This is a genomic window from Pseudoalteromonas sp. P1-11 (assembly GCF_001399995.1).
GTDB classification, from domain to species: domain Bacteria; phylum Pseudomonadota; class Gammaproteobacteria; order Enterobacterales; family Alteromonadaceae; genus Pseudoalteromonas; species Pseudoalteromonas atlantica.
Window position 1 is genome coordinate 1 of record NZ_LJSP01000017.1, and the last position, 57,671, is coordinate 57,671.

At 40.8% G+C, this 57,671-nt stretch carries 52 protein-coding genes and 1 tRNA gene (1 of these 53 running past the window's edge); 23 read left to right on the forward strand and 30 right to left on the reverse strand.

Annotated elements, in window-relative coordinates:
• Window positions 1-101: 101 nt before the first annotated feature.
• The gene (locus AN390_RS18070; RefSeq protein ID WP_085065543.1) at window positions 102-752 is read right to left on the reverse strand and encodes a M48 family metallopeptidase; all 651 of its coding nucleotides are present in this window, start codon (window positions 750-752) and stop codon (window positions 102-104) included.
• Between the two features lie 309 nt (window positions 753-1,061).
• Between AN390_RS18070 and AN390_RS18075 the strand changes: the two genes are divergently transcribed.
• Both AN390_RS18075 and AN390_RS18080 read left to right on the forward strand, forming a co-directional pair.
• Window positions 1,062-4,394 carry an MHYT domain-containing protein gene (locus AN390_RS18075; protein WP_055255629.1) on the forward strand — a complete coding sequence of 1,111 codons (3,333 nt, stop codon included), beginning with the start codon at window positions 1,062-1,064 and terminating at the stop codon, window positions 4,392-4,394.
• A 9-nt stretch (window positions 4,395-4,403) separates the two neighbouring features.
• The gene (locus tag AN390_RS18080) at window positions 4,404-5,399 is read left to right on the forward strand and encodes a two-component system response regulator (RefSeq protein ID WP_055255630.1); all 996 of its coding nucleotides are present in this window, start codon (window positions 4,404-4,406) and stop codon (window positions 5,397-5,399) included.
• Here AN390_RS18080 and AN390_RS18085 read toward each other — a convergent pair.
• Entirely contained in the window at window positions 5,396-5,824 is a 429-nt protein-coding gene (locus AN390_RS18085) for a VOC family protein (protein WP_024034220.1), read from the reverse strand. The genes AN390_RS18080 and AN390_RS18085 overlap by 4 nt on opposite strands.
• A 1-nt stretch (window position 5,825) precedes the next feature.
• Window positions 5,826-6,482, reverse strand: a complete 657-nt coding sequence (locus AN390_RS18090) for an HD domain-containing protein (protein ID WP_004589186.1) — start codon at window positions 6,480-6,482, stop codon at window positions 5,826-5,828.
• Window positions 6,483-6,622: 140 nt separating this feature from the next.
• Here AN390_RS18090 and AN390_RS18095 point away from each other — a divergent pair, with 140 nt between their 5' ends.
• The gene (locus AN390_RS18095) at window positions 6,623-7,813 is read left to right on the forward strand and encodes a class I SAM-dependent methyltransferase (protein ID WP_054983075.1); all 1,191 of its coding nucleotides are present in this window, start codon (window positions 6,623-6,625) and stop codon (window positions 7,811-7,813) included.
• 106 nt (window positions 7,814-7,919) lie between these two features.
• On the opposite strand, the gene AN390_RS18100 is transcribed toward AN390_RS18095, so the two are convergent.
• From AN390_RS18100 to AN390_RS19915, 11 genes are all read right to left on the reverse strand, one after another.
• Window positions 7,920-8,216, reverse strand: a complete 297-nt coding sequence (locus AN390_RS18100) for a PilZ domain-containing protein (RefSeq protein WP_004589184.1) — start codon at window positions 8,214-8,216, stop codon at window positions 7,920-7,922.
• Between the two features lie 9 nt (window positions 8,217-8,225).
• The gene (locus tag AN390_RS18105; protein ID WP_024034218.1) at window positions 8,226-8,606 is read right to left on the reverse strand and encodes a PleD family two-component system response regulator; all 381 of its coding nucleotides are present in this window, start codon (window positions 8,604-8,606) and stop codon (window positions 8,226-8,228) included.
• A gap of 74 nt (window positions 8,607-8,680) precedes the next feature.
• Window positions 8,681-12,568, reverse strand: a complete 3,888-nt coding sequence (gene hrpA, locus AN390_RS18110) for an ATP-dependent RNA helicase HrpA (RefSeq protein ID WP_055255631.1) — start codon at window positions 12,566-12,568, stop codon at window positions 8,681-8,683.
• 95 nt (window positions 12,569-12,663) lie between these two features.
• Window positions 12,664-13,698, reverse strand: a complete 1,035-nt coding sequence (locus AN390_RS18115; protein WP_055255654.1) for an isoaspartyl peptidase/L-asparaginase family protein — start codon at window positions 13,696-13,698, stop codon at window positions 12,664-12,666.
• A gap of 245 nt (window positions 13,699-13,943) precedes the next feature.
• Entirely contained in the window at window positions 13,944-14,651 is a 708-nt protein-coding gene (locus AN390_RS18120) for a SapC family protein (RefSeq protein WP_004589180.1), read from the reverse strand.
• Between the two features lie 338 nt (window positions 14,652-14,989).
• A complete protein-coding gene (gene pgl, locus AN390_RS18125; protein WP_055255632.1) occupies window positions 14,990-15,700 on the reverse strand; it encodes a 6-phosphogluconolactonase in 711 nt (236 codons plus the stop codon).
• A gap of 3 nt (window positions 15,701-15,703) precedes the next feature.
• On the reverse strand, window positions 15,704-17,176 hold the full coding sequence (zwf, locus tag AN390_RS18130) for a glucose-6-phosphate dehydrogenase (RefSeq protein WP_004589178.1): 1,473 nt from the start codon (window positions 17,174-17,176) through the stop codon (window positions 15,704-15,706).
• A 268-nt stretch (window positions 17,177-17,444) separates the two neighbouring features.
• On the reverse strand, window positions 17,445-19,091 hold the full coding sequence (pgi, locus tag AN390_RS18135; protein ID WP_055255633.1) for a glucose-6-phosphate isomerase: 1,647 nt from the start codon (window positions 19,089-19,091) through the stop codon (window positions 17,445-17,447).
• Window positions 19,092-19,609: 518 nt separating this feature from the next.
• Window positions 19,610-21,835 (reverse strand): aminotransferase class V-fold PLP-dependent enzyme, encoded by a 2,226-nt coding sequence (locus AN390_RS18140; RefSeq protein WP_055255634.1) that lies wholly within the window; start codon window positions 21,833-21,835, stop codon window positions 19,610-19,612.
• 126 nt (window positions 21,836-21,961) lie between these two features.
• Window positions 21,962-23,038 (reverse strand): AI-2E family transporter, encoded by a 1,077-nt coding sequence (locus AN390_RS18145; RefSeq protein ID WP_004589175.1) that lies wholly within the window; start codon window positions 23,036-23,038, stop codon window positions 21,962-21,964.
• On the reverse strand, window positions 23,031-23,249 hold the full coding sequence (locus AN390_RS19915) for a hypothetical protein (RefSeq protein ID WP_004589174.1): 219 nt from the start codon (window positions 23,247-23,249) through the stop codon (window positions 23,031-23,033). The genes AN390_RS18145 and AN390_RS19915 overlap by 8 nt, the downstream gene beginning before the upstream one ends.
• A 147-nt stretch (window positions 23,250-23,396) precedes the next feature.
• Here AN390_RS19915 and AN390_RS18155 point away from each other — a divergent pair, with 147 nt between their 5' ends.
• Genes AN390_RS18155 through AN390_RS18175 form a run of 5 tightly spaced genes read left to right on the forward strand, consistent with a single transcriptional unit; the run spans window position 23,397 to window position 26,917 of the window.
• Window positions 23,397-24,062: a hypothetical protein gene (locus tag AN390_RS18155; RefSeq protein ID WP_004589173.1), complete on the forward strand. Its 666-nt coding sequence runs from the start codon at window positions 23,397-23,399 to the stop codon at window positions 24,060-24,062.
• A 1-nt stretch (window position 24,063) separates the two neighbouring features.
• Window positions 24,064-25,521 (forward strand): M48 family metalloprotease, encoded by a 1,458-nt coding sequence (locus tag AN390_RS18160; RefSeq protein WP_024034211.1) that lies wholly within the window; start codon window positions 24,064-24,066, stop codon window positions 25,519-25,521.
• Window positions 25,522-25,575: 54 nt separating this feature from the next.
• The gene (arsC, locus tag AN390_RS18165; RefSeq protein WP_029772483.1) at window positions 25,576-25,923 is read left to right on the forward strand and encodes an arsenate reductase (glutaredoxin); all 348 of its coding nucleotides are present in this window, start codon (window positions 25,576-25,578) and stop codon (window positions 25,921-25,923) included.
• A complete protein-coding gene (gene wrbA, locus AN390_RS18170; RefSeq protein ID WP_004589170.1) occupies window positions 25,923-26,477 on the forward strand; it encodes an NAD(P)H:quinone oxidoreductase in 555 nt (184 codons plus the stop codon). Before arsC ends, wrbA begins: the two co-directional genes overlap by 1 nt.
• Complete coding sequence (locus AN390_RS18175; RefSeq protein WP_004589169.1) at window positions 26,474-26,917, forward strand: DUF2069 domain-containing protein; 444 nt, start codon at window positions 26,474-26,476, stop codon at window positions 26,915-26,917. Before wrbA ends, AN390_RS18175 begins: the two co-directional genes overlap by 4 nt.
• 255 nt (window positions 26,918-27,172) lie before the next feature.
• Here AN390_RS18175 and AN390_RS18180 read toward each other — a convergent pair whose 3' ends face one another.
• Both AN390_RS18180 and AN390_RS18185 read right to left on the reverse strand, forming a co-directional pair.
• A complete protein-coding gene (locus tag AN390_RS18180) occupies window positions 27,173-28,510 on the reverse strand; it encodes an ankyrin repeat domain-containing protein (protein WP_004589168.1) in 1,338 nt (445 codons plus the stop codon).
• Window positions 28,511-28,720: 210 nt separating this feature from the next.
• The gene (locus AN390_RS18185) at window positions 28,721-29,314 is read right to left on the reverse strand and encodes a phospholipid-binding protein MlaC (protein WP_004589167.1); all 594 of its coding nucleotides are present in this window, start codon (window positions 29,312-29,314) and stop codon (window positions 28,721-28,723) included.
• A 246-nt stretch (window positions 29,315-29,560) separates the two neighbouring features.
• On the opposite strand from AN390_RS18185, the gene AN390_RS18190 reads away from it, so the two are divergent.
• Complete coding sequence (locus tag AN390_RS18190) at window positions 29,561-30,097, forward strand: acyloxyacyl hydrolase (RefSeq protein ID WP_029772479.1); 537 nt, start codon at window positions 29,561-29,563, stop codon at window positions 30,095-30,097.
• Window positions 30,098-30,217: 120 nt separating this feature from the next.
• Here the strand turns inward: AN390_RS18190 and AN390_RS18195 are convergent, their stop codons facing one another.
• Window positions 30,218-31,588, reverse strand: a complete 1,371-nt coding sequence (locus tag AN390_RS18195) for a YjiH family protein (RefSeq protein ID WP_029772478.1) — start codon at window positions 31,586-31,588, stop codon at window positions 30,218-30,220.
• A 70-nt stretch (window positions 31,589-31,658) separates the two neighbouring features.
• The gene (bamC, locus tag AN390_RS18200) at window positions 31,659-32,717 is read right to left on the reverse strand and encodes an outer membrane protein assembly factor BamC (RefSeq protein WP_029772477.1); all 1,059 of its coding nucleotides are present in this window, start codon (window positions 32,715-32,717) and stop codon (window positions 31,659-31,661) included.
• Between the two features lie 360 nt (window positions 32,718-33,077).
• Between bamC and AN390_RS18205 the strand changes: the two genes are divergently transcribed.
• Complete coding sequence (locus AN390_RS18205; RefSeq protein WP_024034205.1) at window positions 33,078-33,614, forward strand: glycine cleavage system protein R; 537 nt, start codon at window positions 33,078-33,080, stop codon at window positions 33,612-33,614.
• A 10-nt stretch (window positions 33,615-33,624) separates the two neighbouring features.
• Window positions 33,625-34,104, forward strand: coding sequence for a thioredoxin-dependent thiol peroxidase (gene bcp / locus AN390_RS18210; RefSeq protein WP_029774548.1), 480 nt, complete (start codon window positions 33,625-33,627; stop codon window positions 34,102-34,104).
• A gap of 253 nt (window positions 34,105-34,357) precedes the next feature.
• Here bcp and AN390_RS18215 read toward each other — a convergent pair whose 3' ends face one another.
• The 4 genes from AN390_RS18215 to queE form a co-directional block, all read right to left on the reverse strand.
• Window positions 34,358-34,867: a hypothetical protein gene (locus tag AN390_RS18215; RefSeq protein ID WP_157686056.1), complete on the reverse strand. Its 510-nt coding sequence runs from the start codon at window positions 34,865-34,867 to the stop codon at window positions 34,358-34,360.
• 226 nt (window positions 34,868-35,093) lie between these two features.
• Window positions 35,094-36,203 carry a DUF3800 domain-containing protein gene (locus tag AN390_RS18220; RefSeq protein ID WP_055255636.1) on the reverse strand — a complete coding sequence of 370 codons (1,110 nt, stop codon included), beginning with the start codon at window positions 36,201-36,203 and terminating at the stop codon, window positions 35,094-35,096.
• A gap of 70 nt (window positions 36,204-36,273) precedes the next feature.
• Entirely contained in the window at window positions 36,274-36,375 is a 102-nt protein-coding gene (locus AN390_RS20000) for a phage virion morphogenesis protein (RefSeq protein WP_408003184.1), read from the reverse strand.
• Between the two features lie 278 nt (window positions 36,376-36,653).
• Window positions 36,654-37,319 carry a 7-carboxy-7-deazaguanine synthase QueE gene (gene queE / locus AN390_RS18225; protein ID WP_055255637.1) on the reverse strand — a complete coding sequence of 222 codons (666 nt, stop codon included), beginning with the start codon at window positions 37,317-37,319 and terminating at the stop codon, window positions 36,654-36,656.
• A gap of 145 nt (window positions 37,320-37,464) precedes the next feature.
• Here queE and queC point away from each other — a divergent pair, with 145 nt between their 5' ends.
• Window positions 37,465-38,121: a 7-cyano-7-deazaguanine synthase QueC gene (gene queC, locus AN390_RS18230; RefSeq protein ID WP_004589469.1), complete on the forward strand. Its 657-nt coding sequence runs from the start codon at window positions 37,465-37,467 to the stop codon at window positions 38,119-38,121.
• A 115-nt stretch (window positions 38,122-38,236) separates the two neighbouring features.
• Here queC and AN390_RS18235 read toward each other — a convergent pair whose 3' ends face one another.
• The gene (locus tag AN390_RS18235) at window positions 38,237-38,686 is read right to left on the reverse strand and encodes an isoprenylcysteine carboxylmethyltransferase family protein (RefSeq protein WP_004589470.1); all 450 of its coding nucleotides are present in this window, start codon (window positions 38,684-38,686) and stop codon (window positions 38,237-38,239) included.
• Window positions 38,687-39,030: 344 nt separating this feature from the next.
• On the opposite strand from AN390_RS18235, the gene AN390_RS18240 reads away from it, so the two are divergent.
• The gene (locus AN390_RS18240; RefSeq protein WP_024034198.1) at window positions 39,031-39,273 is read left to right on the forward strand and encodes a hypothetical protein; all 243 of its coding nucleotides are present in this window, start codon (window positions 39,031-39,033) and stop codon (window positions 39,271-39,273) included.
• Here the strand turns inward: AN390_RS18240 and AN390_RS18245 are convergent.
• The 5 genes from AN390_RS18245 to AN390_RS18265 form a co-directional block, all read right to left on the reverse strand.
• On the reverse strand, window positions 39,270-40,307 hold the full coding sequence (locus tag AN390_RS18245; protein WP_055255638.1) for a hypothetical protein: 1,038 nt from the start codon (window positions 40,305-40,307) through the stop codon (window positions 39,270-39,272). The two genes, AN390_RS18240 and AN390_RS18245, sit on opposite strands and share 4 nt — an antisense overlap.
• A 101-nt stretch (window positions 40,308-40,408) precedes the next feature.
• Window positions 40,409-41,080: a tRNA (adenine(22)-N(1))-methyltransferase TrmK gene (locus tag AN390_RS18250; protein ID WP_055255639.1), complete on the reverse strand. Its 672-nt coding sequence runs from the start codon at window positions 41,078-41,080 to the stop codon at window positions 40,409-40,411.
• A 100-nt stretch (window positions 41,081-41,180) separates the two neighbouring features.
• The gene (locus tag AN390_RS18255; RefSeq protein WP_055255640.1) at window positions 41,181-42,134 is read right to left on the reverse strand and encodes a class I SAM-dependent methyltransferase; all 954 of its coding nucleotides are present in this window, start codon (window positions 42,132-42,134) and stop codon (window positions 41,181-41,183) included.
• Window positions 42,135-44,129, reverse strand: a complete 1,995-nt coding sequence (gene uvrB, locus AN390_RS18260) for an excinuclease ABC subunit UvrB (RefSeq protein ID WP_055255641.1) — start codon at window positions 44,127-44,129, stop codon at window positions 42,135-42,137.
• Window positions 44,130-44,133: 4 nt separating this feature from the next.
• The gene (locus tag AN390_RS18265) at window positions 44,134-45,504 is read right to left on the reverse strand and encodes an MATE family efflux transporter (RefSeq protein ID WP_055255642.1); all 1,371 of its coding nucleotides are present in this window, start codon (window positions 45,502-45,504) and stop codon (window positions 44,134-44,136) included.
• 1,062 nt (window positions 45,505-46,566) lie between these two features.
• Between AN390_RS18265 and AN390_RS18270 the strand changes: the two genes are divergently transcribed.
• From AN390_RS18270 to nth, 9 genes are all read left to right on the forward strand, one after another.
• A tRNA-Asn gene (locus AN390_RS18270) sits at window positions 46,567-46,643 on the forward strand.
• Between the two features lie 193 nt (window positions 46,644-46,836).
• On the forward strand, window positions 46,837-48,780 hold the full coding sequence (locus AN390_RS18275; RefSeq protein ID WP_055255643.1) for an EAL domain-containing protein: 1,944 nt from the start codon (window positions 46,837-46,839) through the stop codon (window positions 48,778-48,780).
• Window positions 48,781-48,994: 214 nt separating this feature from the next.
• The gene (rsxA, locus tag AN390_RS18280; protein WP_055255644.1) at window positions 48,995-49,576 is read left to right on the forward strand and encodes an electron transport complex subunit RsxA; all 582 of its coding nucleotides are present in this window, start codon (window positions 48,995-48,997) and stop codon (window positions 49,574-49,576) included.
• Between the two features lies 1 nt (window position 49,577).
• Window positions 49,578-50,132, forward strand: a complete 555-nt coding sequence (gene rsxB / locus AN390_RS18285; RefSeq protein WP_004589479.1) for an electron transport complex subunit RsxB — start codon at window positions 49,578-49,580, stop codon at window positions 50,130-50,132.
• An 8-nt stretch (window positions 50,133-50,140) separates the two neighbouring features.
• On the forward strand, window positions 50,141-52,471 hold the full coding sequence (gene rsxC, locus AN390_RS18290; RefSeq protein ID WP_055255645.1) for an electron transport complex subunit RsxC: 2,331 nt from the start codon (window positions 50,141-50,143) through the stop codon (window positions 52,469-52,471).
• Window positions 52,468-53,526 (forward strand): electron transport complex subunit RsxD, encoded by a 1,059-nt coding sequence (gene rsxD, locus AN390_RS18295; protein ID WP_004589481.1) that lies wholly within the window; start codon window positions 52,468-52,470, stop codon window positions 53,524-53,526. The genes rsxC and rsxD overlap by 4 nt, the downstream gene beginning before the upstream one ends.
• Complete coding sequence (gene rsxG / locus AN390_RS18300) at window positions 53,523-54,161, forward strand: electron transport complex subunit RsxG (protein ID WP_055255646.1); 639 nt, start codon at window positions 53,523-53,525, stop codon at window positions 54,159-54,161. The genes rsxD and rsxG overlap by 4 nt, the downstream gene beginning before the upstream one ends.
• Complete coding sequence (locus tag AN390_RS18305) at window positions 54,158-54,856, forward strand: electron transport complex subunit E (RefSeq protein ID WP_004589483.1); 699 nt, start codon at window positions 54,158-54,160, stop codon at window positions 54,854-54,856. The genes rsxG and AN390_RS18305 overlap by 4 nt, the downstream gene beginning before the upstream one ends.
• Window positions 54,857-54,900: 44 nt before the next feature.
• Window positions 54,901-55,533: an endonuclease III gene (gene nth, locus AN390_RS18310; protein WP_055255647.1), complete on the forward strand. Its 633-nt coding sequence runs from the start codon at window positions 54,901-54,903 to the stop codon at window positions 55,531-55,533.
• 49 nt (window positions 55,534-55,582) lie between these two features.
• Here nth and AN390_RS18315 read toward each other — a convergent pair whose 3' ends face one another.
• Window positions 55,583-56,242 (reverse strand): hypothetical protein, encoded by a 660-nt coding sequence (locus AN390_RS18315; RefSeq protein WP_055255648.1) that lies wholly within the window; start codon window positions 56,240-56,242, stop codon window positions 55,583-55,585.
• Between the two features lies 1 nt (window position 56,243).
• Window positions 56,244-56,750, reverse strand: a complete 507-nt coding sequence (locus AN390_RS18320; RefSeq protein WP_055255649.1) for an RNA polymerase sigma factor — start codon at window positions 56,748-56,750, stop codon at window positions 56,244-56,246.
• Between the two features lie 499 nt (window positions 56,751-57,249).
• Here AN390_RS18320 and AN390_RS18325 point away from each other — a divergent pair, with 499 nt between their 5' ends.
• On the forward strand, window positions 57,250-57,671 hold the 5' portion of the coding sequence (locus AN390_RS18325) for a hypothetical protein (RefSeq protein WP_055255650.1). 82 nt of this gene lie beyond the right edge of the window; 422 of the gene's 504 nt are visible here — the first part of the coding sequence; its start codon is at window positions 57,250-57,252; its stop codon lies beyond the right edge, outside the window.

Consider the following 57,671-nt stretch of genomic DNA (forward strand, 5'->3'; position numbering starts at 1 on the left):
CTCAGCCTTCGCTGGTTCGAATCCAGCTCCCTCCACCACTTCTTATCTTCAGTATCCTTTTCTATACCTTTTTCATCACTATTTAAAACTTCATTTTTAGACTAATTATCAAATACCCACTGTAATGTTGCCCCGTGGTTTTTAAGCCATGCTGATGCAGATTTATAATCGGGATAAAAGTTAGCTACGTGCTTCCAAAAAGCGCTGCTGTGGTTCAAATACTTTAAATGAGCCAATTCGTGCACAATAACATAATCAATTATATGATGAGGCGCCCCAACAAGGTTAAGGCTAAAGGTTAGCTCTCGCCGAGAATTACAACTCCCCCACTTACGTTTATAACTTCCAATCGTCAATTTAGTCGGTAATGCTTCTGACATCTGTTGGCAATAATAAGCTAAACGCATTTCAATGTAGTTTGTTAGCGTTTCTTCAAGGGCAAGGCAAAGTAACTGCTTGCGTTTTTCAGGCTGTTTTTTTACTCGATTAGAAGTGTAAATAGTAAATACGCTATCGGATTGCTGAACATGCGAGCGTGTCCCTTTTGCAAAAGTAATGGTATATGGCTTAGCAAAAACCATTATTTGCTGGTTTTTAAACGGGTGTTGTTGAGTATCAATGGCGTTAAGTTGTTTATGCAATTGCGCAGTTACCCACTCATTTTTACTAAACAGCCATTGTTCTATTTGTAGTTTTGGCACGTGTGTAGGCGCATAAACAGTAACTAATTTTTGGCTAACTTTTATTGCCACTGTTTTACGCCTTGCACTGCGTTTTAGCTGATACTCAAACAAGGTGTATGCTCTAAATATAAATAAAAGCGTATTATAAAGCCTTATTTAATCAATGTAGTTATTTAGCGATAAATAAATGGGCTCAGTGTTTATTATTATTTTTATTTACGCAAAATCACGTCTTATTAATAAAGTACGCTACGCATGTTAATACTTTAATGCTAAAAAGTAACCTCGCTGATTTATAATATAAATTATTAGATTAACAGTTTATTTATAAAATAAATCTATTAAACTAGTTCAATAAAGATACTAATTTGAGCCACTATGCTGTCTGCATTTTTTATAACCGACCACGATCCGAGCCTCATTATCAACGGTGCATATAACCCTATACTGGTTAGTTTATCGGTCATTACCGCTATTTTTGCTGCCTTTTTTACGATCTGGTTGGTTGATGTAGCAAAGCAAACGCAATTCGAAAGCTATAAACGCTTAGCCAATGTGACCGGTGCCACTGTTTTATCGGCCGGTATTTGGAGTATGCATTTTATAGGTATGTTGGCCTTTTCGTTATGCACAGAAATACACTACGACCCAATCATTACCGTTTTGTCTTTTTTACCGGCGTTTATTGCATGTCAGTACGCTTTTTCGATTTTAGTAAAATCGCAAGGGTCATACAAACACCTTATTATTTGCTCTATTTTACTAGGCTCAGGCATTGGTACAATGCACTACAGCGGCATGGCAGCAATGGAGCTGGCCCCGTTACTACGTTACGATGCAATCATATTTGCTTTATCAATTGTGGTCGCTGTTGGTTTATCGTTCATAGCACTTTTTACGCGTTATCATTTAACGCGTTTGCTACCTAATTTATCACAACTGCAAGCGCGCTCTATTACCGCTGTTATTTTAGGCTCAGCGGTGGCTGGTATGCACTATATGGGTATGGCTGCTACCCGCTTTGTTGCAACCTCTCCGCTTTTACCCGATTACGAAGAGTCAACCACTGAGCTTGCTTTTGTTGCTATTGCCGTAGCTACCGCGACCGTTGCTATAACCTGTGTCATTGCAGTTATAAATGGCATGGTTAGATACCGCTTACTGCTTGAGGAAAAATCGGCGGATGAATCTCGACTAAATGCTATTTTAGGCACTGCTATTGATGGCATTGTGACTATAGATCACACCGGCATTATTTTGAGCTTTAACGAAGCTGCCAGCAAAATTTTTGGTTGGCGAGAAAACGAAGTTCAAGGTCATAATGTAAAAATGCTGATGGCCGATGAAATCGCTCGCCACCATGATGGCTATTTGTCTCACGCCAAAAATGTAGATCTAGGAAAAGTAATTGGTATAAATAGGGATGTGTCTGCCAAACACAAAGATGGCCACCTTTTTCCTATTCGCTTAGGTATAGGGGAAGTTAATCAGCCAGGCCATATGCCGTTATATGTTGGCTTTATCACCGATTTAACCGAACAACGCGCTATGCAGCAAAGTCTTATTGAAAAAGAGCAAAAGTACCGCTCTTTAATGGATAATATGCCTGGCGCTGCTTTTCGCTGTAAGTACGACGAAAACTGGAGCATGTTATTTATCAGCCCAACAGTGGCTGAACTAACAGGGTACACGCCAGAAGAGTTCACAGAAAGCTGCATAGAACTTAACGATCTTATTTTGAAAACAGATCAGCCAACGGTAAACGAAGCCGTAGCGCAAGCCATGACCTCAAGTTTAAAGTACTCGGTAGAGTATCGTATTCGCCACCGTAACGGCAAAGTTGCCTGGGTATTAGATAAAGGCAGTATTACCTGTGATAAAGATAATAACCCGCAGTGGATAGATGGGGTATTGGTTGATATTACAGAACAAAAAGAATACGAAGACAAACTTGAGCAGGCAAAATTGCAAGCTGAAGAAGCAGCGCACGCTAAGCAATCTTTTATGGCTAATATGAGCCATGAGATCCGCACGCCGATGAATTCTATTATCGGTTTTAGCGACCTACTGATGGACACTCCGCTAAACCAAGAACAGCAAAAGCACTTGGTTACAGTTAATAATGCGGCGCGTTCATTATTAAGGTTACTTAACGAAGTGCTTGATACCGCAAAACTTGAGCGCGGAAAGCTAACTATTGAACCCGTTCACTTTAGTTTAAAACAAGTACTCGATAGCATTATTTCGACATTTTGGCTTGAAGCAAAAAAGAAAGACTTGCGTTTAAAGTTGAACATTAAAGATTCTGTTGCCACAACTTACTATGGCGACCCAGATAGGTTAAGGCAAATTTTAACTAACCTCATCGGTAACGCCATTAAATTTACCGAGCAAGGTTCGGTTGAGCTAACTGTAAGTACTACGCAAACTGATCAGCTCTTTTTTGAAGTGCAAGATACCGGCATAGGTATTGCCAAAGACCGTGTTAAAGCTATATTTCAGCCGTTTGTTCAGGCCGATGGCACCACTACTCGTCGCTTTGGCGGTACAGGCCTTGGAACAACCATTAGTAAACAATTAGTAGAGCTAATGGGCGGCACTATAAACCTAGTCAGTGAAGAAAACAAAGGTAGCTGCTTTTACTTCTCTTTACCGCTTAAACAAGGCGATGCAGAAAAAATAGACCATTTCGATGGCCTGCACACTCAATTACCATCGCTAAGGGTACTTGTGGTGGATGATATTGAGCAAAACACCGAGCTGCTTTCGTTATTACTTTCTAAAGATCAACATTTGGTAAGCAAAGCAAGCAACGGTTTAGAGGCTATTGCAATATTCGAGAAACAAGATTTTGATGTCATCTTAATGGATATTCATATGCCTGAGTGTGATGGCATAGAAGCAACCACAAAAATTAGAGCCATAGAAAAGCAAAGGCAGCTTAAATTTACCCCCATTATTGCGTTAACGGCAAGCGTCCTACAACAAGATAAACTCACAGCTAAACGTGCTGGCATGAACGGCTTTGCTAATAAGCCGATAGATATAAATCAGCTTAACCAAGAAATTGCTCAGGTGCTTGGCTTAGGTATTGCTAAAGATATGGTTATTAGCCAATCAGACCCTGAGGCTAAACACATCGACTTTGAAAAAGGTGTGATGCTTTGGGGTAATAAATGCAAGCAGTTAACCGAAATTGCCAAATTTATAAATGACAGCAATAAACGATTTGATATTTTATTTAACAGTAAGTTATCTGAGATTAAAGACGCCAATAGCCTGATACATACCCTTAAAGGGGTCGCCGGTAATTTAGGCCTAACAACATTAATGACTTTATTAGCCAAGTTAGAGCGTGAGCAAACTTCTGAGCAATCTAAAGCGTTAGTAACACAAATAAAAGACGAGTTAGAGACAATAACGCAATTAATATCAGGCGATGAGTGCGCACAAATAACGCCTGCAGAGAGTGAAAATACTGAGCAAAAAAGCACGCTAAACGCGGCTGAATTAAAGTCACTGTGTGAAACGCTGCACCATGAAGCGCAAAGCGCCGAGCTCAACGATGATTTGCTAGCGCAGCTTGAAAATAACGCCCCTGCACACTTACAAACTCAAATAAATGAGGTTGTAAACGCATTTGATGAATTTGACTTTGATCAGGCGCAACACGTGCTAGACGGTCTAATTAAAGAGTTTACCCAAGAATGAGAATATTGAATGGATTTTAGCAACGACAAACCTCGTATATTAATCGTTGACGATGAACCTGCTAACTTAAAAGTCATGCGAGAAGTATTAGGTAATCAATACCGTATGTCTTTTGCTAAATCGGGCGCTGCAGCACTTGCGCTACTAGAAAAAGAACAGCCTAAACTTATATTACTCGATATCATGATGCCCGATATGAATGGCTTTGAGGTCTGCGAAATACTTAAAAGCACACCCGCGCTTTCGCATATCCCAATTATTTTTGTAACGGCTTTGGGTGATGAAAGCGATGAGTTTAAAGGCTTTGAACTCGGTGCTGTTGATTACATTACTAAACCTATTAGCCCCGCGATTGTGCGCGCACGTGTTAAAACGCATTTATCGCTTGTACAAGCCGAGCAATTAAAGCAAGCCCATGTTGATTTAGTACATCGGTTAGGCCGCGCTGCAGAGTACAAAGACACAGACACTGGCGAGCACATTGCTAGGATGAGCCAATACAGTAAATTATTAGCATTAGAATTTGGCATGGGTGAGCAACAAGCAGAGCTACTTCGCCAAGCAGCCCCTATGCACGATGTAGGTAAAATAGGTATTCCGGATGCTATTTTATTAAAGCCTGGGCGATTAACCCCTGACGAATTTGACCACATGAAACAGCACGCGGCTATTGGCGCGCAAATTTTAGCAAATTCCTCATCACCGCTATTACAACTTGCCCATAAACTGGCTATAGAGCACCACGAAAAGTGGGATGGCAGTGGCTACCCTAATGGTTTAAAAGGCGAACAAATATCGGTTGAAGGGCGTATTGTGGCTATTGCAGATGTATTTGATGCCCTTACCTCAAAACGCCCGTATAAAGAGGCTTGGGGTGTAGAAGAAGCGCTTGAGCATATGCAAGCACAAGCGGGTAAACACTTTGACCCCCACCTCATCAATTTATTTGTAAATAAGCTAGATGCTATAATCGCAATTAAAAACGCATATCAAGAGCAACACTAAGTATTGCGCGTGCGTGAGCCTTGTTTTACATCACCATATACCGCTTTTATGTGCGGGTAGTCATGAGAGGTTATTTCGTGGCTATTCCCACTGTTATCTTTAAAATAAAGCGAAAACGTTACACTGTGATCGGCCAGTACAGTTTTTATGTTTAAGCCATTTAAATAATCAACCCAACCAATAAACTGTGCACCGGTGGCTGCAAACGCAATACCTTTGCTTCGCCCTTGTCCTTCAAATAACGCTAAACGCGTTGTTTTTGCGCTATCTTCAAGTGTGAGTGGCCCTTTGCCATTTTCATCCCAAAAGACAAGCTCTTCAACTACGCTAAAGCCTAGTACCTGCTTGTACCACTTTAGCGCTTCTGGGATGTTTTCAACATTAAGGTGGCAATGATCAATGCCCGATAATAAAGGAGCACTCATATTATTGACCAATTTCTGATTTTAGCTGCTCTAAAAACGCATACATATACTCTGTGCGTCGCTCTGCTTCAGCTTTAGCTGAGGGTGTATTCATGCTCTTAGCAATATGGAGCAATTTAATAAAAAAGTGATCAAGGGTATAGGTTTTATCATCTGCTTCGCGGTTAACACAAAATGGGTCATCAGGGTTATACAGTAAGCGGCTAATAGAGCCCCCTACTTTCATACAACGGCTAACGCCTATTGCACCGAGTGCGTCCATTCTATCGGCATCTTGCACGATTTGCGCTTCTACAGTTTTAACCGCTATATTGGCGCTAAAGCTATGGGCAGCAATAGCATGATGAATATCATCAAACAAACATGCGTCGTAGTTAATTGATTTTAAAAACGCAATGGCTTTATCTGCCGCCATGGTAGATGCTTTTGCTCTATCCGGATGGTTTTTTGCCACCGCAACACAATCGTGCATCCACGCCGCCGGCAAAACAATATTCATATTGGCTTGCTCGGCGTGACATAATTGAATGGCAACACGCACTACGCGTTCAATATGTGTTATGTCGTGTGCCACATCGGCATGTATTAACGAAGTAATAAATGAGCGACATTGAGAATCAAGCTGTTGTAACTCAGGGCTTAAAGCAGTGTTGGCCACAGTGATGTTCCAAAAAACTAATTTATATGAGAATTATCCGTACTTTAACGTGCTTTACACCTCCCTTGCAAAACATTCATTGTATGTTGCCCTATGCTTGACTAAAATACAGCGCTTATTTATTACAACTGAGAAGCCTTATGTCATCTGCCGTTTACCTACAAGCTGGTCGCGAAAAATCATTAAAAAGAAAACACCCTTGGTTATTTTCAAAAGCCATCAAAAAAATTAAAGGTAAACCAGGTCTAGGTGACACGGTCACCATTCACGACAGCGAAGGTAAATTTTTAGCCACCGCTGCTTATAGCCCTCACTCACAAATAAGAGCGCGTGTGTGGAGCTTTGATGAAAAAGAAGTAATAGACCAACACTTTTTTGAGCGTCGCTTACGCCGTGCTTTACATGCCCGCGAGCATGCGATAGCCGAAGGCGGTTTAACTGGCTTTAGGTTGTGTGCTGCTGAGTCTGACTACTTGCCAGGTGTAACCATTGATAAGTTTGATAACACCTTAGTTTGCCAATTACTAAGTGCCGGCGCTGAGCGCCATAAAGGTGAAATTGTAGGCGCGTTAATGGCTATTTTTCCTGGCGCAAATATTTATGAGCGCTCAGATGTAGACGTGCGCACCAAAGAAGGCTTAGAACCTATTAAAGGTGTACTGTGGGGCAACGAACCTTCAGAGCCGGTGGTTATTGAAGAAAATGGCTTAAAGCTTGAAGTAGACATTTTAGAAGGTCATAAAACAGGCTTTTACCTGGATCAACGTGATAGCCGCGCAGCACTTGAGCGCTTTTCAAAAGATAAAACCGTATTAAATTGCTTTAGCTACACAGGTACTTTCTCACTTTACGCACTACGTGGTGGCTGTAAACACGTCACGAATGTTGATGTATCACAACCAGCACTGGATACCGCTAAGCGTAACGTAGAGCACAATAACTTAGATTTAAATAAAGTCGATTTTGTAAAACAAGATGTGTTTAAGCTATTACGCCAATACCGTGAGGAAGGCAAACAGTTTGACACTATTGTGATGGACCCACCAAAATTTGCAGACAACAAAGCGCAGCTAACCGGTGCATGTCGTGGTTATAAAGATATAAACATGATTGCTATGCAAATATTAAAACCAGGCGGTACATTACTTACCTTCTCGTGCTCTGGATTAATGGAGCAAAACTTGTTTCAAAAAGTGGTAGCAGACGCTGCGCTAGATGCAGGTAAAGAGCTATTGATTATGGAGCGTTTAAATCAAGCGGCCGATCACCCTATTGCTGGCAGTTACCCTGAAGGCTTTTACTTAAAAGGCTTGATTTGTAAGGTTTACTAAAAATTATTGTTATTACCTACAAGGACGTAGGTAATAAAATCGAACGTTATTTTACACCCGCAATAGCAAAAGCCAGCCGCTAGGTGTTTATTCAATTCAATTCAATTTAATTAAACTGAACTATTTCTAATCCTGCGGTAATGGTGCCATCATCTTCTTTGCTAGCACGTATAACTTTAGCCGTTGCATTTAAAGAGGCAATACTTGGGTGAGTCGATTCTATATTAACCTGTAGCAAAGTATCGAGCTCAAGCAAGTCATCTAAATGTAGTGATAACCCAGTGGCACTTAAATCAACACATTCTGCGGTATAATTTAGCCCAGCAACTGGCTCTATTGTTGTTAATTGCGCAGGAGTATTAACCTGCATACGTCTAAAATTGCGCTTATCTTCAGTAAACATGCATCACCTTTAAACAACCGTGTTTATTTGCTCAAATAAAGTACCCATCGAAAACGGTTTTACTACATAGGCATCACACCCTGCATCAAAGCCAGCTTGCTTTTCCGAGGGCGACTCTAAGCCCGAAACCATAACAACAGGTATATTTTTAGTTTCAGGCGTGTGCTTAAGCATCCGACATGTATCATACCCATCGAGGCCAGGCATACATACATCAAGCAAAATAATATCCGGCGGGTTAGCAATGGCAGACGCCAAACAGCTTTTACCCGAGTCAGCATAACTAACATCAAATTTTGAGGTCAGGGCAGATTTAAGCATTTCATAATTAAAATACTCGTCATCTACAACTAACAATCGCTTAATCTTATGTTCAACCGATGAGGACATAGGTATGTCGCTTCCTTCTCAACCAAAAATAAATCCTTCTATTAAGGTACTAAGCTTAATAGAAAATGCAAGTTTTATTCTATCTCTTTTATCGCATTCATAACGCGTTTTGCAGAAATAGGATATGGGGTACCTAAGGTTTGCGCAAACAGTGACACCCTAAGCTCCTGCTGCATCCAAAAAATAGCGTTTACCTGCTGCGGAATAGGCAAGCCTTTTGGAATTTTATTTACGAGCTTTTTGTACTCTTGCGCTACTTTTTCAAGTTCTAAAACGCACAATCTATCGCGGTTAGGATCAACAGGCAGTTTTTCTAAACGTTTTTGAATCGCTTTTAAATAACGAATTAGGTCCGGCATTTTATTCGCACCGTGAGCGCTCACAAACCCTTTGAAGATAAGTGACTCAAGCTGTGATTTTATATCGCCATGGGCAGTTATCATAGTTAAATCGACACGCCCTTTCATTTTTTTATGTAACGCGTGGGCAATGCTTAAAACTTGTTCAACCTGTGTGGCAATTTCTACCACAGCATCGCCTAGTTCGCCCCTAATTTGCTCTTTAACTTTATCAAAAGCGTTTTCATCGCGTATATCGCCATGCTTTATTAATAAGCTGTCTACGCCGGCGGCAATACAATCGTCAATTAAGTCTGCAATTTTCCCAAACGGATTAAAGTACAAGCCCAGTTTGGCTTTATTAGGCAAGTTTTGCTGAAGGTACTTTATTGGCGACGGCACATTTAATAAAACTAAACGCCGTAAACCTTGCTGATGCGCTTGCTGGGCTTTTTCTTCACTATCAAAGAGCTCAATTGCCGCTGTGGATTTTTTATCTACCAGCGCTGGGTAAGCTTTTATTTCGTATTGGCCTTGTTTTTTAACGTACGAGGCAGGCAAAGCGCCAAAGTCCCATTGTGTTAAATCGGCTTTTTCAATGCCTTTATCGGCCACCTTCGAAAGCGTATCGGTTACTTTGCCTTGCAGCTGTGCTTTTAGTTTTGCTAAATCTAGTCCGCGTGCAAGTAATTTATCGTGCTCATCACGCACCTCAAACTGCAACCTTAAATGAGGCGCCAGTGCGTTTAGATCCCACGCTTCTATATCTACTTTTACGCCTGTCATTCTTAGTAAGCGTGTAGTAAGTGCATCAAGTAAGCTGCCTTGCATAGGCTCAATGGCTGCCAGTACAGCATCAGCGTAATTGGGAGCAGGTACAAAGTTACGACGTAACGACTTAGGTAACGATTTAATTAAACCACTTATTAGCTCATGCCTAAAGGCAGGTATGTGCCAATCAAACCCGGTTTCTTGCACTTGGTTTAAAAGTGCTACCGGTATTTGTACAGCCACCCCATCAACAGCTTGTCCTGGATCAAAATGATAGCTCAGCGGCAAAATAATATTATCTTGCTGCCATGTATCAGGGTAATCAAACTCAGTAATATTACTTGCACCGTGCTGCATAAGCTCTTCACGGGTCATGTATAGGTAGCGCTTGTCTTTTTGCTTTTGAGTTTTATACCACTTAATAAAGGCTGCACGGTTGTTGATTTCTTTAGGTATTTTTTTATCGTAAAATTCAAATAACTTTTGCTCATCAACCAAAATATCGCGACGTCGCGATTTATGCTCAAGTACCTGAATATCCTCTATTAGCTCGCGGTTGTACGCTAAAAATTGCTCATTTAAGCCAAGCTCTTGCTCTACAAGGGCGGTGCGTACAAACAGCTCACGACTAACTTTAGGGTCTATATTGCTATACACACAGCGGCGTTTATTAACCACCAATAAGCCGTACAAGGTTTGTTGCTCGAACGCGATAACAGCGCCTGGTTTTTTCTCCCAATGCGGCTCAGAATAGCTTCGTTTTACTAAATGCTGTGCAAGGGGCTCTACCCAATTAATATCTATTTTGGCATTAATACGTGCGTATAGTTTACTGGTCTCTACCAGCTCTGCCGACATAATCCATTTGGGGCTCTTTTTAAATAACCCAGAACCCGGAAAAATATGAAACTGGCTGTTGCGAGCGCCTTTATATATTTGCTTTTCGTCTTTAAAGCCTATGTGACTTAACATGCCGCTCAGTAGCGCTTTGTGTATTAGCTCTGAGTCTGCCACTTGCGTGGTGGCTTTAATTTTCATTTCGTTGCACACAGTGCTTATTTGATAAACAATGTCTTGCCACTCACGAATACGCATATAAGCTAAAAAGTCTTTTTGGCACAACTTTCTAAACTGGCTATTTGTCAGCTCACTTTGCTGCTCTTCTAGGTAATTCCAAAGATTTAAAAAAGCAATAAAATCCGAGTCTGGGTCATCAAAGCGGCTGTGTTTTTCGTTCGCTGCTGCGCGTTTTTCTTGCGGGCGCTCTCGTGGGTCTTGAATCGACAGCGCTGCCACAATAATAATAACTTCTCGTAGTGCACCGAGCTTATTAGCCGTCAACACCATTTTAGCTAAGCGCGGGTCGACCGGTAAGCGGCTAAGCTCACGCCCTGATTGCGTTAAACTCGTTTGATGGCGCTTTTTACTCGGCTTAATCGCCTGAAGTTCTTCAAGTAGGGTTAAACCATCGTTAATATTGCGGCTATCTGGCGCTTGCACAAACGGAAACTCGCTCATATCGCCAAGCCCTAATGCCAACATCTGCAAAATAACAGAGGCTAAATTAGTGCGCAGTATTTCTGGGTCTGTAAATTCAGGGCGAGATATAAAGTCATCTTGCGAGTATAAACGTATACAAATACCCGCTTCAACACGGCCACAGCGTCCCATACGTTGGTTCGCACTTGCCTGAGAAATTGGCTCAATAGGTAAACGCTGTACTTTAGTACGATAGCTGTAACGGCTAATACGCGCTGTACCTGGGTCTATTACATAGCGAATACCCGGCACCGTTAAAGAGGTTTCGGCCACGTTGGTTGATAAAATGATATGGCGGCGCGAATGCGGGGCAAATATACGGTTTTGCTCTGCGTTAGATAAGCGCGAGTAAAGTGGTAATACGTCGGTGTGTTTTAAATTACGTTTAGAGAGCGCCTCTGCAGTATCGCGTATTTCGCGCTCGCCATTTAAAAATATGAGAATGTCCCCGGGCCCTTCAGCGCACAGCTCATCTACCGCATCAAAAATACCTTGCAGTTGGTCGCCTTCGGCTTCCATAGCGTCTTTATTTATATCGCTTATAGGGTTATAGCGCACCTCAACGGGGAATGTACGTCCCGACACTTCAATAATTGGCGCATCATCAAAGTGCTTTGAAAAGCGTTCAGGATCAATGGTCGCCGAGGTAATAATAACTTTTAAGTCGGGGCGCTTTGGCAGTAAGTTTTTTAAATACCCTAAAATAAAATCGATATTTAAGCTGCGCTCATGGGCTTCATCAATAATGATGGTGTCGTACTGATTTAAAAAGCGGTCTTGTTGTATTTCGGCGAGCAAAATACCGTCGGTCATCAGTTTTACATACGTATTATTAGAAACCTGATCACTAAAACGTATTTTAAAACCGATTTGTTGGCCAAGCTCACATTTCATTTCCTCAGCAATGCGGTTAGCTACACTGCGCGCGGCTAAACGTCGTGGCTGGGTATGGCCAATAAAGCCATCAACCCCACGGCCAAGCTCTAAACACATTTTTGGTATTTGCGTGGTTTTACCTGAGCCTGTTTCACCGGCAATAATCACCACTTGATTGTTCGCAATGGCGTCTTTAATGACGTCCTTTTTTTGACTTACCGGTAATTGCTCAGGGTACGTTACAGCGGGCAGCTCAGCTAAACGTTTTTCACGTAGCTGCTGGCTGCGGGTAATATCAGCCGCTATTTTTTCAAGGGCATTGGCCTGCTTAGTCTCGTCTTGTATTTTTTTTACGCCATGTAAGCGTTTTTTAAATATAAACTGATCTTTTTTTAAGCACGTTTTAAGCTCGCCAAACAACTGACCTAGGTTTACCACCCGCACACCTTATAAATTTAATAAATGAGGGCTAATAGTATCAAAATAAACGCGCAGCGTTAATCCTACAATCCCTATAAGGCTTATATATCACGCTATTGGTTTTTAAAAATTCCCACAAAGGTTGCTTGCGTGTTCGATTTGCTCGCTCGGTACATCCCCGAGGTATTAAATGGCATACTAATATGGCCTTTAGCATCCACAATAATAACCCCACCTGTACCACCTATAGGCGCAAGTACTTGGTTAATAACCTCATCCCCAGCTTGTTCAATGGTTTTATTTTGATATTTAACGCGTGCACAAATATCACTGGCAACACTGTAGCGAATAAAATACTCGCCGTGACCGGTGGCCGATACCGCACACGAATCGTTTTCAGCAAATGTACCCGCGCCAATAACAGGGGAATCGCCAATGCGGCCAAAGCGTTTTGCGGTCATGCCACCTGTAGATGTACCTGCGGCTAAATTGCCGTTTTTATCAAGTGCCACTGCGCCTACGGTGCCCATTTTATAATTTGTTGGCAGGGCTTTATGCGCAGCTTGGTAGTTTTTGCTGGTTGCTTTTTCTTTTTCTAATTTTTGCTTTGCTTTTAAAAGTGCTTCATAACGGTGCTTAGTATCAAATATATTATTTTCTATCAGCGCAACGCCCTGCTCTTTTGCAAACTCTTCAGCGCCTTGACCACTAAGCATTACGTGTACTGAGTTATCCATTACTAAGCGGGCTAATTGAATTGGGCTTTCTATGTGCTTTACGCCAGCGACCGCACCCGCTTGACGGTTTCGCCCATCCATTATTGAGGCATCAAGTTCATGGCTGCCATCATAGGTGTACACTGCACCGCGCCCAGCATTAAAGTAAGGCGACTGCTCTAGTACTTCAATAGCAGTGGTGATTGCATCTAAACTTTCGCCGCCCTTTTCAAGTACGGTGTAACCCGCTTCAACAGCTTCGGCTAGTTTTGCTCGGTAGGCTTTTTCTTGCTCTGGGGTAAATTTTGCTTTTTCAATTGTGCCTGCTCCACCATGAATCGCTATAGCAAACGGAGCTTGTTCACTTAATGCTTGCGTGCTTAGTGTTAAGCAGCCGCTGGCTAAAACTGACAATAAGAATGTTTTTTTCATAGTGCGCTCTTTTTTAAATTTAGTATTGAATTTACTTTGAATGGTTACACGTATTTTTTCAACTAATATCAACGGCATTAAGTTAGCGCTTTATTTAAGCAGCTAATAAACAGCCTAATAACAAAGCGAAATACGAGGGCGTTATTTCCCTTCATCACCCCTACTTTTTAACCCAATTGGCATAGAGTAAGTTTAATGGCACAAAAAAAGCGCCATCAGGCGCTTTTTACTAAACGTGTATGTAATTACGCGTCTTGCTTAGCTTTTAAACGTGCTAAACGTGCTACTTGGTGAGTAGATGTTAAGAACGAATAAATAGGTGCTAAGTAACCGCGCTTACGAAGCTCTAAAAACTCTTCATCGCTAAGCGAGTTAAGTTTTTTCTCATCGATAAGGTAAATACCGTTGATGTCTTTTTTCTCGCCTTTAATGTCTACAGTTAGCGTTTGCGCTACTAGTAGCTCTTTATCAGCTAAGTATTTAGTGAATGCTTCTGTTACTTGAGAAAACTCAATGAAAGACACTAAAGACTCTTTACGACGCTTTAAGTAGTCAGTTTCTTCACCGTTTTCAAATAATGCGTTACCTTCTTCTTCACCTACAAGCGAGCTTGCTTCGTCAATCACAATACCGTACTGATCTTGCTCAGGGTGCTTTACTAGACCTAATGGGTAACGCGTTGATGCCATAGGCGCAAAAGCTGCTGTCCATTTACCATCTTCTACAAACAGGTTTTCGCCTGGCTCTAGGCCAAACATTGCAACTGCTTGGAAAGTACCGCTTTCGTTGTTTTTAACAAAAGACATTGGGAATTCATTTGCTACGCGTGCAAACTCATGTGCAACTACTGGCACTAAATGTTGAGTTTTCATAAATTCAACGTTAATGCCGTTTTGAATTTTAGTGTTGGCATGCTTTTCGTTGTGTAAAGGCTGTACTTGTTGCTCCGCCATGTTACTGCTCCGTTTATTTTTAATATATATGTTTCATTGTTAATGCCTTTAGGCTAATGCTTTTGAACGAAAAAAGGAAGGGAAAGTTTTATGACAACCGTCATGAAAAAATAAAGTTTAACTAAATCTAGGCGTTGCTAAAAAACAGACAATAAAAACGCAACCAATACGCTCAAAAACAGTACAAATAACGAGTGATTTTAATACAACGCCATAAAAACCATTAACATTGGTTAACAGTTTGACGGTGTTTTTTGAATAGCTTTAGCACGTTATTTAGCCAAATAAAAAGGCAGCTTAATTAAGCTGCCTTTTTAAACTGTAAATGAGCGGCTAAATTAAGGCGCCCAATACACTTCAATATTTATGCTTGGGTGGTTTAGCACAGCACGAAGTGGCATATCGTTTACATCACCACCCGCTTTAGCTTGCTTGTAAACCGCTAGCTTTTCTTCACCACTGATCAGGAGTTTAACCACTTTAGAGTTTGCTATTGCATTTAAAGTCAGTGTCATGCGCTCTGTAATGCTGCCTGTCACGTCACTTTCTATTGCATTAATAGCGCACACAGTTTGCTGTGTTGTTAAACCATGCTCAAGACCCTGTGCATGTGGGAACAAAGACGCTGTATGGCCATCTGGACCCATGCCTAAAATTGTTACATCATACGGTGCTTTTAAAGCGCCATAAGCGGCTTCACATACTTGTGTACCTTGCTCGGCCGTTGCTGCATCGCTTTTCATGGTAATAAAATTAGCGGCACTGCCGTAATTTTGTAACAAGGTGCTTTTTATAAACGCTTCGTTACTTTTTTCGTGGCTTGGCTCAACCCAGCGCTCATCAACCATGGCTACATCTATATTTTGCCAATCTAAATCAAGCGTTGATAAGTGCTTGTACGCTGGCGCAGGAGACGAACCACCCGATACCATTAGCACAGCACGGCCATCACTTTTTATGCCATCACGTAAAGATTGCTCAAGCGTGTGTGATAGCTCAGCGGTTAACTCATCTTTTGAGTCAAAAAACTTTTCAACAAGTGTTGCCATACCTTACGCCTTATCGCCTGTGTTAAACCACACGTGGTTGTTTTCAGCTAATAATTCATCAGCATCATCCGGTCCCCAGCTACCAGCACGGTAAAGTGCAGGTTTGCCTTTGGTTTGCCAGCGCTCAATAATTGGATCTATCCATTTCCACGCTTGACGAACTTCGTCACGGTGTATAAATAACGATGGGTTATTAGCTGCAGCATCAAGCATTAAGCGTTTGTACGCATCAGAGTGGAAACCATTGCTGTATGCTTGAGAAAGCTCAATATTCATCGTTACCGGCTCTAATTGCATTTCAAGATTATCAAGGCGCTTAGACATAAGCGTTAATTGAATCGTCTCTTCCGGCTGCAAACGAATAACAAGGCGGTTTGGCTCAATATTACCCACGTTTTCTTCATAAATATTGTGCGATACTTTTTTGTACTCAACCACAATTTCTGCACAACGTTTAGCCATACGCTTACCAGTACGAAGGTAAAAAGGTACCCCCGCCCAGCGCCAGTTATCAATGTGTGCACGAATAGCCACAAAGGTTTCTGTTTTACTTGAACCTTCGTTAAGCTCTTCTAAGTAACCTGGTACAATTTTACCGTTTAAATCCCCTGGTACGTATTGACCGCGAACGATATTTTCATCTACGTCACCTTCAAGTAACGGACGAAGTGCTTCTAATACTTTAAGTTTTTCAGTACGGATGCTATTTGCGTTTAGTTTATTTGGTGATTCCATTGCCACTAAGCACAATAACTGTAATAGGTGGTTTTGCACCATGTCGCGCAGTGCACCGGCTTTATCGTAAAAACCAGCACGGCTTTCAAGGCCTACCGTTTCAGATAAACTAATTTGAATATTATCAATAGATTTAGCATCCCACATGTTTTCAAACAGTGAATTTGAAAAACGCAGTGCCATTAGGTTTTGTACTGTCTCTTTACCTAAGTAGTGGTCAATACGGAAAATTTGCTCTTCGTCAAAAAACTCTGCAATTTTACCATTGATAGCCTCTGCTGATTCGCCGCAGTAACCAATTGGCTTTTCAACAACCACACGTGAAGTGGGTGTGATTAAACCTTTCGTTGATAAAATTTCACAACATGTGCCGTAAACAGCTGGCGGAAGCGATAAATAAAATACGCGAGATTTATTGCTGTCGTGCTCATCTAAAATGCCTTTTAGTACATCCCAGTTGTCGTCAGCTTCAGTTACGTTGCTTACTACAGGCACTAAATAAGTAGAAAATGCTTTCCAATCTTTAGCGTTAAATTCGCCTTTACTTAAAAATTCTTTCAGTGCGTTGTGTGCTGTTTCTATGTAGTCAGCACGCTTACTTTCTTCACGCACTGTAGGCAGAATACGCGAGCCTTCTGGTAAGTTGCCTTCTTGATATGCTCTGTACATTGCAGGTAGCAATTTGCGTAACGCAAGATCACCACCGCCCCCAAAAATTATAATATCAAAAGGATTAAGCATAGTTACTCTCTACGTTTGTAATACCTAAAAGCGACTTCCATAAGCCGCTTGGTATGCAGGTTTAGTGCTTGAATGACAGTGGCTCTTAGTGTTAATAAAAGCCTATTGAATGTTTTACGCTATGGCGTTTTATTTATTATTTGACTGTTCGCACAATTAAATGAGTCTTAGGAGTCCTGTAAATCCTCTCACAAAAATACAGGCCCTAAGAACTCCAGCGCTACCCGTTCAAAGGTACTCGGTTTGCTTATTTACATAAGCGAATATATTACTGCGTACGGTGTTGCTTGTAGTACGCGATTAAGCCATTTGTTGAACTATCGTGGGCGTGTTTTACGCTGGCATCGGTTAGTTCGCTTTCAATTTTAGAGGCAAGGCCTTTACCAAGCTCTACACCCCATTGATCAAATGAGCAAATTTCTAAAATTATGCCTTGGCAGAAAATTTTATGTTCGTACAGCGCAATTAAGCGTCCTACTGTTTTTGCATCAACTGTATCTAGCAGTATAGATGTTGTAGGGCGATTACCCTGATGAATTTTATGATTTAGTAACTCATCAATTTGTGCTTGTGTTTTACCTTTAGCGGCTAAATCTTCTGTGACTTGCTGTGCATCTACACCGCTCATCATTGCTTCTGTTTGAGCTAAAAAGTTGGATAATAAAATATCGTGATGCTTATCTACGTCTACCTGCGGCTTAACTGAGGCAATAAAATCAGCAGGTACAATTACATTACCTTGGTGTAAACACTGATAAAACGCATGTTGGCCGTTAATACCGGTCATACCCCAAATAATAGGAACCGTTGTATAAGGTACGGTTTCGCCTGCAAAGTTTACGTGTTTACCGTTACTTTCCATCTCACCTTGTTGTAAATACGCAGGTAACATATGAAGCGCTTGGTCGTACGGTAAAATAGCTTGCGACGTAAAGCCTAAAAAGCTGGTATTCCATACACTAAGTAGTGCCATTATAAGCGGAATATTTTGCTCAAATGGGGCTGCTTTAAAGTGCTCATCTACTTCAAATGCGCCTTCTAAAATAGCTTCAAACGCGTCATAACCTAGGTATAACGCAATAGGTAAGCCTATCGCACTCCAAAGTGAAAAGCGACCCCCTACCCAATCCCACATAGTGAATACGTTTTCATCGCTAATACCAAAGGCTGCGGTTTTTTCTAAGTTTGTGCTAACAGCAACAAAATGCTTAGCAATGGCGCTGTCATCTTTTGCTGTTTGTAAAAACCAATCAACGGCCGTTTTGGCGTTGGTCATGGTTTCTGATGTGGTAAATGTTTTCGATGAAATAACAAACAAGGTTGTTTCTGGGTCAATTGCTTTTAACACAGAGGCAATTTGAACACCGTCAGCATTAGATACGTAATGAACATTTAAAGTGTCATCAGCAAGTGCTTTTAGCGCTTCGGTTGCCATTTGCGGGCCTAGGTTTGAACCACCTACACCAATGCTTACCACATCTTTTACTGCTTTACCTGTGTAGCCTACCCATTGCCCACTGCGTACTTTTTCTACAAAGGTTTTAATTTTAGCTAATTCGTTATCAACCGCTTGTGTTACGTCTTCGCCGTCAACAACTAAAGGTGTATGGGCACGATTACGTAAAGCAGTATGAAGAACAGCACGCTCTTCTGTAATATTGATTTTTTCACCGCTAAACATCTTGTCGCGCCAAGAGGCAATGTCACACTCTTTAGCAAGCTCGATGAGTTGTGCAAAAATAGTTTTATCAATACGCTGCTTTGAATAATCAAACAACACACCCGGAATTTGAGTAGAGAATGCATCAAATCGTGTATCATCTTGTGCAAATAACGTTTTTAGATGGGTTTGTTTCATCTGCGCGGCACTATTTTGCAGTGCTTGCCAACTTGCTAATTGCGAACGATTAGACATGTAAATATCCTCTAAAATATTTAAATTAATGATTTAAAAACAGTTTTAGGTAAAAAGACTTCGCTAATTGCGCGTAGTGCTAGTAAAAAAGCAAGCGCTTAGTATAACGAAAAAAGCAATAAAAATGCTGTTTTTATAATTTATGATGCAGATAATAACGCAATTTTTTACTTTTGACACCGGTATCATAAAAATTTTATGAATTAATTACCCACAAATTTTAAGCATTTAATAGTTTAAACAACATTTATTAAATATTCATGAATTAAGGCCTGTTGACCTTTTAGGATTAAAATTTGTTCAAACTAGGAACAATTTAATCCTGCCGCGAGGTCTGTACCCTAATGGGCTCAGTAACGGCTCCTGCGTTACGTTACTGGCAAACATCCATGTAAAAATACCAAACACACTGCTGCAAATTAAACTTCGAAACATTACAAGCCCAAAGCATAAAATGCAGCGTATGCACTCGCCTAACTTTATAGGTGGTTAAAACATCCTCAAATCTAGGCCCATAATTAGCTCACCAACGCCAAGCCACCCGCTACGTTATAAATATTCGCAAAGCCTAATTGCTGTAAATTTGCCGCTGCAATTTTAGAACGATTGCCGCTTCTACACAGTAATATATAGGTGTGCTGCGGGTTTAATTGATTTTGTACTATGGCGTTAGCCATACGGCTAAGTGAAATATTAAGCGTATTAGCTAAAGGCGCGGCAAAAAGCTCCGCCACATTAATTGCGCCATGTTCATACGGCTCACGGGTATCAATTAAATACACATTTTTTTGCGTTAGTAACGCTTTAGCTTGCGTAAAGTCTAGCTGCTTAGTGTCTGCTTGCACCGCCGCCTGTACATAGCCACACAGTTGGTTACTGGTTTGCATATGTAGCTGATCGTGTTGTGCTTTTAGCTGTGCAAATTGCGCCGTACTTATTTCTCCATTTAATAACGGGCTAAGCAAAGGCGTTTGTGCACGTACAGTACGCCAGTTAATGGCAAAGCATTGCTGATAGTCATGCCCCGAACAAATAACCGTATCGTCACTTATTTGCTCAGCAAGGGTAATAAGTGAGTGTGCCATTTGCGTTGCACTGCCCCCTTCAAGCGAGGTATTGCCAAGTCCTGCAGGTAAAATCAAATCACCGCAAAAACAATAATCAATATGGCCTGTGGTGCGCTCTTTTAATAAATAACTAACGCTGTCTTTACTGTGCCCTGGGGTTGGCTTTATGGTTAGCGTTTTTGTACCAAGCTCAATGCTATTTTGCATCGCATGCGTTGTGCCTAGTACTTCATTTAACAAAGCCACTGCGCTTGGACGGTCTTGGTGCTGGTGGGTATCTAAAATTGCTTTTACGTTGAGCTGTTGTGTGCTCACTATTTTTTCAAAGCGCGGAATAAGCTCTATTACCGGGTCAATAATAACGGCACTGTTGTCGTCACTAACATACAGCCAGCTACACGCCCCTTTATGCCTAAATTGTGTTAATCCTAGCGCGCATACTTCTTGCTTTGGCGAGGCACTGTCAGAAACAATTAAGCAATTGGCCTCTAATACCGCCTTTAAGGAGCATATACGCTTACATGCTTGGCTAATTTGCTGCTCGGTTGCAGCAGGCCCAAAAGACAGCCTAATGGCGTTTTCACTTTGCCAATTAGTTGCGCCCATTGCATCAAGCACAAAACTGCGTGTTGCCCCTGTACTGCACGCCGAGCCACCGCTCACTCTAATGCCTGCTGCGTCAAATAAATCAATAACCTCTTTGGAGGTAAGCGTATCAACAGCAAAATTAAGGGTGGTAGGTACAGAATGTGAAAAATCGTGATTAAAGGTTATATCACCAAAGGTACTTTGCAGCGCATTAAGCAGTTGCGCTCTGTAGCTATTTAATACCTCAACCGACTTAAACGTGTCGTCGTTTTTATCTAGCAGCAAGTTAAACAGTTTATTAAGCCCTGCTATACCTGGTAGGTTTTCAGTGCCAGAGCGCATGCCGCTTTCTTGCCCGCCCCCCGCAATAAATGGCGTATAGGCACTGCCATTTTTAATGTATAAAAAACCAATACCTTTTGGTGCATAGAGTTTATGGCCCGAAAACGGGGCATAATCTATGCTGGTACTACTAAGCGCTAGCGCTTGTTTACCTAAGGCTTGTACACAATCAACCATCCAAGACACTGATTTATTACGGCTGCGAATAGTATGTTCTATAGCGTTTAGGTCTTGATAAACACCGGTTTCGTTATTAACCGCCATGGTGCAAATCATTAGCGCGTTATTTATGTGCTCACTAATAAACGCTAAATCTAAAACCCCTTTACTATCAACAGGAATAGCCAGTAATTGGGCGTTAATGCCTAAAACGCTATTCCAATGTTTTAACGTGTTAGGCACCGCTTTGTGCTCAGTTGCCCCGTACAATAATACAGGGTTTTTAATCGTATGATTTTTAGCATGAATGAGCGTAGAAACAATGGCTGTTTGTATGCCCTCTGTTGCGCCTGAGGTAAAAAGAATATCGCCATCGGGCGCACCAATAACATGGCGTGCATTTTGTCTTGTTTGTTCTAATAAATACTTAGCTTGTATACCGCTAATATGGGGGCTTGAAGGGTTACCAAAACAAATTTGCATGGTGTGCGACACCACGTCGGCAATACAGGGTAAAACAGGTGTTGTAGCGTTTGCATCAAGATAAACTTGAGCTGCTTGTTCATCGTGCAATAAAAACTCAGACATTAAAAACGCACCTTTATTACTAAAAAATATATCTTATACCCAATAGTACATAAGTTTGTTCTCATTGGGTAATAATCAATTAGTAACTTAGGTGCGTTTACTATGCTTTTTTAAACTAAAAGTACGTTATTCTGCCCGCTCTTTTGTTATTTCTCCATGCGTTGATGACCAGGCATTTATTAGCGCTTTTACAAGCGATGCGAGCGGAATGGCAAAAAACACGCCCCAAAATCCCCATAAGCCACCAAAAAATAGCACTGCAACAATAATAAATACGGGATTTAAATCAACGGCCTCAGAAAACAACAAGGGCACTAATACATTGCCATCGAGCGCCTGAATGACCCCGTAAATTATTAGTATGGTCCAAAATTGCGTTTCGATACCAAATTGAAACAGCGCCACGGCCGCAACCGGTATGGTAACCAATGCCGCACCCACAAATGGAATTAACACCGAAAACCCAACCAGTACACCAAGTAAAGCTGCATAACGTAAATCAAGTACAGTAAAGGCAATAAACGAGGTGCCACCCACAATTAAAATTTCGAATACTTTGCCTCGAATATAATTCATTATTTGCTGGTTCATTTCGTGCCACACTTGCAAAATTAACCGTCGCTGCTGCGGAATAAGCGTAGCGGCACTGCTTGTAAGCTCAAGCTTGTCTTTAAGCATAAAAAATACAAGTAAGGGTACAAGCACCAAATAAATAAGCCATGCCACAACATCTTTTAGCGAAGTAAGTGAAAACGAGACAATAACTTGGCCAAATTCGAGCGCCTTTGCCTCTACACTTGCCACAATAGCTTGGACCTGCTCGGCATTAATTAAACTGGGGTATTGCTGCGGTAAGGCCATTAAAAATGACTTACCTTGCTCTACCATGTGCGGGGTTTCTTGCACTAAATTACTGGTTTGCTTCCAAAGTACTGGGCCAATAACCAAAATAAGGGTAAGCATAACTCCGGTAAAAATAAGCATTACAATTACTGTTGCGCTAAAGCGTTTTAACCCAAAGCGCTCTAAGTGTACAACCGGCCAATCAAGTAAATAAGCAATCACCAATGCCACTAACACAGGAACAATTAACGAGCCAAAAAAGTACAGTAATGCCACAGAGGCAATGAGTAAAAAAAGTAAGGTGACTGAATGAGGATCTGAGAACTTTCTTTCGTACCATGTTTTAACGTATTCAAACATGCAATGGCTCCACTAGTAATAGTCCTAGGTGTTGATCAAATTTATATGTATATGCATTTTTGCTTAAAAAACGCGTAATATCATCTGCGCTTTCGTCGTTATTTATACTAAACGTTATTGCCTTATTAGATGACTGCGCATTACGAAGCGCTAATTTAAATTGTACAAACTGTTGTGGGCATTTAAATTTTTTTAAATCGCACTCTAACATAACTACTTTACTCGCTAAGTAAAATGAATAATAAGTCGCATATTGTCGGTCATTCTATTTATAAAATGTGAACAGCAGTAACTTTTTCTTAAAACCATTCCAGCAATGGTTTATCCTTATAACATAATTAGCAGTAAGGATAAGTTAATGCCTGGCACGCATAATAAAGCGCAACTACCTAGTAATCCAACTCTCAAAGAGATTAATTGGTATAAAAAGCAGATAAACTGGGGAGAGCTCCCGCCTTTTTATCATCTTGTTGCTTCTTCGGTCAGCGAATCTGAAGGAATATTGGAGCACGGATTTGATAACGCTGTAAAAAGCTTAATCAATAAACGCAATTGGAACTTAGACTTACTTGATGGCTATGAAGATGATTTTGGTGAAATACACACCAAGCATAAGCCGCGTATAGCGCTACACCAAGTATTTACCGACCGAGGCTTTGAGCTCTGGGCGCAACCTTATGCTAAAGACATAATTATTGATCAATACGTTAAAGATAACCGCTTTATGGAGTTTAAAGTATGGGATCCGCATTCAATGAAAAACCTGATCCGCATAAATCAGCTCCATAAGTTTATTGGCTTTTATTTTGAGCGCGGCGACAAGGCCGATAAAGCCATTATTTTACATGCACATAAGGTAGTACATAAAATTATTAAATTTTTGCAGCAGGAATTGAACGTTGTAAAGCTTGATGGAGTCACAATAAAAGAACTCTACCAATTGTGCGAAAAAGACAGCCGTGCAAGCAGCGATGAAATTGACATAGCAAAAATTGCCATTGGTGAACAAATTAACAAGGAATAAAATGCAGCTAAAATCAGCCTTTATCACTTTATGCAGTGCCGCGCTTACCTTTAGCCTACTGGTTAGTGAGCCGTTAAAGGCACAAACAAACTTTACGCTACCCGATTTAGGCACGTCTGCGCTACAAGTTTTGCCACTTGAAAAAGAACAAGCCATTGGCGAAGTGATGATGATGCAAATAAGAGGCTCATCACCGGTAGTAAACGACCCCGTTTTAGACGAATACTTAACCACACTTGGCCGAAAACTTGTGGCTAATGCAAACGACGTGCGTTTTCCTTTTTCGTTTTTTTGGGTAAATAACAACGAAATTAACGCCTTTGCTTTTTACGGCGGGCATGTTGGTGTGCATACGGGGCTTATTGCGCAATCAGATAACGAAAGCCAATTTGCCTCTGTACTTGGGCACGAAATAGCGCACGTAACTCAGCGCCATTTAGCTCGTCGTATTCAGCAACAACAAGACAACAGCGCACTGACTATTGCAGGCATGATAGCCGGTATATTAGCCACCGTTGTTGCTCCCGACGCAGGTATTGCTATTATTTCGGCTAACCAAACCCAAGCCGCGTTTAGCCAACTAACTCACAGCCGTGCTGCCGAGCAAGAAGCCGACAGAATTGGTATGCAAACCCTTAATAACGCCGGTTTTGACGCCCGTGCATCAAGTGAATTTTTAACTAAACTTTCAGCGCAAATAAGGTATAAGTACAAACCACCCGCTTTTTTACTGACTCACCCATTGCCAGAGAGCCGTGTATCTGACGTACGCCTACGTGCAGAGCAATTCCCTGTTCGCCATTTAAACCCAAGCCTTGAGTTTAATTTAGCAAAAAGCCGAGTACTTGCTCGTTATGCCAATAAGCCCGAAAATGCCGAAGCGTTATTTAAAAAATTAATGCGCGAAAACAGTTACAACAACACCGCGCTTAAATACGGCTTGGGCATAAGCTTACTTGATCAAGATAAGCTAGATGAAGCCGCCGAAATTTTAGAGCCGTTATTAGCACAAAGTCCTAAAAATTTATTTTATATCGATACTCATACCGATTTACTAATAGCGCAAAAAAAAGCCGACGAAGCGGTAAAATTTTTGGCTGAACTAAATAACTATCGCCCTAACAACCAAGTTATAACTTTAAACTATGCAAATGCGGCATTAGAGGCTGAGCAGTTTGAATTAGCTGAAAACATTTTAAAAAGCTTTTTACTTGAAAAACCCGACCACAACTTAGGTAAACAGCTATTAGCCGATGCCTATAAAAAGCAAGACAAGCTTGCCGCTTATCACGAGGCCAATGCTGATGTGTTATCGCAATATGGCGCGTATATTAAAGCGGCAGACGAAATCCAAAAAGCGCTTAACTTCGTAGAACCCACAGAGCTGGTTAAACAGCAACGCTTAAAAGCCTTGCTTACTCAGTATCGCCGTTTACAAAAAGAGCTGGCAAGGCTTTAAGTCTGTCAGCGCTTGCCCTAAAATAGCGGCAAATTACATTTTGGAACTAATTGTATGTCAGTTACTATTTATCATAATCCACGTTGTTCTAAATCGCGTGAAACCCTCGCATTACTAGAACAAAACAACGTAACACCAAGCGTAGTAGAATATTTAAAAACACCGCTTAACCATGAGCAAATAAGCCAACTTTTAGAACAATTAGGCTTTAGCTCAGCTCGCCAGCTAATGCGCACAAAAGAAGATGCATACAAAGCGCTTAACCTAAAAGAAGAAACCAACGAGTCAGCGCTAATAAACGCCATGGTAGACAACCCTAAACTTATTGAACGCCCTATTGTACAAAACAACGGTAAAGCAGCCCTTGGTCGTCCGCCTGAAAACGTATTAAGCGTATTATAATGACGACTCGCATTGTTGTCCTGTATCACTCAAGCCATGGCTCGGTTGAGGCTATGGCGCACGAAATAGCCGAATCTATAGAGCAACAGGGTGCCACAGCCGTATTGCGTACCTTTGTTGCTAAAAATCCGCACGATATAGTAATTACAAAAGATGATTTAATAAATTGCGACGGCCTTGCGTTTGGTACACCTACCCGATTTGGCATGATGGCATCGCAAGCAAAAACGTTTTGGGAAACCACCAGCGATCTATGGCTAAAAGGCCAGTTAATAGATAAACCAGCCTGTGTGTTTTCATCATCAAGCAGTATGCATGGCGGCAATGAAGCCACCTTACTTAATTTATCATTGCCGCTACTACACCACGGCATGATGTTATTAGGGGTACCTTACGAAGTACCAGAGTTACTAGCTACGCAAACCGGCGGCACACCTTACGGGGCAACGCATGTAGCCGGCAGTAGTAATACGAATACTTTAAGTAAAGACGAAATTAAAATATGCCAAAGCGTTGGTAAACGCCTCACTCACATTGCGAGAAAACTTCAATGAATACCGCTGACACCCCTGCTAAAAAGCCAATTACTGTAAAATTTCAGCGCACCGCTATTTTTGGCTATGTGGGTTTATTACTTTTATTTCCTCTGTGGATGTACTTTGTACCTCCGCTAAATGGCAACGCAAGTTTTGTATCCTTGTTTGTGCCTATAATCCCTTTACTGTTGCCCTTAAGAGGCTTTATTAAAGACAACACCTACACTTACGCCTGGGCTAACTTTGTTGTTATGTTGTACTTTATACATGGCTTAACCATGTTATGGGCTGCACCTGATGAGCTAATATGGGTGTTATTAGAGCTTGTGTTTGCCTCTGCCATGTTTATTGGCTGCACATATTACGCACGGCACCGTGGGCAAGAGCAAGGCTTAAAAATACGTAAGCTTAAAGAAGAGCTCGCAGAGGAAAAAGCCGCTAACGAATACAATAAATAATACTAATTCGCAAAATAAATTATTTAAGTTGAAAGTTGAAAGTTGAAATAATACCAATCCGCATAAGTAAGTAATCTATTTTGAGGATGGAAAAACGTGTTGATAGCAAGGCAAAAAATTCGCTATTTAGTTGTTCTAAAGCAAAATGATTAGATATTTTTCGGATTGGTATAACAGCTTATACATACAAAAAACGCGCTTAACATAACAATGTAAGCGCGTTTTTTTTAGGTTTTTAGTTTGCCATGGCGGCCGCTACACTAATTCGCTCAGTGCAGCGAGTGCAACTATGCTGGCTAATCCAAGCTGAGCTATTAAGCTTAACAACGAAAAAACACGCAACACAAATAATCCCCACGGGTGCTTTATATGTGGATAGAGCGCACAGCGCTTTAAGCTCGCCGCAAAGAAAAAACACACCGATGCAATCAATGTAAAAATTAAAGTCAGCTCACTTTTTATGGCAATGCTTTCATCAAAAAAGAAATACAGCTGCAATGGCAATAAAATAGTGACAATTGCGTGTAAGGCGTGCACCTTTTTAATGCGGTTAAACTGCCCTTCTGGCGAAAGCTCTTTTATACCAAAATCGCGCTCAAGGCATTTAACTAAATTGCTTGCTTTAATACTTACTGCTAACCGGTAACAGCTTAAGCCCTCGTTATTACGTGCTCTAAAGTCGTAACCTGCTTTTAGTAATAGCACCATAAGGGTTTCGTTTTTAGCTAACACTGCATAATGCAGTGCGGTATTGCCTAAGGTGTCTTGCGCTTTTTGATCCTGTTTAGCCAACAGGGTTTCTATCACATTTACATAGCCTTTTTCGGCTGCCCACATAAACGCTGTTTTATTGTTTTCATCAGCCAATGTACCAGTGGCACCTTGCTCTATAAAACGCATCGCCATGGTTTGCTTTGCGCTTTTTTGGCTTAAATGAGCAAGTAATGCTTTTTCAAGCAATACAATAGAATCTACATCAGGCGATACTTGCGTTAACAACGTAAAATAGTCTTTACCGTTTGCTACTTTTTGACTCGCAAGCTCTGTAAGTTCGTTTAAATCAGCAACCGATTCAGGTAAAAAAGCACTTAAACGCTCTCTAAAATCAACTTCTTGCCACAGTGCTAGCGTATCGTGTGCACTTAATTTGCTGCCACTATTTAGAGCATGTTCAATTAACGAAAAATAGCGTTTACTAAATAATAAGCTAAACAACGAAAGCGGCGTATCAAGTGCGTTCTGCGCCGCCACACTGGCGTATTTTTCTAAGCGCTGGCACAGCATTAGCGCCATTGATTCGCTGGTGTATTCGTTATCTAAATAATGATTTTTAACAGCAGCAATGTAAGCGTGCGCATCTTCGTCATATTCACTAATATGCTGAAAATAACACTCTTCAAAGGGTTCAAGCGGGGTTAACCATATCAAATAGTAAATGGGTGGTAGCACAGTGGTGCATACACCGTCATCTTCAATAGTAGAACGACATGCAGGCCAAGCTTCTAAAGCATCTAAAATAAAGGCACCGTTTTGTTCTACAAGTCCTTTAATAAGTAATGGGTATTCCTTTGGCCAAATCAGTACATTTTCCATTAAAACAGCACAACTCCAGTGTAGCTTGATGAGGCGTCAGTTATAGCAGTTTTTAGCTGACACCACGCTTAATCGACGTGGTGATATTCTATCACACCTTTTTTTTGCTGCGAGCTTAAAGTAGATGAATATTAAGAAAATATAAAAGCAGCCAATACACTTTAGTGCGGCTGCTTTTGTGGTTGGAGAGGGTCTTAATCAGGAAGTGAACTATTTATTTTTTAGTTCAGTAATTACTTGCTCTAAGCCTACATCAGAAATGCGTTGAATGATCTCTTTTTGCTTAGCGCTTAAAAGCGAAATACCTTCGGCAACAATGTCGTATACTTTCCATTGCTGGTCTTTACCTTGGCGCAGCTTAAAATGCAGATCAATCACGGGCGCGTTTGGCTCAATAATTTGCGTTTTAACCGTCGCGTACTCAGAGTCGCTTTTCGCGGTATCTTGTTCAAATACTACTTGCTGGCCGGTGTACTTCATTAGCGCACCTGCGTAAGTACCTGTTAAATAATGCTCTACTGCATCAATAAAACGTACAGCTTGCTCGCGCTCAATGCCTTTTATGTGCTTACCAAGCAATTTAAACGACACAAACTTAATATCTATGTTTGGCATTAAACGCGTCTCTACAATGCGCGCCATATCGGCTTTGCTTGCATCGCCTTGTGCATTTACTTTTGCAATATCGCTAAAAAGCGTATCGGCAACGCCTTCAAGCATATGTTGAGGCGACTGCGCCGTTTGCGCAAATAACGCGCTGCTAAAAAAGGCAGCAGCAATAAAAATAGTGTTAAAAAGTTTCATGAGCGTGACCATGTGTGTGATTAAGATGTGGCTAAATTACGCGATTTTAAGCCACAAAAACAGACACAAAAATGCACCTTATTAATGCCAAAACAGCACCAATTAAATAAGCTATTTATTTTCAATTAGTTAAGCCTTCCCTGTTAACACCCCATAAACAAGCGGCATTTTGTCCTCATTGAAAATGTGAATGGCCCGCCCTTATCATTTATTTACTCATTCGACTCACACACCAATTTGGCAGTTATGAAAACGGTATATAAAACTTTCACACTTATTCTATTTTTAGTTATTTCAGTATGGGGTAACACGGCGTTTGCGCAGTCTAATCATGGTTACGCCGTAGATGTTCTCAAAGGCGAAGGCAACGTGAATGGCGTTAAGCTGGCTTATCAATATCATGCCCCTAGCTTACAAAACTTAGTGGGCGATGCGCGCTTTTATTTTGAAACCAGCGTTAATATGTGGGAATACCGCCATGGTGACAACTCGCAATCTAATCTTGTTTTGGCTATGTCACCCGTACTGCAGTTTCCTGCTTTTAGTTTTCATAATACCCCGTTTTATATTGAGGCAGGTATTGGCGTATCGCTTATTGATGAAACTAAATTTGCGGGCAAAAATATTAGTACTCACTACCAATTTGAAGACCGTATTGGCCTAGTTGCAGACTTTGGCCACACTAACGTAGCGCTTCGGGTTATTCATTACTCAAACGCCGGATTTAAAGAGCCTAACCCAGGTTTAAACTTTTTAACTCTTTCAGTGGCAAGGCGTTTTTAATCTTCATTCGTATTTAGTATCAATTTGCCACTTAAAAGGGTTAAGTATTAGGGTAAATTGAAATAACTAGCCACAAAAAAGCCCTGATAAATCAGGGCTTTTTATAATTAAAATACACGACTAGCCAACTAACCAATGCGCCATTAAGGCAATAACCGGCAGCGTAATAAGTGTACGTAAAATAAATATAACGAACAGCTCAACAATGTTTACCGGTATTTTACTGCCCAGTAAAAGTGCGCCAACCTCAGACATGTAAATTAGCTGAGTTACGCTCATTGCGGCAATAATAAAGCGAGTTACATCACTTTCAATGGTGCCCGCAGCTAAAATTGACGGAATAAACATATCGGCAAATCCCACCATAATAGTTTGTGCCGCGGCCTGTGCTTCGGGTACTTGTAACCACTCTAAAAATGGCACAAACGGCATACCTAAATATTGAAATACCGGCGTGTGCTCAGCAATAATAAGTGCAAATGTTCCTACGGCCATTACAACAGGCAGTACACCAAACACCATATCAAGTGCATTATGTACACCCTCTTTTAAGGTACCTTTAAAGCCCGACGAGTTATTGGCTTTTGCTAATGCTACATCAAGTGAGTGCCCTACTAAGCTTTTACCCGTTGGGATAGCCTCAGCATCGCGATTTGGCTCACTGCCATCAATAAGCAAATCTTTTTTAAAGCGAAGTGGCGGTAAACGCGGCACAATAATAGCGGCTACCACACCGGCTAAACATACGGTGGCATAAAATGGGGCAAATAAGTGCTCTAATTTCACTTGGCCTAAAACCACTAAGCTAAATGTAATAGAAACCGCCGAAAACGTAGTACCAATAATTGCGGCTTCGCGCTGCGTGTAGTGCTTTTGGTCGTACTGCCTTGCGGTCATTAAAATACCAACACTGCCATCACCTAACCACGACGCAGTACAGTCAACTGCACTTCGCCCAGGTACGCCAAATACAGGGCGCATTACCTTGGTTAGCATGGTGCCTGCAAGCTCTAATAACCCAAAGTTAATTAGTAAAGGCAGTAATAAACCGGCCAGTATAAATACCGAGAACAAAACAGGTAATAAGTCGTTTAATACCAAAGCGCCTGTGTTTGCAGAGGTGATTGCCTCGCTACCTAACCCTAAATGGGTCATTAGCACAAACGCCATACCAAATAAACGCACCACTAACCACACTACACTCACATCAAATAAATGCTTTAACAGGGGGGATTGGCAAATTGCGGCGGGTTTAAATACTTTGGTGATCACCGACATAACGCCAGTAATACAAATAATAAGGGTAATAATTGCTTGCGCAGAGCCAGACATCAACGCTTGCACGCCTTTAGCCATTAACGCAATAGGAATGGTCATCCCGTCTGCGGTAGGAATGGGTGTCATAAATAAAAACACACCAATTAACGACGGTACTAAAAAAGTAAACCAAGTGCGCCACGTATAGTGCCCGCGAGGAGGTAACTGAGACATATTTTTTAATCCATAAAAACTACAAAAAGAGCAAAGCGCTCTTTTTGTAGTAAAAACTTATTATTAATTATTAAATTTTGATGCCGCGCTGAATAAGTGCTGCTTCTAACGCTTGTTGTAAACCATTCATGGTGCCAGGTTCGAGTGTTTCGCCTTTGTCATCCATCCAGGTTAAGCTTGTACCGCCTTCTTTAGTTTTGCTCACTAAAATTTGGTATTGGCCTTCTTCAATAGGAAGCTGCGCAACTTCGTCGCCCCAAATAGAATCCCATACACTGCTTTCTGGCTTGTTGTAGTCGGCAGTTATTAAGCCGGTATCGGTTTTAATCTCAACAATAGTAAACGATAGACGCTCTAAAAAGCCCGAGAAGCGATCGAATACTGCATCGTATGATTGCTCAGTAACAAGTGCAGCATTGCCTTTGTTATCAAAGCCCATTTCTAAAGAAATAATACCTTGGCGCTTGCGGTTTTCTACTTCTAACTGACGATAGCGATAATCAAATTCAGCCACAACTTGGTTAAGCGCGCGTACTTCTAATTGCTGCTTAAGTAAATCGGTTAACGTGTCATCACCTTTAAAGTCAATAAGTTCAGCGCGTAACGAAGCAGTACGCTGATGCGATTTTTCTTCAATTGTGAATCTAAAACGCTCTTGGTTTTCGCTTACCTCATCGCCCCATAACCAGCTCTCTTCCGCTTTAATTATTGAGTACCAGTCAGTTTCGATAATACCAAGTAGCTTATCTTCTTTTGTGGTTGTTGCATTATTTTCGGCAATAACCGCTTTAATTGAGTCCCAAACAAATTCATCTAAATCAACAATGCCATCGTTTTTATCAAAGTAAATACGCGCTTGTTTATCGCCCTCTTCTACCCAGCTACCTTTAGCAACAGTTAAAACCTGTGCTGGTGGACGATAGTTTGTTGCCTCAGGGTTGTTATCGTATTGGCCCACATCCATTTTATAAACCGGATCTTGCGCTGGTTGAGATAACGATGGCGGGGTTTTAACACCTTCATGCGTACGATAATTGCGTTCGTTGTGCGCTTCATTAATAAAAACATTACACCCTGATAAACTTACCAATACACTCACTGCAAGTGCTTTTGGGATCCAATACTGCACAGATATTTCTCCTTAGCATACCCTTTAATTGTTTTACACGTATATGAGTGGGTAATACCGAATTTGGTTCAGTGTAAAATCAACATTAACTTTACATTTATTATTTGGCTGTCTAATTGCAATAAAGTTCACACCTAAGTGTTATAAAATCAATCACAACAAAAAGACAAATTTTAGCTATGGTACTTTCCTGTGCCAGTAAAAACAAGGAACACAACGCTTTAAAGCGCCTTTAATTAAGCGCCTATGTAGTTTAGGGTGCTTTTTGTGTTAAACTTCGCCGCCGTGCAACGTAGTGTATGCGCAGCGGGCTATACCAACTCGGTTGTTATATTTCAAAAAACGTAGGTATTAAACTTCATGACTGCATTTTCAAATCATCAAATTGTTTTAACCGCTATTGGCGAAGATAGACCGGGAATTGTAAGTGAACTTACACAGCTTGTAAGTGATTGTCATTGCAACATTATAGATAGCCGAATAGCCATTTTAGGCAGCGAATTTACCTTTACCATGCTGCTAAGCGGCGATATGTCGGCCATTAGCCGCATAGAGCACACCTTGCCTACTAAAGGCATGGAGCTAGGCCTACTCACCATGATGAAGCGCAGCACCACTCGCCACACCGAAAGTGAATTTTGCGCAGGCTATACCCTTGAATACACAGGGATAGACACCCCAGGTACACTGAGTAAAGTAACGCGTTTTTTTGCCGATCACCACATTAGTATCTGCTCATTAAAGTCAGACACCTACGATGAAGAAACCGACACTAAAATGCGCTGCGAAATTGAGTTTAATATCCCAGTAGAGGTTGATATAGACCAATTTAAAGTGACCTTTGAAAACCTTTCGCACAATCTTAACGTAGATTATATTTTTAAACGTATTCGCTAAGGAGCACAGCATGAACAAAATTAGTCCATTACAAGCCGGTGATACAGCACCAGAATTTAGCTTACAAAACCAAAACGACGAAACAGTCACGTTAAGTGAGCTGTTAAAAGAGCAACAAGTACTGGTGTACTTTTACCCTAAAGCCTCTACACCGGGTTGTACGGTTCAAGCCGAAAACTTACGTGACCAACAAGCGCAGCTTGCTCAATTTAACACCCGCGTTGTAGGTATTAGCCCAGACCCTATTAAGCGCCTTAAAAACTTTGAAACTAAAAAAGAGCTTAACTTTGATTTGCTCGCCGATGAAGATCACGCCATTGCTGAAGCATTTGGCGTATGGGGCTACAAAAAGTTTATGGGTAAAGAGTATGACGGTATTCACCGCTTAACCTTTTTAGTAGGCCAAGACGGTAAAATTAAACACTTATTTGATAAGTTTAAAACCAAAGATCATCATCAAGTGGTTTTAGATTACTTAGCGGCGGAATAAGTTAGCTGTAAGCTGTAAGCTGTAAGCTGTAAGCTGTAAGCTGTAAGCTGTGTAAGCTGTAAGCTGTAAGCTGTAAGCTGTAAGCTGTAAAAAAATATACAAAAGCGTTGCTCTAGGGCAACGCTTTTTTTGTGTTACTTACTAAAGCTTTGATTAAGTAAAAGTGTGTTCAAAGAATGAATATGCAGTCGATAGTTTTGATGTATGAAGTCAAGATTTGACCTCTTTGGTTTACAAGCATTTGATTAGCTTTTTAATCAAATTGAGCTGTTTTAATTAATAATTTATCAACCACATCCAATGTTCTTTTTATCATTTGAATATCTGAAATATTTGATTTATCCAGACTATTATCTATTAACGGATTATTTTCAGCATTTATTATAGCTTTTTGATATTTTTTATATTCCTCAAAAAACTCACTACCTAATAGTATAACTTCAGCTTCATATGCCAATAAAAAATCATTTAAACGATAGACTTCTTCAATTAAATAAAAGTAGTCACATGCTAATTTATTTTTATCAGTACCTTTGAGATGACATAAGTTAATGTTTTCAAAGCCTATGGCGAAATTATCAATGTCCTTTTTATACTTTAAAAATTGTGGGTATATTTTTGATACAAATACAGCTCTTATCTTCGCTTGCTCTGAATACTTCCATGTATTTAATGCTTTGTATGCAATCAGCACTGCTATTACAGAGCTAAGGGTTGAGAATATTTTAATCAATTGCTCTTCAGATAATGAATGTCGACCCAAAATATAACCTAACCCTATTAACAAAACACAAGTTATCAATACGATAAGATCTTTATTTAAAACCTTAATTATGTAATACAAGGGTACGTCCTGTTTTCAAAAATATCTTTAATAAATTATTAGTTTGAGCTTGCGAGCTAAAAGAGAACATGTAAAACCTACCTATTCTTGGGGTTAACTTTTTATTTAAAGCTTTCCGTAGAAAAAACTTAGAAGGTTACTTTCGTCACACAATATCTAAAATAGAAGTGCAATCACCTAGACTTTCGAAATTAGTATTTTGATAATTCATGCCAAAAGCCTCGAGCATTCTATTTGCAAATTCATCTTTTGGCCCATCACCAGGGGAGTTTAAAACTCGATTTACGCTACTTGTAAAAAGATCTGCAATTTGCATAAAAATTAGCTCTCTAGAATCTACAGCACGGAATGTATCTAAGTAAAGTTCGTGGTTATATTTAGTGCCAGAGTGTGTCGCTAACCTCTCTTTTAAACTAGCTAGCATTAGCTTATCTGGTCCTTCACTTTCTAAGTCTTTACTAAAAGATAAACTACGCGGAAGAGGAGACCTATCTGTGGAGTTCTCATGTTCAACCCCCAAGCAAAGTAAATTAAAAAATAGCTGTTCTAGAGCTTGATCATTATGCTTTATACCAGAACGGCTGACATAAAGAGCTTTAAAGCTAAATGTTGTTGCGTGCTCTACCAAAAGGTCGACTAATTGAAGGTGAATTTCTAAATTTCCTTTATTAATGTTTTTAAAATGAAACTCACTTGTAATCGCGTTCTCTGCCCTAAAGTTAGTTATAGTATCAACAAGACTCCTAGTACCTATACCATTCAAAATCCAAAAACTTCCAACAACTAAATAGGTCTGAGTTTTACCACTTTCATCTGCATAAACATTATATGATTTTGAAGGTTTTTCTCTAGATACAGCAGCGCTCCTTTGGTCATCATCAAGTTTTCCACGATGTTTCCTAACATCTTTAGATGCAAGAAATAGTTTATGATCATTTTGTATTACGGCCCGACTTCGAGCTAGGCTGGGTAGTCTTGTTGCTTTTTTATAATTATCTAAATCAATATAACTGCCACCAAGTAAGTCCGCCTCAAATACTTTCCAGTATTCAATTTGTAAAACAACGTCAGAGTTACGTGTTTCAGGCTTATGATTCAACAGCCATGCAACTCTTTGCTCTAAAGTATTAAGGTTACAGTTATTTATATCATTAAGTAAAAGCTCTTTTTTTATCGCTAGTTTGGCTTCTTTTTCTTGAAGTTTGATTTCTTCTTCAGTGAGTTCTTCATTGAGAACATTTAGAGGGGGTTCCATGATTCATCCTTAAATATGTTTGGTCATCCATAATAGCCAATTTTATACTAACTAATCTACAGTAATGATTTCAAAATAAAAAGTCACACAATATCTCAATCACTTCTTTTTCATCTTCACCCGACAACCCTAAAAATGGTCTTGCTGGTATGGAGGCTAATCGCGGGATCATATCGAGAACCTGAGGGGTCAAATCTTGACTTCATACATCATAAATTAATTAGCTATTTATATTTGTCGAAACTTAAATAAGTTACTGCGTCGGATGGCGCTTCGCTTATCCGACCTACGCGTTTTAATAAGCTGGTGTGGTGGTTTATATAAAGAGTGAGTAATGGGGTTATGGTGTTGGGTTTCGTTTCACTCAACCCAACCTTGTATCTACGTAATATAACTTAACGCCGAGCAGCTTATCGCTTACAGCTAAGCACTTACAGCTGCTCTTTCGCTTTAGCTAATCCCTAAATACTTATGTACCTGCACCGATAAACGCCAGTTCTTGGCAATACAGGTGTCGATGGCTAATTTAGTGGCTGACACTTTTTGGCTGATTGGCTGTAAGTATACAAGCTTCGGGTTAACACCTGTTTTGGCAAATAGCGCTTCAAGCTCATCTACGTGCTTTTGCATCGCTACTGGGTGCTTTATCTCGTTGGCGCGCTTCATGGCGCTGGTAAGTACTTCGTAGCCGCCACGCATGTTAATTTTAGGCGATACGGTAACCCAGGTTTGCTCAGGGGCAAGTATTTCAAAGGTGCCGCTGGTTTCTATTTGTGTCGTAAAGCCGTTATCGTGCAATAGCTTACACACTGGGTTTAAATCGTACATACACGGTTCGCCGCCGGTAATTACAACATGCTTTGCTGTATAGCCACGCGATTTAAACAGCTCAAGTACTTGCTCGGCGCTGGCATCGGCCCAATGATCTGAATCGGCTTTTTTTTCTACCGTTTCATCAAGCGATACTTTGTACACGTTATCGACTTCCCAAGTTTGTTTAGTATCACACCATGCGCAGCCCACTGGGCAGCCTTGCAAACGCAAAAATATTGAGGGTGTGCCGGTAAAACTTGCTTCACCTTGGATGGTTTCAAACACTTCATTAATTTTGTACAAAAGAGATCTCACTTACTGCCTAGCTGCAAAATTGCTACTATAAAAGTCGAAAAAGCGCTGCCCAAAAATTGTTATTTAAGCTGCGGCCGTGTAGTATATCGCGCCCTGATATAAACCTCTATTAAAACTAAAGAGCAATCCAGATATGACGCAAAAAGTAGTTGTTATTTATTCCGGCGGTATGGATTCGTTTACCGTATTAAATAAAGCCTTACAACAAGGCCATGATGTTTATGCCCTTTCATTTGACTATGGTCAGCGTCATGTTAAAGAGCTTGAAGTGGCTGCAAACGTGTGTGAAAAACTTAATGTTCCGCATAAAATTGTAGATATATCAGCTATTAACCAGCTTATTGGTGGCTCATCACTGACTGATGATATTGATGTACCAGAAGGTCATTACGAAGAAGAAAGCATGAAAAGCACCATAGTGCCTAATCGTAATATGATTTTGCTTTCGCTCGCGGTTGGTTACGCTGTGTCTTTAAAAGCGAGCAAAGTATATTATGGCGCGCATTCGGGGGATCATGCTATTTACCCTGATTGCCGTCCTGAATTTGTGCAAAAAATGGATGATGTATGTCGTATTGCTAATTACGACGCTGTAGAAATTTTTAGCCCATACCTAAATAACACAAAAATTGATATTTTAACCGATGGCATAAAAATGGGCTTAGACTACAGCCAAACATGGACTTGTTATAACGGACGCGAAAAAGCCTGTGGTAAATGTGGCGCCTGCCAAGAACGTTTAGAGGCATTTTCGCTTAATAACGTCACTGATCCAATCGAGTACGAATAACACTATTTAGCTGACGCGCTAGTTACGGGGTTTTCAGTGAAAGCACGGTTAATTTATTAGCGCTGAACGCAAAAAGGCTATCATCTCGATAGCCTTTTTTGTATTTGCTTGTAAATTACAACCAGCGTTTTACTTTGTTTTTATACTCTGTGAATTCTTGACCAAATAATTTGCTAAGCGCCCGCTCCTCAGGAATTATTTGAAAAAACGTTAAATAAGCAATAAACCCAGCAACACATAAAAGTGCCCACAGCGAACTAAGCCAAATACCCCAGCCAGCTAAAATAAACGCAAAGCCTACATACATAGGATTACGTGAAATTTTATATACACCACTGGTTACCAACTTTGATGCTTGCTCGGGCTTATTTGGATTAACTGTGGTGCGTGCAAGTTTAAAGCTTACCACTGCGGCTATACAAAATGCGCACCCTATAATGACTAAGCTTGCTGCTAAGTAGGCAATAAACGCTGTAAAATCAATCACACTGTAATGCGCTATTAACGCCATAATGCCTGCAAAAACGAGCACGACAATAACCGGAGGTATTTTATTATTTAACATAGCAACTCACTGTATTGATTATAAAATAAAGTTCTATAAGTCTGTAAACACTATACCCGTTTGCATTAATACACAATTAAATACAAGGTTAACGCTGGCATAGAGCGCGTTAAAACTGCTGATCAAAGCAACACAATAAAAATGTTGGCTTTAAAGTCACACGGTTTAATCTCAAATAGACTTATTAATTACGCCATTAGTTATTAAACAATAACGCAGGTGTATCAATGATGAACACAACTCCACGCTGCAATCGACAAATAAAGTTACAATTGTCAGGTTTAACCGCTGCTAAATATGGTTATACTTTATGCAACAGTTAAAACTATAAAAAGGAAGTGGTTATGTCAGGCACTACAATGATAGTACTTATTGTGCTTATATCGGTTGGCTCTGGAGTTATTTACGATATGTACAAAAAGCACCTTGAATTTAAACACAAAATGCAAGATAGCAACCAAGATGCAAATAAACAACTGGCCGAGGTAAGTGCGCAAGTAGTTGCTTTAAAAGAGCGCGTGCAAACGCTTGAGGCCATAGTGACAGACTCAAGCTACACCACAAAAGAAGAAATTAACCGCCTTTAAAAACGATATAAATGTGCATTTTCTGGCTGCTCTATACCGTGGGCAGCTAAAAACCCATCTATAGCTTGGCCGCAACCTTGTGGCGCACGCGAACTATCAATTTCAAAATTAAGCTTATTAGCATGTTGCTTGCCGAGTGAGCACAGCCCCAACACTTTTGGCGAGCGCATTGCCACACTAAGTGCACCTATTTTTTCTATGCAATTGTGTTTACTAAATCGGGCAAACCCTTGGTATTTAAATTGCTCACTCACATACTCATTACTAATATCAACCAGGGCATTAATAAAGCCATGTAAAAAGCTATTTGCGCTGCTATCACTGGTTAAAAATGCAAAGGTTTTATTATTAAATTCTGTAAGCTGACAAGTGTCGCAATGTAATTTTAAGGTGTATAACCACTGCTGCGAGCTTAGTTGCTGCATAGCACTTAGCGATACCTTAGCACCTGCAAATACTACCCGTTTTAATAGCTGCTCAATTGTGCAATGTTGCTCATTGCCCTGCGCCGCGTGTGTAATAACAAGCTCTGCATTTTGTGCCATAACCGGTAAATCATGATGATTATTAAATGGAGTACTGGTTGTATTATTGCTGTGAGTAAGTTGAAACAGCTCCCTTACTTCGTGCTCTCGCGCTATTTTAAGCGCTAAAAACGCTGTTTGAATAAGCTCGGAGGTTGGTAAGTTTTCCTCTACTATCCAGCGCCTGCCAAACAGTAATTTTTTTGCTGTGCCCTCACCCGCGTAACTACTGGTTTTGTAATTATCGGGGCTGAGTACGGCAACTTGTAAATAAAGTTGCTGATCTTTTTGTGCAGCAAGCACTCTAAAGTGCGCTGAAAAATTAATATTTTCTAGTACTTGATTAACGCTTTGTAAGGTGTGTTTATAGCGTAAAAAGTGCTGTGGAACTATCCAGCTGTTATTAGCAAGTTGCACTAATGGAGCATACGAAATTGGCTGCTCGTAACTGTTTTGCCATTTTTGCTCTGCACTGAGCAGCGGCTCAATGCGACTTTTTTTATCTGACATACATAAACCAAATAAACTCGCTCAAGGCGATATAATCTATGTTAATGTTACGTTTTTGCGCCTTGCATTAGATCACACTATTAGCGCTAAATAAGCCATTTTTAAGCGTCGCTGAGCTTTTTATAATCTGTTATAACTTTTTGATAATAAAGCTCATCTTTATTAAGCATTTTATTATAATGAGTGAGTAACTGTTTAAGGTATTGCTTGTGCGATGCATTATTTAAATCCCACATGCTGTTACCGGTAGATGTGAGCAACGCTGTGCTACGTTGACTTACCTCTATAAGCTCATAATAGCGGTTGTTTTCAGTGATTAATTGCTCGCTTTCAAGGCCAAAGCCTAATTTGGCTAAACCACTGCGCAAATGATAAGTATGGTGTATAGGGCAAACTATAAAGCGGGTGCTTGCTACAGATGCAGCGCAATTGTTTTTAATAATGCCAGTAACAAGTTTTAGTAACAGCTCGCCGCCAACACCTGCAATAACTACAGTATTTAACGCATTTGGAACGAGCTTTATTTCTCTTACATCTTGGCAATGTACTTTATATTGCGCATTACTTGGCAGTGTTTGGCTAATATTTGTAAGGTGCTCGCTCAGCTCGGCCATTATTTTATCTACCACATCGACAAAATTAACCTGTTTTGCAGCGCGGCGCTTTAATAGTGCAATGCCTAAGTAACCATGATCGCAGCAGCAATCCCAAATAACATCAACGGGGTTAGTAATTAACGCATTAATTGCGTTTAAACGCTTACTCAGTTTCATTTAATACCAATTAGCTTAATTAAGTGATCTATTTTGAGGCTGGAAAAACGTGTTGATAGCTAGGCAAAAAATTCGCTATTTAGTTTAAAATGATTAAGTATTATTGCGAGTTGGTATAAGTTGCGGTATGCGCCGTTTTATACACTAACGCTTTTAAGCTTTTATTGCTGTCTACTTCTACAAAACGGGCCGTTGGTGCAAGGCGCTCAACAAATTCTATTGCTCCTTGGGTGTGCTCGTTTATTAAAGCTTTAAACGCATCTTCGCTAAGCTCTGGGCTATTAGCGCATAATAAAAGCTGTGTGGTATCGCACAGTAGTTCGGGCAATCTGCGCAGCACCTTTTGGTAATCTTTAGTTAGAATAAAGCTGCCCTTTTGAAAGCTTGGCGGGTCTACAATAATTAAATCAAACGGCGCTGCTTTTTTTAATTTACCAAACGATTTTAAAATATCGTGCGGTAAAAAACTCACTCCGCGCTCAAAACCATTGAGTTGATGGTTTTGCTTACCTACTTTGAGTACCCCTTTGCTCATATCCATGTTCATAACGTGATCGGCCCCGCCTTGCATTGCCGCAAGCGAAAAACCACACGTGTATGAAAACAAATTAAGTACTTTTGCATGTTTACTATTGGCAGAGACAAACTCACGCCCACTTCGCATATCGGGGAATATTCCGGTGTTTTGGCGGCTTGTTAAATCCACTAAAAAACCAATACCGTTTTCTTTAACCACATGTGGCGAGGGAAGATTACCATGCACTAAACGTTTACTGCTTTGTACACCTGCGCGCTGTTGATACACCAATGCAGATATTAATTCAGGGTGATGCTGCTGCGCCCACGCCCAAAGGGTACTGGTCAGTGTATTTAACGTAGCTTCGTCAATTTCATCGTACGAAATTAAAAACAAGCTTGGCGGATAAAAGTCTAAATTAATATGGCTTAGCGATGCCACGCTATGGCCGCGACCATGAAATACGCGGCATAGTTCGTTTTGTAGTAATGGCGCATCTTCAAGCGCGCTTATTAGGGGCGAAAAATCGGGTGTCATTTAGTTAATCAACTGTTGTTGTAGTTCGTGTATTTCGTCGCGTACAGACGCGGCTTTTTCAAATTCAAGGTCGCTGGCATAAGCATGCATTTTGCTTTCAAGCTGTTTAATTTGTGAGGCAATTTCTTTCGCACTGAGTATTTTTTTAGACTCTTTACGTACCAGCTTAAGGTTATCTTGTGGTGCGGCTTCTTCGCCCACATCCATAATATCGGTGATCTTTTTAACCAAGGCTTGTGGCTCAATGCCGTGCTCTATGTTGTAGGCATGCTGTTTTTCACGACGGCGCTGCGTTTCACTAATCGCTTTTTCCATCGATTTAGTTACTTTGTCGGCGTATAAAATGGCGCGCCCATCAAGGTGACGTGCAGCACGGCCAATAGTTTGAATAAGCGAACGTGCCGAGCGTAAAAAGCCTTCTTTATCGGCATCTAAAATGGCAACTAGCGCCACTTCTGGCATATCTAGGCCTTCTCGTAATAAGTTAATACCCACTAACACATCAAACACACCGGCGCGTAAATCACGAATTATTTCAACGCGTTCTACTGTGTCTATGTCTGAGTGCAGGTAACGTACTTTTACATTATGCTCGCTTAAGTAATCGGTTAAATCTTCTGACATGCGCTTGGTAAGCGTAGTAACCAGCACTCGCTCACCTTTTTCTACACATTTATAAATTTCTGAGAGTAAATCATCTACTTGAGTGCCTACAGGGCGTATTTCTATTTCTGGGTCTAACAGGCCAGTTGGGCGTATAACTTGCTCTGCTACTTCGCCTGCGCTGCGCTCTAATTCAAAATCACCCGGCGTTGCCGATACATAAATAGTTTGCGGTGCTATGGCTTCAAATTCTTCAAAGCGCAATGGGCGGTTATCCATCGCCGATGGCATTCTAAAGCCATATTCAACTAGGTTTTCTTTACGGCTTCTATCGCCTTTATACATGGCACCAATTTGCGATACGGTTACGTGCGATTCATCGATGATCATTAATGCATCATCAGGAAGATAATCGAGTAATGTTGGTGGTGGATCGCCCGGTGTACGCCCCGACAAATAACGGCTGTAGTTTTCTATGCCCGAGCAATAACCAAGCTCGGTCATCATTTCTATGTCGTATTGTGTACGCTGCGCTATGCGCTGCTCTTCTACTAATTTATTGGCACTTAATAATTGTGCTCTGCGTTCTTTAAGCTCAGCTTTTATTTTTTCTATGGCATCAAGAATTTTTTCGCGTGGAGTTACATAGTGCGTTTTAGGGTAAATAGTGGCACGTACTATGTGTTTTTCTACCGCACCAGTAAGGGGATCAAAAATACTAAGGCGCTCTATTTCGTCATCAAACATTTCCACGCGTACTGCATAGGTGTCTGACTCGGCAGGAAATATATCAACAACTTCGCCACGTACACGGTAAGTACCACGGCTAAAGTCAATGTCGTTACGGGTATATTGCAGCTCAGCTAAACGGCGCAGCATATCGCGTTGGTCGACCTGTTCGCCTACTTTTAAAAGCAGCATCATTTTCATGTATGAGTCGGGGTCGCCCAAACCATAAATAGCCGACACAGAGGCCACTATTATGGTATCGCGACGCTCAAGCAATGCCTTAGTAGCACTTAAACGCATTTGCTCTATGTGCTCATTAATAGAGGCGTCTTTTTCTATAAACGTATCGCTGGCAACCACGTAGGCTTCTGGCTGGTAGTAATCGTAGTAAGATACAAAATACTCAACTGCATTATTAGGAAAAAACTCTTTCATTTCTCCATACAACTGCGCGGCAAGTGTTTTATTATGCGCCATTATTATTGTTGGGCGATTTAAATCGCTAATAATATTGGCCATGGTAAATGTTTTACCTGTACCTGTAGCACCGAGTAAGGTTTGATGCGCAAGCCCGGCTTCTAAGCCTTCTTCAAGCTGTTTAATCGCTGTGGGTTGATCGCCCGCGGGTTTAAATTGTGACTTTAGCTCAAAGTGATCACTCATTCATTTACTCCGTTACCGTGTTACTGCATATTGCATCTAGCTCTTTTACAAACCATTTGTACGCGACTAACCCTGTGAATACATTACCGATTGCAGCGCCAATAAATAAACCAATCAAGCCACCTAGCATACTGCCTACATAAGCAAAAGGCAGGTAAAAAACAAACAAACGAATAATACTTAAAAACAATGCATTCATAGGTTTGTGTAAAGCATTAAACGATGAATTTGATAAAATGATCACCCCTTGAAAACCATAACTTAGCGGTATGGTGTATATAAAGAGCTTAATAACATCGATTACAGCTTGTTCTTTACCAAATAATTGGCTTATTACCCCTGACAGCGCAATGAGTAAAATATAAATAGCAAATTGCCATATCATCACAAATTTAAGCGTACCAATGTACGCCTCTTTTACGCGGCCTAATTTACCCGCCCCAAAGTTTTGGCTAACAAAAGGAGGCAATGTCATCGATAAGGCCAGCACTAAGATACTGGCAATTGATTCAATACGGCTGCCCACACCAAAAGCGGCAACCGCTTCGGGTCCATGATTGGCAACGAGTGCGGTCATCACTGCCATTGCTACTGGGGTAAGCATGTTAGCCCCCGCTGCGGGTAAACCTATTTTAAGTACTTTTTTAATTGCGCTTGCCGCAGTTTGATTACCGGCTTTTAAGCTTAATAGCCGCTTTTTAATGCCCAGCACATATAAAATAATAATAACCGCTACGCCCCAGGCAATAACACTGGCAATAGCGGCACCTTGAATGCCTAATGCCGGTACTGGGCCCCAGCCAAATATTAAAATAGGATCGAGTATGGCATTAATAAGCCCTGCCCCACCCATTACTATGCTGGGTGTTTTAGTATCGCCACTGGCTCGCAATACCGAATTACCTATCATGGGGGTAATTAAAAATACGCTGCCAATAAACCAAATATTCATATACTCATGAATAAGTGGCAGCACTAATTGTCCGGCCCCTAATAAAGTGAATATTGGGTCGATTAGTAAATATCCAACAAACGAAAGTAAAATAACTAATAGTAGCGCCACAATAAGCGACACACTGGCATCAAAACGCGCCTCTTCTATTTTATTACTGCCTAAGGCTTTCGCTATCACCGCTGATGTGCCAATACCTAAACCTATGGCTAGGCTTATTACCGTAAAGGTTACCGGAAACGTAAAGCTTACCGCCGCAAGGGGCTCTGTGCCCAACATACTGATAAAAAATGTATCGACTATATTGAACATCATTAGCGTGACCATGCCAAATATCATCGGGATGGTCATTTTTTTCAATGTAGGCAAGATGGGATCGTTAAGTAAATCTGGGCGTGATTGAGAATGTGAAGTTTCGCGCATGGAATAAATAAGCCTCTTTTACTGAGCGAGCCATTTTAAAGCATCATAGCAATTCAAGCCACGGATTTATCAATGGATTTCATACTAATAATAAAGCAACAATTAAAAAAATAGCTAAAGTTGAATTTTTAAGCATTTGTGCACAAATACGCCCTTAGAGCGCCAAAAAACAATAAGTGAACATTTTTATTACTTTTTTAACATTTAACCCTGCAAATTCGCTGAATTTTTACACAGCGCGGTATTAATCTTTATCGTAACGAATTAATTTACTCATCGTTGCATGGTAATTCAGCATGCATTTATAACCCTATGTTTTTTATAGTAATAAAAAAATCGTTTTAAAAGCTTGAAATCGTTGTAGCGCCCTAAAACTCTGGTCGGGACAGTGTTCTTAAAGTTTCATAAACAGAGTTATCCACAGAAACCGTGGATAACTCAGCTGAGCCCGCATTTATAAAGGCTTGCGCGCTGGCTAAAATTCAGCTCAGGTCCAACCTTTGCTCAAAGTTAAAGTTAAAAACTTATCGATGCTTGCAAACAAAAAATTAAGCTAAGCCAAATCTTTGTGCCTAATACAGCTATAAGTGACTTAATTAGTTAACGCAAATATTTAGCAACTTATTGATTGTTTTGTTTTTGTACAGCTTTTTAAAATAAAGTTTTCAGCCACGGCTTTATTAGTTTAACCCCTCTTAAATACCGTAATACGAAAAAACTACCCTGCTGGATTTTTTAAAAAGATCTGCTATCTAAATTTATACTCGGTTTTATGACAACCAGGTTAAATACAAATTTACTGATTTGCCGCGATAAATTTTGTCTCAGCGGCATTTTTTACACATAAATTAAACAATGGCTATTTTATCGGCGCTGTTTTTTTCACATTGGTGTGAGTCTAAATAGAGATTTACCGCCGTGTTTTGCATAAATAGAGTTATAAAATGCGCAGATCGAACATAAAAACAACGAATAAACTTCTTTTTTAAATTTATGACTTTTATATGTTGACACTTTGCGGCTCCATCATTAATATTTCGCCCCGTTGAAAGGCATGACGCTTCCCCCTTAGCTCAGTTGGTTAGAGCGACGGACTGTTAATCCGCAGGTCCCCCGTTCGAGTCGGGGAGGGGGAGCCAAGTTTTTCAATCATAAACGATTCCCCCTTAGCTCAGTTGGTTAGAGCGACGGACTGTTAATCCGCATTTCAGTAATTTTCCACTACTCTTCTGCTTTATAACTAAAACATAATATCTATTCTAATGTGTTGCTATTAGTTGAATGATCAAGGACCTGATTCCTTTCCTTTTGAACTATTAAAAGATTGATAACATGGCTGGCTTTAAAAAACTTATTTTTATACAAATCCTGTCTTGGCTTGTATGTGTTGCGGCTGGAAGCTACTTCATATCTGTAAGCTTTAATAATGCAGTAAGTGAAGCACAAACTTCAGCGCAAACCAGTGTAACACGTTACATTAACAGCTTAACAAGTGATGAGCTTTCGCCTGAAAGTATAAAAAAAGCGATTGGCGATGGTAAAACGTTTTCAAGCTTTATACTAAGAGACTACCAAGGGGCTGAGGTATTTTCAGTTAACTCCCCTACCCAACTGCCCATGTTTGCTGAATTTATTCAATCTAGCTTTAATTCGGTTCGCCCACAGTTTGCCGTTAACGACGCTGCAGATATAAAAGTAGAATTTACCCTCAACATTGAACGTTTAGCGCAGCAGCTACAAACCTCGTTATTTATAGTTATATTTATTTCTGCCTTTTTAGTGATTATTCCTATCATGTTAATGAAGTCTATTTTTCATAGCTTAAATAAAAATATCAGCATGACCGTTGCCGATGTAATAGACATTTACATTAACCAAAATCAAATTGGCGACGACTTAGACACCGCACTTGATGCCAGTAAAATGAAAAAGCTAGGTAAAGATTTAGTCCCGAGCTTTAATCGCCTTTCGCATTTTTTAAAAAATAAAAATGATGATATTCAAAACGCTGCCCTAAGTATCAAACAAGAAGCCTATAAAGATGTAATTACCGAATTAGGTAACCGTAATATGTTTGTTGAATATTACGAAAAACACATTGAAAACAGTGAGCGCAGTACGTTTGGTTCGTTAGCGCTTGTACGCTGTAGTGAGCTGCAAACTATAAACCAAAGCCGTGGCTACCAAAAAGGTGATGACTACGTTAAAGGTGTGGCGGATATAATTAAGCATATAAGCGGCACTTACACCGGCAGCCAAGTATTTAGGCTAAATAGCTCAGACTTTGCCATTGTACTGCCTAATACCCCACTTAAAGAAGCAGAGCGTTTTGGTGAAAACCTGCAATCGCGCTTTACTCAATATCAACAAAATCAAGAGCTCAGCTCTGTGGCTAATACAGGTATTGTGGGCTACGAAAAAGGCAAACCGCTGGGTGAGCTATTATCGGTTGTCGATAACGCAATGAGCATGGCGCAATCTAAGCAAGTAAATGCATGGCATGTGCAGCGCGAAACCGATTTAGTTAACAATGTAAGTGCAGGGTTTGGTAACCAAAACTGGCGTAAAGTGATTAACGAAGTGATTGAATCAAAACGTGTTCACTTAGTAATGCAAAATATTATGCCGCTGGGTAAAAGTATTAAGGCGTATGCAGAGATACAAGTGCGCTTTAAAACCGAAGATAACCAAGTGCTTCCTACGGCCTCGTTTTTAGCCATGGCTGAAAAACTCGATATGGCCATAGAAATTGACCGATTAATTATTGACTCATCACTTGAAAAAATTAAAAGCCGTAATCTCTCTGAAAAATTTTTTGGCCTGAATGTAACCGCCTCAAGTGCACATAACGATCAATTTGTTATTTGGTTAGAGCGCCGCTTATTAAAAGATACACATATAGCCTCTAAATTAGTATTTGAAGTAAGTGAGTTTGGCCTACAGCAAAATATTAAAGCCAGTAAACGTTTTATTGATATGGTGCATCGCGTAGGTGCCCGCGTAACGGTTGAACGCTTTGGTGTAGGACTAACGTCGTTTAAGTTTTTCCGTGATTTAAAACCAGACTTTATTAAAATGGATGCAAGTTACACCCGCGGCCTAGAAGATGATAAAAACAATCAATACTTTATGCGCCTAATGGTTGATTTAGCCCACCGCATTGGTGTGAGTGTGTTTGCAGAGGGCGTTGAAAGCCAAGAAGAAAAACACATAGTAGAAACGCTTTGCCTAGACGGCGTACAAGGTTATTACATAGAAAAACCTAAAGATATTTAGCGCCTACCCTTAATTAAAGTAAAAAAGAGCACATGTGCTCTTTTTTGCGTTTAACTGTTTAATTTTTCGCTTACTTTAAAATCACATAAATTTTACAGCTTTGTGATCGCTTAATTATTTTACTGTGTTTATTTAACTGATAACGACTCGCATATGTTGTTTATCGGGGCAGAAAAAAGGATAATACACAGGATTTTAATAGCGCGAGGCACACATGACAGAATATGTCTTGTTATTGATTGGAACCGTTCTAGTTAATAACTTTGTATTAGTACAATTTTTAGGCTTATGTCCATTTATGGGTGTATCAGGCAAGCTTGATACCGCTATTGGTATGTCTTTAGCAACCACGTTTGTGCTTACTCTTGCCTCTGTTACAAGCTATTTAGTTAATCAATATATTTTAGCGCCGCTAGATATCGAATTTTTACGCACCATGAGCTTTATTTTAGTGATTGCCGTTGTGGTGCAATTTACTGAAATGGTTGTGCGTAAAACTAGCCCGACTCTATACCGTTTACTGGGCATATTTTTACCGCTGATCACCACTAACTGTGCGGTATTAGGTGTTGCGCTTCTTAACATAAAAGAAGGTCACACCTTTTTACAATCGGCCGTGTATGGTTTTGGCGCAGCCGTTGGCTTTTCATTAGTACTTGTATTATTTGCAGCGCTGCGCGAACGCCTTGCTGCTGCAGATGTTCCTACCCCATTTAAAGGCGCCTCAATAGCCATGATCACCGCCGGCTTAATGTCGATGGCGTTTATGGGATTTACCGGATTAGTGAAGTTTTAATATGACCTTAATGTATGCCTTGATAGCGCTTGGCTCGCTAGCGCTTGTTTTTGGACTTATTTTAGGCTTTGCAGCTATTCGCTTTCGTGTAGAAGGCGACCCAATTGTTGAGCAAATAGATACCATTTTACCGCAAACCCAGTGTGGCCAGTGTGGCTATCCGGGCTGTCGTCCCTACGCTGAGGCAATTGCCAACGGGGATGAAATTAATAAATGCCCACCAGGCGGAGAAGCAACGGTTAAAAAGCTAGCCGATTTAATGGGCGTAGAGCCTAAACCGCTTGCCGGTGGCGAACAAGCAGAGCCGATAAAAACAGTGGCCTATATTCGCGAAGACGAGTGCATAGGCTGTACTAAGTGTATTCAGGCATGCCCTGTGGATGCCATTGTTGGTGCTACACGCCAAATGCACACTGTACTAATAGAAGAATGTACCGGCTGCGATTTATGTGTAGAGCCCTGCCCTGTAGATTGCATTGATATGCTGCCTGTAGCCGAAACAAAACAAAACTGGAAATGGCAACTTGATGCTATTCCTGTCACGCAAATAGATTAGAGGTTTGAGTGGAAAAGTTACTTGAACAAATTAAAAAAGGCACTGTTTGGGCATTCCCGGGCGGCGTGCATCCACCACAACAAAAAACACTCTCTAACAGTGCGCGTATTGCTAGGCTTCCTCTACCTGATAAGTTAGTTGTACCAATTAAACAGCACATTGGTGCTAACGGTAAATTAATTGTAGAAAAAGGCCAACAGGTATTAAAAGGCCAAGCACTTAGCGTGCCCGTTGCAAATTGGTCTGTGCCTGTACATGCGCCCAGCTCTGGCACCATAACAGATATTGCCTCTATGCCTTCGGCGCATCCATCGGCTTTACCTGAGCTAAGTATTATTATTGAGCCTGATGGCAAAGATCAATGGTGCGAACTAACCCCAACACCTAACCCAAGTGAGCTTAGCCACGATGAATTAGTCGATATAATTCATCAAGCAGGTATAAGTGGTATGGGTGGAGCTGGCTTTCCTACTTATGTAAAAGCCGATATAAAACAACCTATTGAGTTTTTAATTGTTAATGCTGTTGAGTGCGAACCATACATAACAGCCGACGATGTGTTAATGCGTGAACATGCCAAGCAAGTAGTGCAAGGCATTGAGCTAATGCAACAAATTTTAAACCCGACACTGTGTATTGTTGGCATTGAAGATAATAAGCCCGAAGCCATAGCGGCTATGAAAAGTGCCGCAGAGCACAACGCCAATATTGTTATTCAAACGGTGCCTACTGTTTATCCATCGGGTGGCGAAAAACAATTAATTAAATTACTTACAAACCGTGAAGTACCCAGTGGCGGTATTCCTGCCGATATTGGTATTTTAGTGCACAACACAGGAACTTTGTTTGCTGTGCAACAAGCGGTGTACGAAGGTAAACCGCTTATAGAACGCGTTGTTACAGTAACAGGTAACACCATTCATAATGCGGGTAATGTATGGGCATTATTAGGCACCGAAGTTAAGCACCTGCTTGATTGCCAAGGTTTTTCACCCGTCCCCCAGCAGCGCGTTGTTATGGGCGGGCCGATGATGGGCTTTACCTTACCGACTGTGCGTATTGGGGTAATTAAAACCACCAACTGTATTTTAGCCCCCGATCATAAAGAGCTGGCAGAGCCTGGGCCTGAAAAAGCCTGTATACGGTGTAGTGCCTGTGCAGATGCCTGCCCTGCTTCGTTATTACCCCAGCAATTACAATGGTTTGCAAAATCAAAAGAATACGACAAATTACAAGAGCACAACTTATTTGATTGTATTGAATGTGGTGCGTGTGCGTATGTATGCCCAAGCGAAATTCCACTGGTGCAGTATTACCGCGTAGCAAAAGTAGAAATAAAAGAGCAACAAGCCGAAAAAATTAAAGCCGATAGAGCAAAAGAGCGCTTTGACGCCCGTAAAGAACGCCTAGAGCGCGAGCAACAAGAACGTCAAAACCGCCATAAACGTAAACCAGCGGCAAAAACACCAGATGAAAAGCAAAAAGTAGCGGATGCCCTTGCCCGCGTTAAGAGCAAATCATCAGATGGCGATGAAAAATCAGCTGTAGCCGCTGCAATTGCCCGCGCCAAAGCAAAAAAACAGCAAGGTGAAGAGCTAGAGCCAGATAACAGTGAAGTAGCTAAAGAGCGTGCACTACGTAAAGAAAAAGCACGTAAATATAAAGAACAAAAAGCTGCCGAGGGCGAGTCATCACCAACACCTGATGATAAAAAGTCTGCCGTAGCTGCTGCTATTGCACGCGCTAAAGCTAAAAAAGCGGCGCAAGCTGAGCAAACTGCAGAGCCACAAAGCGATGAAGCTCCCGCCCCAGCTGATGACAAAAAAGCAGCAGTAGCTGCTGCTATTGCTCGCGCTAAAGCTAAAAAAGCAGCGCAAGCTGAGCAAGAAGCAGAGCCACAAAGCGATGAAGCCCCCGCGCCCGCAGATGATAAAAAAGCAGCGGTAGCTGCTGCTATCGCGCGTGCTAAAGCTAAAAAAGCTGCTAAAGCGGCTGCGCAAGCCCAGCAATCAGATGAACCAAGTGCTGCTGAGCAAACAGGTGAAGTTGAGCCTGAAAACTCACAAACACACTCTCCTGCTGATGACAAAAAAGCGGCCGTAGCTGCTGCTATTGCCCGCGCTAAAGCTAAAAAAGCCGCTAAAGAAGCAGAGCAATCAGCAGCAAGTGAACACAGCGCACCTGAACACAGCAATGAGCCACAAACCAGCAGCGGTTCAGACTCTGAGCAAACGGCCTCTGAGCAAACTGCTGCAGAGAAGAAAAAAGCCGCCGTGGCCGCCGCAATAGCGCGCGCCAAAGCTAAAAAGTTACAAAAAGAAGGAAATGATCAGTCATGAAATTAACCATGGCCAGTTCGCCGCACAACCATAGCCATAAGTCGTTAACGCGATTAATGCTAACCGTAATTGCTGCGTGTATTCCTGGGCTAATAGCGCAAGTGGTATTTTTTGGGACTGGCGTACTTATTCAGTTAGTACTGGCACTTGTTGCTGTAAGCGTATTTGAAGCAGCCATTATGTTAATGCGTAAACGCCCTGTTTGGCCTGCATTGAGTGATGGTAGTGCTTGGCTTACTGGTGTGCTGTTAGCACTGAGTATTCCGCCGCTGGCGCCTTGGTGGGTCATTATTATTGGCTGTTTATTTGCCATTGTGATTGTAAAGCAACTTTATGGTGGGCTTGGGTTTAACTTATTTAACCCAGCAATGGCCGCATACGTACTACTTTTAGTCTCGTTTCCGGTGCAAATGACCGCTTGGTTACCCGTTACCGATTTACTTAATGCCCCAATTGGCTTTATTGACCAATTACGCCTTATATTTACTGATTTTACCGCTCTGGGCTTTAGTGTTGATCAAGTCCGTGCCGGCGTTGATGGCCTCACTATGGCCACCCCGCTTGATACAGTTAAAACAGATGTAGCACATGGTCTAACCGTTAGCGAAAGCATGCAAAAGCCGATTTTTTCTCAATGGGCTGGGCTTGGTTGGCTATGGGTTAACCTAGGCTTTTTAGCCGGTGGTTTATACCTTTTAAAAGCTAAAATTATAAACTGGCATATTCCAGTAAGCTTTATAGGCTCACTAGCGCTGTGCAGTGCCATTGGCTATATTGCCGCACCGGGTACCGAGCCGGGTATGGTATTTCACCTATTAAGTGGCGCAACCATGATGGGCGCATTTTTTATCGCCACCGATCCTGTTTCGGCTGCAACTACCAATAAAGGGCGCTTAATTTATGGCGCGTTAATTGGCTTGTTGGTGTATTTAATTCGCACCTTTGGTGGTTTCCCTGATGCGGTAGCCTTTAGTGTATTATTAATTAATATTGCTGTACCGCTGATTGATTACTACACCCAACCACGCACTTATGGCCACGGAGCAGTAAAATGATTATTTCATCAATGGCTAAAAATGGCGCGATATTAACGGCCTTTGCACTGATAACAACAGGCTTAGTTGCCTCAATTGATGCCTTTACCGCCGATAAAATTGCCGAGCAAGAACGCTTGCAATTAACCTCACAATTACAAGAGGTATTAAACCCAAGCAGCTACGATAATCAGCTCAATACAAATTGCGTAATTATGAGCGACGAACAACTTGGTCCTTACCCCGAGCAAGTTATTTACCGCGCTTATAAAAATCAGCAACCTGTTGCACTTGTAATAAGACACATAACACCTAGTGGTTACAGTGGCGATATTAACTTATTAACCGCCGTACATGCTGATGGCACCATTGCCGGCGTTCGTACTACTAAGCACGAAGAAACGCCCGGCTTAGGCGACAAAGTAGAAGTTAAAAAGTCGCTGTGGATCACTACATTTAACGATTTAACGGTTCAAAGTGAAGACGATGCCCGTTGGGCGGTAAAAAAAGATGGCGGCCAGTTTGACCAATTTACCGGCGCAACAATTACCCCTCGCGCCGTGGTAGGCTCGGTAAAAAATGCCGTATTATTTGCAAAAACTAACTTTGACGCCATTTTTAAACAGCCTAATGCTTGCCAAGAGGTAACACAATGAGTGAGTTAAAAACCTTATACAAAGAAGGCGTATGGGCTAATAACCCCGCGCTAGTGCAGCTACTCGGTTTATGCCCGCTTTTAGCTGTTACATCAACTGTAACCAACGCACTTGGCCTAGGGTTAGCCACTTTATTAGTTTTAGTAGGCTCTAATATTACTGTTTCAGTTGTGCGTAATTGGGTGCCTAAAGACATTCGTATTCCAGTATTTGTAATGATTATCGCAGGCTTTGTGACCATAGTTCAGCTACTTATGAATGCGTACACTTTTGGCTTGTATCAATCATTAGGCATATTTATTCCACTAATAGTAACTAACTGCGCCATTATTGGCCGTGCAGAGGCGTATGCTTCTAAAAATCCTGTTCACCTGTCTGCATTCGATGGCCTAATGATGGGCTTAGGCTTTATGGCCGTACTGTTAGTGCTCGGTGCAATGCGCGAACTGATAGGCCAAGGTACATTATTTGATGGAGCCGATTTGCTTCTAGGGCCATGGGCACAAAGCCTACGCTTGGAAATATTTAGTTTCGATAGCCAGTTTTTACTCGCTATTTTACCACCCGGCGCCTTTTTAGGGCTTGGGCTGCTAATAGCAGCAAAAAATGTTATTGACGCACAAATAAAATCAAAACAAGTAACGCCGCCAGAAGCCGAAAAAGGCCCACGCGCACGTGTTACTAGCTTAACTTAAGGGGAAAACGCATTAACGCTATTAGCTAATGCGTTTTAAGTTGCATGAATAAAGAAAAACGTCACCAAATACTCTCGCGCTTGCGCGAGCAAAACCCGCATCCAGAAACCGAGCTTGAATACTCAAGCCCATTTGAGCTACTAGTAGCTGTTACGCTCTCTGCACAAGCCACCGATGTAGGGGTAAATAAAGCCACCCGTAAATTATTTCCGGTTGCTAATACGCCACAAGCCATTTTAGATATTGGCCACGATGCGCTTCGCGATTATATAAAAACCATTGGGTTATTTAATTCAAAAGCCGCAAACGTGTACAAAATGTGCCAAATATTGGTTGATCAACATAACGGCATTGTTCCCGAGAACCGCGAAGCTCTAGAAGCCCTACCCGGTGTTGGCCGAAAAACCGCAAATGTAGTGCTCAACACAGCCTTCGGCTGGCCAACCATTGCCGTAGACACGCATATTTTTCGTGTTTCAAACCGCACCAAATTTGCGATGGGCAAAGATGTAGTCGCCGTTGAGCAAAAACTTGAAAAGGTTGTTCCTAAAGAATTTAAAGTAGACGTACACCACTGGTTAATACTACACGGGCGCTACACCTGCGTAGCACGTAAGCCTAAATGCGGCAGCTGTATTATTGAAGACTTGTGTGAGTTTAAAGAAAAAACAGAATAACCTCGAATAACTCTATTTTGGGTATTTTGAAAGTTAGACAGCTAATTAATTAGCTGTCTGTCGAGTCTATATTATTTATAAATTGCGCCATATTTACTAAACGCTCACCGACAATAAATGCAATGGTGCGTTTAACCCAAGGCGCTTTAATATTTGTGTAGTTTAATTTAGCTAATACGCAGCTTGTAATTATTAAAAGTAGAAGCGATGACACGCTATAAAACCAAACCATGTGTTGCTCTAGGTGTGCATACAAGTCAATTTCAAATAGCACATCAAAGCCAATAAAAACATAAGCCATATAAAAAGGAGCTGACATAAGTAACAACTTAGTTAGTTGTAATTTATGTGAGCAAAGGCGGTAAACGTCTTTTTGAAGTTGGCTAATTGGCTTTGCATAATCAACGTTAGCAATATGCACTATTTGGCCGATATTACCTGCAAGGCCAGCAATGGAAAATACACTCAGTATCAACGCAGATATTGAAGGCGCTGAAACACTAAAGTTATTTGCAATATACTGCCCCAATAAAACAATAATAAAAAAAAAGGCTGCGCTTTCAATAATACGTGCCCACTTCATAGCATTAAGCTCTTTCATTTGTTTATTCACTTTTGTTTCGCTCAGCAGTGATTGGTTTATTGTAATGGCCGATTCGTTAACACTATTTTGCTGCTGCCATGTGTTTTTGATGTTATCTAAATTCATTTTAAGCCCCCTGTTTTTCAAATTGATTTTTTAGTGTTTCTTTAATGCGGCCAATTCGCGTAGCGACGTTGGTTTTACTTATGCCTAAACTCGTCGCTATGCTTTGATGGGGTTCGCCTTCTAAATACAGCAATACTATGGCTTTATTTAACTTATCGAGCTTTGCTATAAATTCATAAAGCTGCTTAACCTCTTCGCTTTTATCATTGTGCGCTGAGAGGTCGGCTATGTGCACAATGCACTGCTCACTTTCATTGGCTTTATCTTCTCGTTTACTGTCTTTGCGGTAATATGAAATCGCCACATTCAGTGCTATTCGGTATATCCACGTAGAAAACTTATAGTCTTTGTCGTAATTATCATAAGCAAGCCACATGGTGGTGAGTATTTCTTGCGCTAGGTCTTGCCTGTCGTGTTGGTTTTGACAGTAAGAGTTAACTATTTTATAAATAATGCCTTTATGCTGCTCCATTGTTTGAGCAAACAGTGCTTTTTTATTGGTGTTCATTTACGCATAAATCCATCATCTAAATTAATCTCATCACGTAGTTGGCTCATCACAGTTTCATTGTGTTTAATTTCTAATGCATCTGTTTTTAAAAGTAATAAAGTGCGGCGCTTTGGCTAATGCAACATAGCCTGTACACATTTATATAAACATTTTAACTGCACGATAGTACTCACATAACCTTCTTATCTAGTTATTCGCAGTATCGCTGAAATAATCACAACTATTTAAAAAATAATTATTTGAGGGAGTAATAAGCTAAGTAAAAGAGCAAAGCGAGGAGCTAGCTCTTTTTTCTGCTTTGCTATTAAAAGGGGACTCCTAGTTAAAAGATTTTTTTAATATAGCAATAGTTAATATTATTGTATCTCTGGTTATCAAATATGACTCAGGCTAAAGGTGGTAAAAAAACATACAATCTGCTATTAATACTGAATAATAATTTAAGGAGGTTTCTGCGTTAGTGCTGTAAGAAACCACATAACTTCAAGGATGTATTTTGCAAAGTAATCATTCAAAATTTCAGCCAAATAAGTGGTCATTATTAAATTTAGCTGTTGTGCTTATACTGGCGGGTGCATTTTATTATTTGGGTCAATTTTCTGTATTTCATTCGATTCTTTTAAGCCTAATTTGTTTTATTTCATTTTTAACCTTATTAATTTTAAAGCGTTGGAAAACATATATTAACTATTTAAAAGCAGTAGGAGATGAGATAGAGCGAGAAAGATTTCACTTAGGTGAACACATAGTATCGATGGTTCCTTACATGAACTTACAAATAACAGTTCATGCACGTATGGATGAATCAGCTTTATTAATCAAAAAAGCAAATTGTTATATTTCAATTAATCTAAAAGATATTTGCTCATTTGAGCCAACTGAATATTTCGGACGGCCAATCGCGAAAGTAATTTTGGC

Coding starts and splice junctions, on each gene's coding strand:
- AN390_RS18220 (WP_055255636.1), bottom strand. CDS start 36,203: ATGGAACCCCCTCTAAATGTTCTCAATGAAGAACTCACTGAAGAAGAA.
- AN390_RS18160 (WP_024034211.1), top strand. CDS start 24,064: ATGCAGCTAAAATCAGCCTTTATCACTTTATGCAGTGCCGCGCTTACC.
- AN390_RS18195 (WP_029772478.1), bottom strand. CDS start 31,588: ATGTCTCAGTTACCTCCTCGCGGGCACTATACGTGGCGCACTTGGTTT.
- AN390_RS18235 (WP_004589470.1), bottom strand. CDS start 38,686: ATGTTAAATAATAAAATACCTCCGGTTATTGTCGTGCTCGTTTTTGCA.
- AN390_RS19915 (WP_004589174.1), bottom strand. CDS start 23,249: ATGTTAGAGTGCGATTTAAAAAAATTTAAATGCCCACAACAGTTTGTA.
- rsxG (WP_055255646.1), top strand. CDS start 53,523: ATGATTATTTCATCAATGGCTAAAAATGGCGCGATATTAACGGCCTTT.
- AN390_RS18140 (WP_055255634.1), bottom strand. CDS start 21,835: ATGTCTGAGTTTTTATTGCACGATGAACAAGCAGCTCAAGTTTATCTT.
- rsxA (WP_055255644.1), top strand. CDS start 48,995: ATGACAGAATATGTCTTGTTATTGATTGGAACCGTTCTAGTTAATAAC.
- AN390_RS18100 (WP_004589184.1), bottom strand. CDS start 8,216: ATGTTTACTGAAGATAAGCGCAATTTTAGACGTATGCAGGTTAATACT.
- nth (WP_055255647.1), top strand. CDS start 54,901: ATGAATAAAGAAAAACGTCACCAAATACTCTCGCGCTTGCGCGAGCAA.
- pgl (WP_055255632.1), bottom strand. CDS start 15,700: ATGGCAACACTTGTTGAAAAGTTTTTTGACTCAAAAGATGAGTTAACC.
- AN390_RS18240 (WP_024034198.1), top strand. CDS start 39,031: ATGTCAGGCACTACAATGATAGTACTTATTGTGCTTATATCGGTTGGC.
- AN390_RS18155 (WP_004589173.1), top strand. CDS start 23,397: ATGCCTGGCACGCATAATAAAGCGCAACTACCTAGTAATCCAACTCTC.
- AN390_RS20000 (WP_408003184.1), bottom strand. CDS start 36,375: ATGATCCCGCGATTAGCCTCCATACCAGCAAGACCATTTTTAGGGTTG.
- uvrB (WP_055255641.1), bottom strand. CDS start 44,129: ATGAGTGATCACTTTGAGCTAAAGTCACAATTTAAACCCGCGGGCGAT.
- AN390_RS18145 (WP_004589175.1), bottom strand. CDS start 23,038: ATGTTTGAATACGTTAAAACATGGTACGAAAGAAAGTTCTCAGATCCT.
- arsC (WP_029772483.1), top strand. CDS start 25,576: ATGTCAGTTACTATTTATCATAATCCACGTTGTTCTAAATCGCGTGAA.
- AN390_RS18115 (WP_055255654.1), bottom strand. CDS start 13,698: ATGAAAAAAACATTCTTATTGTCAGTTTTAGCCAGCGGCTGCTTAACA.
- AN390_RS18305 (WP_004589483.1), top strand. CDS start 54,158: ATGAGTGAGTTAAAAACCTTATACAAAGAAGGCGTATGGGCTAATAAC.
- AN390_RS18320 (WP_055255649.1), bottom strand. CDS start 56,750: ATGAACACCAATAAAAAAGCACTGTTTGCTCAAACAATGGAGCAGCAT.
- rsxB (WP_004589479.1), top strand. CDS start 49,578: ATGACCTTAATGTATGCCTTGATAGCGCTTGGCTCGCTAGCGCTTGTT.
- AN390_RS18245 (WP_055255638.1), bottom strand. CDS start 40,307: ATGTCAGATAAAAAAAGTCGCATTGAGCCGCTGCTCAGTGCAGAGCAA.
- AN390_RS18185 (WP_004589167.1), bottom strand. CDS start 29,314: ATGAAACTTTTTAACACTATTTTTATTGCTGCTGCCTTTTTTAGCAGC.
- rsxD (WP_004589481.1), top strand. CDS start 52,468: ATGAAATTAACCATGGCCAGTTCGCCGCACAACCATAGCCATAAGTCG.
- AN390_RS18175 (WP_004589169.1), top strand. CDS start 26,474: ATGAATACCGCTGACACCCCTGCTAAAAAGCCAATTACTGTAAAATTT.
- zwf (WP_004589178.1), bottom strand. CDS start 17,176: ATGCTTAATCCTTTTGATATTATAATTTTTGGGGGCGGTGGTGATCTT.
- pgi (WP_055255633.1), bottom strand. CDS start 19,091: ATGTCTAATCGTTCGCAATTAGCAAGTTGGCAAGCACTGCAAAATAGT.
- AN390_RS18265 (WP_055255642.1), bottom strand. CDS start 45,504: ATGCGCGAAACTTCACATTCTCAATCACGCCCAGATTTACTTAACGAT.
- AN390_RS18205 (WP_024034205.1), top strand. CDS start 33,078: ATGACTGCATTTTCAAATCATCAAATTGTTTTAACCGCTATTGGCGAA.
- wrbA (WP_004589170.1), top strand. CDS start 25,923: ATGACGACTCGCATTGTTGTCCTGTATCACTCAAGCCATGGCTCGGTT.
- AN390_RS18095 (WP_054983075.1), top strand. CDS start 6,623: ATGTCATCTGCCGTTTACCTACAAGCTGGTCGCGAAAAATCATTAAAA.
- queC (WP_004589469.1), top strand. CDS start 37,465: ATGACGCAAAAAGTAGTTGTTATTTATTCCGGCGGTATGGATTCGTTT.
- AN390_RS18075 (WP_055255629.1), top strand. CDS start 1,062: ATGCTGTCTGCATTTTTTATAACCGACCACGATCCGAGCCTCATTATC.
- AN390_RS18120 (WP_004589180.1), bottom strand. CDS start 14,651: ATGGCGGAGCAACAAGTACAGCCTTTACACAACGAAAAGCATGCCAAC.
- bcp (WP_029774548.1), top strand. CDS start 33,625: ATGAACAAAATTAGTCCATTACAAGCCGGTGATACAGCACCAGAATTT.
- AN390_RS18080 (WP_055255630.1), top strand. CDS start 4,404: ATGGATTTTAGCAACGACAAACCTCGTATATTAATCGTTGACGATGAA.
- AN390_RS18190 (WP_029772479.1), top strand. CDS start 29,561: ATGAAAACGGTATATAAAACTTTCACACTTATTCTATTTTTAGTTATT.
- AN390_RS18105 (WP_024034218.1), bottom strand. CDS start 8,606: ATGTCCTCATCGGTTGAACATAAGATTAAGCGATTGTTAGTTGTAGAT.
- AN390_RS18180 (WP_004589168.1), bottom strand. CDS start 28,510: ATGGAAAATGTACTGATTTGGCCAAAGGAATACCCATTACTTATTAAA.
- AN390_RS18275 (WP_055255643.1), top strand. CDS start 46,837: ATGGCTGGCTTTAAAAAACTTATTTTTATACAAATCCTGTCTTGGCTT.
- AN390_RS18250 (WP_055255639.1), bottom strand. CDS start 41,080: ATGAAACTGAGTAAGCGTTTAAACGCAATTAATGCGTTAATTACTAAC.
- AN390_RS18255 (WP_055255640.1), bottom strand. CDS start 42,134: ATGACACCCGATTTTTCGCCCCTAATAAGCGCGCTTGAAGATGCGCCA.
- AN390_RS18085 (WP_024034220.1), bottom strand. CDS start 5,824: ATGAGTGCTCCTTTATTATCGGGCATTGATCATTGCCACCTTAATGTT.
- AN390_RS18315 (WP_055255648.1), bottom strand. CDS start 56,242: ATGAATTTAGATAACATCAAAAACACATGGCAGCAGCAAAATAGTGTT.